This is a genomic window from Leisingera aquaemixtae (genome assembly GCF_019801145.1).
Taxonomy (GTDB): Bacteria; Pseudomonadota; Alphaproteobacteria; order Rhodobacterales; family Rhodobacteraceae; genus Leisingera; species Leisingera aquaemixtae_A.
The window spans coordinates 891,390-933,954 of the sequence record NZ_JAHVJQ010000001.1 but is presented as its reverse complement, the minus strand read 5'-3'; the positions used below and the strand labels follow the sequence as shown (position 1 = coordinate 933,954).

Annotated in this window: 39 protein-coding genes and 1 pseudogene (1 of these 40 running past the window's edge); 17 read left to right on the top strand and 23 right to left on the bottom strand. The window is 64.6% G+C overall.

All coding sequences use genetic code 11. The annotated features are described in order from the left end of the window. A pseudogene (glyA, locus tag KUW17_RS04560) lies at positions 1 to 145 on the bottom strand (serine hydroxymethyltransferase); the annotation flags it as partial. A 169-nt stretch (positions 146 to 314) separates the two neighbouring features. Here glyA and KUW17_RS04555 point away from each other — a divergent pair. Further along, positions 315 to 1,076, top strand: a complete 762-nt coding sequence (locus KUW17_RS04555; protein ID WP_222476247.1) for an NAD kinase — start codon at positions 315 to 317, stop codon at positions 1,074 to 1,076. 450 nt (positions 1,077 to 1,526) lie between these two features. On the opposite strand, the gene KUW17_RS04550 is transcribed toward KUW17_RS04555, so the two are convergent. The 4 genes from KUW17_RS04550 to KUW17_RS04535 all read right to left on the bottom strand — a co-directional run bounded on the left by KUW17_RS04550 (position 1,527) and on the right by KUW17_RS04535 (position 8,026). Next, positions 1,527 to 2,972, bottom strand: coding sequence for an amidase family protein (locus KUW17_RS04550; protein WP_222476246.1), 1,446 nt, complete (start codon positions 2,970 to 2,972; stop codon positions 1,527 to 1,529). Between the two features lie 190 nt (positions 2,973 to 3,162). Beyond that, a complete protein-coding gene (prpE, locus tag KUW17_RS04545) occupies positions 3,163 to 5,052 on the bottom strand; it encodes a propionate-CoA ligase PrpE (protein WP_222476245.1) in 1,890 nt (629 codons plus the stop codon). A gap of 263 nt (positions 5,053 to 5,315) precedes the next feature. Then, positions 5,316 to 5,708, bottom strand: a complete 393-nt coding sequence (locus KUW17_RS04540; RefSeq protein WP_222476244.1) for a GFA family protein — start codon at positions 5,706 to 5,708, stop codon at positions 5,316 to 5,318. 44 nt (positions 5,709 to 5,752) lie between these two features. Continuing rightward, positions 5,753 to 8,026, bottom strand: a complete 2,274-nt coding sequence (locus KUW17_RS04535; RefSeq protein WP_222476243.1) for an NADP-dependent malic enzyme — start codon at positions 8,024 to 8,026, stop codon at positions 5,753 to 5,755. A 163-nt stretch (positions 8,027 to 8,189) separates the two neighbouring features. Here KUW17_RS04535 and KUW17_RS04530 point away from each other — a divergent pair, with 163 nt between their 5' ends. The 6 genes from KUW17_RS04530 (at position 8,190) to KUW17_RS04505 (ending at position 14,500) form a co-directional block, all read left to right on the top strand. After that, on the top strand, positions 8,190 to 9,275 hold the full coding sequence (locus KUW17_RS04530) for a cupin domain-containing protein (RefSeq protein ID WP_222476242.1): 1,086 nt from the start codon (positions 8,190 to 8,192) through the stop codon (positions 9,273 to 9,275). Positions 9,276 to 9,295: 20 nt separating this feature from the next. After that, positions 9,296 to 9,772, top strand: coding sequence for a cytidine deaminase (locus KUW17_RS04525; protein WP_222476322.1), 477 nt, complete (start codon positions 9,296 to 9,298; stop codon positions 9,770 to 9,772). After that, positions 9,772 to 11,076 carry a thymidine phosphorylase gene (locus KUW17_RS04520; RefSeq protein WP_222476241.1) on the top strand — a complete coding sequence of 435 codons (1,305 nt, stop codon included), beginning with the start codon at positions 9,772 to 9,774 and terminating at the stop codon, positions 11,074 to 11,076. Before KUW17_RS04525 ends, KUW17_RS04520 begins: the two co-directional genes overlap by 1 nt. Then, positions 11,076 to 12,287 (top strand): phosphopentomutase, encoded by a 1,212-nt coding sequence (locus KUW17_RS04515; protein ID WP_222476239.1) that lies wholly within the window; start codon positions 11,076 to 11,078, stop codon positions 12,285 to 12,287. The genes KUW17_RS04520 and KUW17_RS04515 overlap by 1 nt, the downstream gene beginning before the upstream one ends. A 76-nt stretch (positions 12,288 to 12,363) precedes the next feature. Continuing rightward, positions 12,364 to 12,996 carry a uracil phosphoribosyltransferase gene (gene upp, locus KUW17_RS04510; protein ID WP_222476238.1) on the top strand — a complete coding sequence of 211 codons (633 nt, stop codon included), beginning with the start codon at positions 12,364 to 12,366 and terminating at the stop codon, positions 12,994 to 12,996. Between the two features lie 175 nt (positions 12,997 to 13,171). Then, positions 13,172 to 14,500, top strand: a complete 1,329-nt coding sequence (locus KUW17_RS04505) for an SPOR domain-containing protein (RefSeq protein WP_222476237.1) — start codon at positions 13,172 to 13,174, stop codon at positions 14,498 to 14,500. A 93-nt stretch (positions 14,501 to 14,593) separates the two neighbouring features. Here KUW17_RS04505 and KUW17_RS04500 read toward each other — a convergent pair whose 3' ends face one another. From KUW17_RS04500 to KUW17_RS04490, 3 genes are all read right to left on the bottom strand, one after another. Then, positions 14,594 to 15,406, bottom strand: a complete 813-nt coding sequence (locus KUW17_RS04500) for a class I SAM-dependent methyltransferase (RefSeq protein WP_222476236.1) — start codon at positions 15,404 to 15,406, stop codon at positions 14,594 to 14,596. A 101-nt stretch (positions 15,407 to 15,507) separates the two neighbouring features. Continuing rightward, positions 15,508 to 16,518 (bottom strand): hypothetical protein, encoded by a 1,011-nt coding sequence (locus tag KUW17_RS04495; RefSeq protein ID WP_222476235.1) that lies wholly within the window; start codon positions 16,516 to 16,518, stop codon positions 15,508 to 15,510. Between the two features lie 105 nt (positions 16,519 to 16,623). Further along, a complete protein-coding gene (locus KUW17_RS04490; RefSeq protein ID WP_222476234.1) occupies positions 16,624 to 18,252 on the bottom strand; it encodes an AMP-binding protein in 1,629 nt (542 codons plus the stop codon). Positions 18,253 to 18,328: 76 nt separating this feature from the next. Here KUW17_RS04490 and KUW17_RS04485 point away from each other — a divergent pair, with 76 nt between their 5' ends. The 3 genes from KUW17_RS04485 (at position 18,329) to KUW17_RS04475 (ending at position 20,940) form a co-directional block, all read left to right on the top strand. After that, positions 18,329 to 19,252, top strand: coding sequence for a DMT family transporter (locus tag KUW17_RS04485; protein ID WP_222476233.1), 924 nt, complete (start codon positions 18,329 to 18,331; stop codon positions 19,250 to 19,252). 166 nt (positions 19,253 to 19,418) lie between these two features. After that, entirely contained in the window at positions 19,419 to 20,084 is a 666-nt protein-coding gene (locus KUW17_RS04480; protein ID WP_222476232.1) for a sulfotransferase family 2 domain-containing protein, read from the top strand. Positions 20,085 to 20,265: 181 nt separating this feature from the next. Beyond that, the gene (locus KUW17_RS04475) at positions 20,266 to 20,940 is read left to right on the top strand and encodes a Hint domain-containing protein (protein ID WP_222476231.1); all 675 of its coding nucleotides are present in this window, start codon (positions 20,266 to 20,268) and stop codon (positions 20,938 to 20,940) included. Between the two features lie 83 nt (positions 20,941 to 21,023). Here the strand turns inward: KUW17_RS04475 and KUW17_RS04470 are convergent, their stop codons facing one another. The 9 genes from KUW17_RS04470 to KUW17_RS04430 form a co-directional block, all read right to left on the bottom strand. Next, positions 21,024 to 23,225, bottom strand: coding sequence for a 3-hydroxyacyl-CoA dehydrogenase NAD-binding domain-containing protein (locus KUW17_RS04470; protein WP_222476230.1), 2,202 nt, complete (start codon positions 23,223 to 23,225; stop codon positions 21,024 to 21,026). Continuing rightward, positions 23,222 to 23,707, bottom strand: a complete 486-nt coding sequence (locus KUW17_RS04465) for a cupin domain-containing protein (protein WP_222476229.1) — start codon at positions 23,705 to 23,707, stop codon at positions 23,222 to 23,224. Before KUW17_RS04465 ends, KUW17_RS04470 begins: the two co-directional genes overlap by 4 nt. Beyond that, the gene (locus KUW17_RS04460; protein WP_222476228.1) at positions 23,707 to 24,918 is read right to left on the bottom strand and encodes an acetyl-CoA C-acetyltransferase; all 1,212 of its coding nucleotides are present in this window, start codon (positions 24,916 to 24,918) and stop codon (positions 23,707 to 23,709) included. Before KUW17_RS04460 ends, KUW17_RS04465 begins: the two co-directional genes overlap by 1 nt. A gap of 10 nt (positions 24,919 to 24,928) precedes the next feature. Next, positions 24,929 to 25,561 (bottom strand): glutathione S-transferase family protein, encoded by a 633-nt coding sequence (locus KUW17_RS04455; RefSeq protein WP_222476227.1) that lies wholly within the window; start codon positions 25,559 to 25,561, stop codon positions 24,929 to 24,931. Between the two features lie 122 nt (positions 25,562 to 25,683). Then, a complete protein-coding gene (locus KUW17_RS04450) occupies positions 25,684 to 26,832 on the bottom strand; it encodes an acyl-CoA dehydrogenase family protein (protein ID WP_222476226.1) in 1,149 nt (382 codons plus the stop codon). A 28-nt stretch (positions 26,833 to 26,860) separates the two neighbouring features. After that, positions 26,861 to 27,073 (bottom strand): hypothetical protein, encoded by a 213-nt coding sequence (locus tag KUW17_RS04445; protein ID WP_065266373.1) that lies wholly within the window; start codon positions 27,071 to 27,073, stop codon positions 26,861 to 26,863. Positions 27,074 to 27,147: 74 nt separating this feature from the next. Further along, the gene (locus tag KUW17_RS04440; protein ID WP_222476224.1) at positions 27,148 to 28,929 is read right to left on the bottom strand and encodes an acyl-CoA dehydrogenase C-terminal domain-containing protein; all 1,782 of its coding nucleotides are present in this window, start codon (positions 28,927 to 28,929) and stop codon (positions 27,148 to 27,150) included. Between the two features lie 73 nt (positions 28,930 to 29,002). Further along, positions 29,003 to 29,404 (bottom strand): MerR family transcriptional regulator, encoded by a 402-nt coding sequence (locus tag KUW17_RS04435; RefSeq protein WP_029204772.1) that lies wholly within the window; start codon positions 29,402 to 29,404, stop codon positions 29,003 to 29,005. A 282-nt stretch (positions 29,405 to 29,686) separates the two neighbouring features. Next, positions 29,687 to 30,055 carry a MerR family transcriptional regulator gene (locus KUW17_RS04430; protein WP_222476223.1) on the bottom strand — a complete coding sequence of 123 codons (369 nt, stop codon included), beginning with the start codon at positions 30,053 to 30,055 and terminating at the stop codon, positions 29,687 to 29,689. Between the two features lie 124 nt (positions 30,056 to 30,179). Between KUW17_RS04430 and KUW17_RS04425 the strand changes: the two genes are divergently transcribed. From KUW17_RS04425 to KUW17_RS04415, 3 genes are read left to right on the top strand one after another with little or no spacing between them, the layout of a single operon-like run. Continuing rightward, positions 30,180 to 30,602, top strand: a complete 423-nt coding sequence (locus KUW17_RS04425) for a PaaI family thioesterase (RefSeq protein WP_222476222.1) — start codon at positions 30,180 to 30,182, stop codon at positions 30,600 to 30,602. Then, positions 30,599 to 31,117 carry a PaaI family thioesterase gene (locus tag KUW17_RS04420; protein WP_222476221.1) on the top strand — a complete coding sequence of 173 codons (519 nt, stop codon included), beginning with the start codon at positions 30,599 to 30,601 and terminating at the stop codon, positions 31,115 to 31,117. Before KUW17_RS04425 ends, KUW17_RS04420 begins: the two co-directional genes overlap by 4 nt. Before the next feature lie 6 nt (positions 31,118 to 31,123). Further along, on the top strand, positions 31,124 to 32,443 hold the full coding sequence (locus KUW17_RS04415) for an MATE family efflux transporter (RefSeq protein WP_222476220.1): 1,320 nt from the start codon (positions 31,124 to 31,126) through the stop codon (positions 32,441 to 32,443). Positions 32,444 to 32,479: 36 nt separating this feature from the next. On the opposite strand, the gene arsC is transcribed toward KUW17_RS04415, so the two are convergent. The 3 genes from arsC to KUW17_RS04400 are packed head-to-tail and all read right to left on the bottom strand — an operon-like array spanning position 32,480 to position 34,211. Continuing rightward, entirely contained in the window at positions 32,480 to 32,821 is a 342-nt protein-coding gene (gene arsC / locus KUW17_RS04410) for an arsenate reductase (glutaredoxin) (RefSeq protein ID WP_222476320.1), read from the bottom strand. Next, positions 32,818 to 33,876 (bottom strand): quinone-dependent dihydroorotate dehydrogenase, encoded by a 1,059-nt coding sequence (locus tag KUW17_RS04405; protein WP_222476218.1) that lies wholly within the window; start codon positions 33,874 to 33,876, stop codon positions 32,818 to 32,820. The genes arsC and KUW17_RS04405 overlap by 4 nt, the downstream gene beginning before the upstream one ends. Further along, positions 33,873 to 34,211: a DUF952 domain-containing protein gene (locus KUW17_RS04400; RefSeq protein ID WP_222476216.1), complete on the bottom strand. Its 339-nt coding sequence runs from the start codon at positions 34,209 to 34,211 to the stop codon at positions 33,873 to 33,875. Before KUW17_RS04400 ends, KUW17_RS04405 begins: the two co-directional genes overlap by 4 nt. Positions 34,212 to 34,373: 162 nt before the next feature. Here KUW17_RS04400 and KUW17_RS04395 point away from each other — a divergent pair, with 162 nt between their 5' ends. Both KUW17_RS04395 and KUW17_RS04390 read left to right on the top strand, forming a co-directional pair. Further along, positions 34,374 to 35,954: a bifunctional metallophosphatase/5'-nucleotidase gene (locus KUW17_RS04395; RefSeq protein WP_222476215.1), complete on the top strand. Its 1,581-nt coding sequence runs from the start codon at positions 34,374 to 34,376 to the stop codon at positions 35,952 to 35,954. Between the two features lie 164 nt (positions 35,955 to 36,118). Beyond that, positions 36,119 to 36,427, top strand: a complete 309-nt coding sequence (locus KUW17_RS04390) for a DUF1992 domain-containing protein (RefSeq protein WP_222476319.1) — start codon at positions 36,119 to 36,121, stop codon at positions 36,425 to 36,427. A 6-nt stretch (positions 36,428 to 36,433) separates the two neighbouring features. On the opposite strand, the gene KUW17_RS04385 is transcribed toward KUW17_RS04390, so the two are convergent. Next, positions 36,434 to 38,182 carry a tetratricopeptide repeat-containing sulfotransferase family protein gene (locus tag KUW17_RS04385; protein WP_222476214.1) on the bottom strand — a complete coding sequence of 583 codons (1,749 nt, stop codon included), beginning with the start codon at positions 38,180 to 38,182 and terminating at the stop codon, positions 36,434 to 36,436. Between the two features lie 90 nt (positions 38,183 to 38,272). On the opposite strand from KUW17_RS04385, the gene KUW17_RS04380 reads away from it, so the two are divergent. Next, a complete protein-coding gene (locus KUW17_RS04380) occupies positions 38,273 to 38,962 on the top strand; it encodes an SOS response-associated peptidase (protein WP_222476213.1) in 690 nt (229 codons plus the stop codon). A 3-nt stretch (positions 38,963 to 38,965) separates the two neighbouring features. On the opposite strand, the gene KUW17_RS04375 is transcribed toward KUW17_RS04380, so the two are convergent. Beyond that, entirely contained in the window at positions 38,966 to 39,457 is a 492-nt protein-coding gene (locus tag KUW17_RS04375) for a MarR family winged helix-turn-helix transcriptional regulator (protein WP_222476212.1), read from the bottom strand. 165 nt (positions 39,458 to 39,622) lie between these two features. Between KUW17_RS04375 and mnmH the strand changes: the two genes are divergently transcribed. Further along, positions 39,623 to 40,675: a tRNA 2-selenouridine(34) synthase MnmH gene (gene mnmH / locus KUW17_RS04370; RefSeq protein ID WP_222476210.1), complete on the top strand. Its 1,053-nt coding sequence runs from the start codon at positions 39,623 to 39,625 to the stop codon at positions 40,673 to 40,675. Positions 40,676 to 40,713: 38 nt separating this feature from the next. On the opposite strand, the gene selD is transcribed toward mnmH, so the two are convergent. After that, positions 40,714 to 42,565, bottom strand: the 3' portion of a protein-coding gene (selD, locus tag KUW17_RS04365; protein ID WP_222476208.1) for a selenide, water dikinase SelD. It continues 311 nt past the right edge of the window; the window shows 1,852 of its 2,163 coding nt (coding positions 312-2,163); its start codon lies beyond the right edge, outside the window; it ends in the stop codon at positions 40,714 to 40,716.

Below are 42,565 nucleotides of genomic sequence, written 5' to 3'. Positions count from 1 at the left end.
CGGCGGAGACGATGTTCTCCGAGGCGATCAGCTCGATCTCGTCGCGCTGGCGGCCCAGTTCCGCGGTGATCGAGGCATAAAGCTCAGGATCGCGCTCGGCGAGGGTTTGGGTGAAAAAGCCGGGGTCGCGGGTGGCTTCAGTCATGGCGGCTCCATTGGAGTAGGGGTCAGAATTGAGGGATTTCCTATAGGAAACATCCTTGCGCAGGAAGCCTGTAAAGCGACATTTCCCTGCGACAGAACGGCAACTATGGCCTTCGGCGGAAAGCTGTGATTGTTTCGGAACCAGATGCCTAATACCGGAAACAGATTTCATGAGTTTGAGAATCGCCTTTCTGGCCAGCGAGGCCGGCGTCGCTCAGGATGCGCTGAATGAATTGAGCGGCCGCTACGGCCATGTTCCGCCCGAACAGGCCGATGTGATCGTGGCGCTAGGCGGCGACGGCTTCATGCTGCGCACGCTGCACACGATGGTGGATCATACGGCACCGGTTTATGGCATGAACCGCGGCACGGTCGGCTTCCTGATGAACGAATACCGTGCGGAGGGGCTGATCGAGCGGCTTGAAGAAGCGGTGCAGGAGATCATCAATCCGCTGTCGATGACCGCGATGGACCGCCGCGGCGAGGTGCACAAGGCGCTGGCCATCAACGAGGTCTCGCTGCTGCGGGCAGGCCCGCAGGCGGCGCGGCTCCGGATTTCGGTGGACGGGCGCATTCGGATGGAGGAACTGGTCTGCGACGGCGCGCTGGTTTCCACCCCGGCAGGCTCCACCGCCTACAATTATTCCGCCCATGGCCCGATCCTGCCGATCGGGGCCGATGTTCTGGCGCTGACCGCCATTGCCGCTTTCCGCCCGCGGCGCTGGCGCGGCGCGCTTCTGCCCAGCAACGCGATGGTGCGGTTTGACGTGCTGGAGGCGGACAAACGCCCGGTGATGGCGGATGCGGATTCGATTTCTGTTGCCGACATTGATTGGGTCGAGATCCGCACCGATACGCAAATCCGCCACAAAATCCTGTTCGACCCCGGCCATGGGCTGGAGGAAAGGCTTATTTCCGAGCAGTTTACGTGAGTGTTTAACGTTGTGTTCACGGCTTTGTGAACTTCGCGGTAACAATTTAGTGCAAAGATTTACCCACAGGCAGATGTGATCGGCATTTGCCCGCGGGCTGCTAGGCCCGTGTGCCGTACCGGCGGTTTTTGTGCGTTCCAGTTTTGTTGTTTCCGCCGGAAGTGCCCGGTTCCCCTGCGCCTGTGCGTCGGGAATGTCCGGGTGCGGCCAGGCAAGCGCCGGAGGTAGTGAGTGGCTTGGGTACTATAGTTCCCCGGGGGCGGTCCAACCCGTTCCCGGGGCGCCTGGCTGGACGGCAATGTCCATCGGCGGAGGACCGGCGGCCCGGCCCTCTGGCTGCAGTGCCGCCAGTTGAATGACTGCAGCAGCTTTCCTCGCAACCACCTTTCGTCATAACCACCGGCGGGCGCCGGAAGCCGCATTTGCAGCGCGCTTACCCGCGCGGCTGTGTCACCGGGTGCCGCTTGCGGCCATCTTCTGCCACAGCGGCAGGCACATGCGGCCGGCCCGGGCCTCGATTGCGGCGCAAGCGTCCACTGCCAGATCCTCGCGCCAGCGGCGGGCGGCGATTTGCACATTGATGGGCTGCGCTCCCTTGGGCAGCGCGGCCAGACGGGCCGGTACCGAGGCGGCAGGCAGGCCGAGGAAATTCATCGCATAGGAATAGACCGCACAGCCCAGCACCTCATGCACGCCTGCTGCGCCTTCGGCGTCGCGGTCCGGCTTGAAAAAGGGCTGCGGCAGGAAAGGCGACAGCACCAGCGGGTATTCCTCCATGAACAGCGACCAGGCCCGCGCGTAATGGGTGCGCTTGGCCATCATCTGCAAAAGCTCTTCGCCGGCAAAGGGCGGGAATTCCTGGAAGTAGACGGCGAAGATGTCGCGCACGGTCTGCGAGCCAGCCGTGTCCACGTCGTTTTTCATCAGCGCATAGATCTCGCCCATCAGGGCGCGGTAGCCGGTGCGCCCGGCGTCGAACACATTGGGAGGCTCCGCCTCCTCGACCAGATAGCCCGCATCGCGCAGCGCGTCGCGGGCGAAATCCAGCGCTGCCTCCACTTCGGGGTGCAGATCGTAGCCGTGGGTGTTCTTGGTGAAGGCGACCTTGACAGGGCCGGCCAGCGCCGCGCCGCGCCAGGCCAAGGGAACATGGAACGGGTCGCGCGGATCCGGGGCAATCAGCGATGGCATCGACAGATGCAGGTCTTCCGCACTGCGGGCGATCAGCCCCTGCACCGACATCAGCTGCGCCAGCAGCCCGCGTTCCGCCGTCTGGCTGGGGTTCCAGGCGGGCACCCGGCCGAGGCCCGGCTTCACCGTGACCGCGCCGTTGGCGGCGGCGGGAAAGCGCAGGGAGCCGCCGATGTCATTGCCATGGGCCAGCGCGCCGATCCCGGCCATCACTGCCGCCCCCGCGCCGCCGGACGAACCGCCCGGAGAGATGTGCTGCCCCCAGGGGTTGTGGGTGCGGCCGTGCAGCGGGTTGTCGGTATCTGCCCGGAAAGAAAACTCCGGCGTGTTGGTGCGCCCGATCACCACCGCGCCGGCTTTGTGCAGGTTTTCCACCACTGGCGCGTCTGCCGGGGCAATCAGGTCCTTCAGCGCAGTGACGCCGTTGGAGGTGGCGTGGCCCGCCTGATCCACATTGATCTTGATGGTGACCGGCACGCCGTGCAGCGGGCCGGGTTTGGCGCCATCCGCGCGCGCCTTGTCCAGCGCGCGAGCGCGTTCCAGCGCCTCGGCGCTCAGGTCCTCGACCACTGCATTCAGAGCCGGGTTGACTGCGTTCATCCGGTCAATGGAGGCCTGGACTGCGGTTTCCGCGCTCAGCCCTCCGGTGCGGGTCAGCGACGTGAGCTCTGCGGCGCTCAGCTGCCAGATGTCCGGTTGTGTCATGCGCAAGCCTCCCTGGCTGCAGCCTAGGCAGGCAGGGCGGAGTTGCAAGCAAAACCGGACGGCAGGCAGCCGGAATCCCGCGGGGCGTCCGGCCCGCTTTCCGGGGTGGCAAAAAGGCTCCGCCTGATGGCGGAGCCTTGAAAGATGCTCGCAGGATTTTGGCCGTTTCCGGTGCAGGGAACCGCGTGTGTTACTTGGCGTAGCCGATGGTCTGCAGCGCCGCGGTGATCTCGTCCAGGATTGCCGGATCGTCGATGGTGGCGGGCATCTTCCACGGCGTGCCGTCGGCAATGTTCACCATGGTGCCGCGCAGGATCTTGCCGGAGCGGGTCTTGGGCAGCCGGTCGACGACAACCGCCAGCTTGAAGGCCGCGACCGGGCCGATCTTCTCGCGCACCAGTTTGACGACCTCGGCCACCACCTCGCCATGGTCGCGGTCGGCGCCTGAATTGAGGCAGAGGAAGCCCACCGGCATCTGGCCCTTGAGGCTGTCCGCCACCCCGATCACCGCGCATTCGGCGACATCCGGGTGGCCTGCCAGCACTTCTTCCATGCCGCCGGTCGACAGCCGGTGGCCCGCCACGTTGATCACGTCATCGGTGCGCGCCATGATGTAGAGATAGCCGTCCTCGTCCTTCATGCCGGCGTCGCCGGTCTCATAGTAGCCGGGGAAGGTGTTGAGATAGCTCTTCTTGAAGCGGGCCTCGGCATTCCACAGCGTCGGCAGGGTGCCCGGCGGCAGCGGCAGTTTCACCGCAATCGCGCCCAGTTCGCCGGCCGCAACCGGGTTGCCGCCTTCGTCCAGGATGTCCACGTCATACCCGGGCATCGGCACGGCAGGGGAGCCCAGTTTCGTCGGCAGCTCCTCGATCCCCAGCGGGTTCGCCGCAATCGACCAGCCGGTCTCTGTCTGCCACCAGTGGTCGACCACCGGCACCTTCAGCTGTTCCTGCGCCCAGGTGATGGTGTCCGGGTCCGCGCGCTCGCCCGCCAGGTAAACCTGCTGGAGGCAGCTGAGGTCGTATTTCTTGACGAACTCGCCCTTGGGGTCTTCCCGCTTTACCGCGCGGAAGGCGGTGGGGGCGGTGAAGAAGCTCTTGACCTTATGTTCGGAGATCACCCGCCAGAAGGTGCCCGCATCCGGGGTGCCGACCGGCTTGCCCTCGAACACGATGGTGGTGTTGCCGTGAATGAGCGGCCCGTAACAGATATAGCTGTGGCCCACGACCCAGCCCACATCGGACGCGGCCCAGAACACGTCGCCCGGCTCCACGTTGTAGATGTTCTTCATGGTCCAGTTCAGCGCCACCAGCTGGCCTGCGGTGTGGCGGATCACCCCCTTGGGCTGGCCGGTGGTGCCGGAAGTGTAGAGGATGTAGGAGGGGTGGTTGCCCTCGACCGGCACACATTCGGCAGGCTCCACGCCGTACTGGAAGCCGTGCCAGTTGACGTCGCGGCCCGGGACCAGATCCGCCACTTCCTGCTCGCGCTGGAAGATCACGCAGAAGTCGGGCTTGTGCGCGGCCAGGTCGATGGCGCCGTCCAGGAGCGGTTTGTAGTGCACGATCCGGCCCGGCTCAATGCCGCAGGAGGCGGCGATGATCGCCTTGGGCTTGGCATCGTCGATCCGCACCGCCAGCTCGTTGGAGGCAAAGCCGCCGAACACCACCGAATGCACTGCGCCGATGCGGGCGCAGGCCAGCATCGCCTCCAGCGCCTCGGGGATCATCGGCATATAGATGATGACACGGTCGCCTTTTTCCACACCCTTGGCGCGCAGCGCGCCGGCCAGGGTGGCGACCCGGTTGCGCAATTCGACATAGGAGATTTCGCGCTTGGTATGGGTGACCGGGCTGTCGTAGATGATCGCGGTCTGCTCGCCGCGGCCCTGTTCGACATGGCGGTCAACGGCGTTGTAGCAGGTGTTCACCTTGGCATCGGCAAACCATTCATAAAGGCCCTCGCCCTTGTCGGACAGGGCCTGTTTCGGCGCCTCGTCCCAGCTGATCGCGCCGGCAGCCTCCATCCAGAAGCCTTCCGGATCCTGTTTCCAGGCAGCGTAAATATCCTGATATCCCATGGTGTTCATCTCCTCCTGCCAATTGCGTAGGCGAGAAGCCGGCGGCCGGGCAAGTTTTGCGGCATCCGCAGGCAAGGTTCGTCAATGAATTTACAGCATCCGGCCGGATTTCTGCCAACTGTTTACAGGATTTACAGGCTGCCGCGGCTTTGCAGCCCGCATGCTTTGCAAACCGGTCTTTGCTGCAGAATAATCCTGAAAAGCGCCAAAAGATTGCAAACTTGCAAATTTAGGCGCTGCCCGCCGAAATCCGCGGCCGGGAATCACCCGCTTGAGGATTTGGCATAGCGGGGCAGGCTGTCTTTCAGCTCCAGCCAGCTCACATGGTCTGAATGGAACACATGGAACTTGGGAGGCATCTGGCTGGGGCTCTCCAGCGTGGCGGTGTAAAGGTGGATGTTCACCGGATCGCGGGCCGTGCGATAGGCCATCTGCGTGCCGCAGGCGCCGCAGAACAGCCGCTCCACGCCTTCTGATGAATTGTAGACCTTGGGTGAGGCGCCGGACCATTCCACCGCCTCATGCGGCAGCCCGAAAAACGCGGTGACAGGTGCCGCGCAGTTGCGGCGGCAGTCGGCGCAGTGGCAATAGCAGCTCCAGGCCGCCTCGGCCCGGCTCTCCCAATGCACTGCGCCGCAGTGGCAATGCCCTCTCATGTCCGGCCTCCCTGGTTGGGCGGCCGGCAAATGGGGCCGCGCAGTTAACCGTAGTGCGCGACCGGGGTGCCGGCAATGGCGGCCATGTTGAGCAGGCCCCGCGCGGTGATCGACGGCGACACGATATGGGCGCGGTTGCCCATGCCCATCAGGATCGGCCCCACTTCCAGCCCGCCGGCCCGCATCTTGAGGATGTTGCGCACGCCGGAGGCTGCATCGGCATGGGCAAAGATCAGCACATTGGCCGCGCCGTCCAGCCGCGAATTGGGGAAGATCCGCTCGCGCAGATCAGGGTCCAGGGCGGTGTCGATGTTCATCTCGCCCTCATAGACGAAGTCGCGGCGCTTATCGTCGAGGATTTCGATGGCGGCGCGCAGCCGGCTGCCGGTGTCGCAGGAGATATTTCCGAACTGCGACTGCGAGCACATGGCGATCTTCGGTGCGAGGCCGAAGCGGCGCACATGGCGGGCGGCGCCCATCACGGTTTCGGCGATCTGCTCCGGAGTCGGCTCCACATGCACATGGGTGTCGGCAATGAACAGCGGCCCGTCTTCCAGGATCATCATCGACAGCGCGCCGTGCGGAGAGTAGGTGCCGCCGCCCAGCACCTGCTGCACATAGTTCAGGTGCCAGCGGTATTCGCCGAAAGTGCCGCAAATCAAACTGTCGGCCTCGCCGCGGTGCACCATGATGGCGCCAATGGCGGTGGTGTTGGTGCGCATGATCGCCTTGGCCAGATCCGGCGTCACCCCCTGGCGCTGCATCAGCTTGTGATAGCTGTTCCAGTAGTCGTAATAGCGCGGGTCGTTCTCCGGGTTGACCAGCTGGAAATCGCGGCCCGGGCGCACATCTAGGCCCAGCTTCTCGCAACGGCGTTCGATCACCTCCGGGCGGCCGATCAGGATCGGGGTCTCGGTGGTTTCTTCCAGGATGGCCTGGGCGGCGCGCAGCACCCGCTCATCCTCGCCTTCGCTGAACACGATCCGGCGGGCGGCGGCGCGGGCGGCCTCGAACACCGGGCGCATCAGCAGGGCGGACTTGAACACCGTCTGGTTCAGCTTCTGCTTATAGGCGGTGATGTCCTCGATCGGGCGGGTTGCCACGCCGCTTTCCATCGCCGCCTTGGCCACGGCGGAGGATACAACCGCCACCAGCCGCGGATCAAACGGCTTCGGGATCAGGTAATCGGCGCCAAAGGTCAGCTGCTCGCCCTTGTAGGCCGCCGCCGCCTCAGCCGAGGTGGTGGCGCGGGCGAGTTCGGCAATGCCGTCGACGCAGGCAATCTGCATCTCGTCGTTGATCTCCGTCGCGCCCACGTCCAGCGCCCCGCGGAAGATGAAGGGGAAGCACAGCACGTTGTTGACTTGGTTGGGAAAATCGCTGCGCCCCGTGGCAATGATTGCATCCGGCGCCACCTTGCGCGCCTGGTCGGGCATGATCTCCGGCGTCGGGTTGGCCAGCGCAAAGATGATCGGCCGCTTGGTCATCTTTGCCACCATTTCCGGCTTCAGCACGTTGGGGCCGGAGAGGCCCAGGAACATGTCGGCGCCGTCCATCACCTCGTCCAACGTGCGCAGGTCCGAGGCTTGGGCGAATGCCGCCTTCTGCGGGTTCATGTCCTCTTCGCGGCCCTCGTAGACCAGCCCGTGAATGTCGCACAGCCAGATGTTTTCGCGCTTGACGCCCAGCTTGACCAGCATGTTGAGGCAAGCAATCCCCGCCGCGCCGCCGCCGGTGGAGACAATCTTGATGTCCTCAAACGACTTGCCCGCCACATGCAGTGCGTTCTTGGCAGCAGCACCCACCACGATTGCGGTGCCGTGCTGGTCGTCGTGGAACACCGGGATGTTCATCCGCTCGCGGCAGAGCTTCTCGACCACAAAGCAGTCCGGCGCCTTGATGTCTTCGAGGTTGATCGCGCCGAACGTCGGCTCCAGCGAGCAAACGATATCGGCCAGCTTCTCCGGATCGCTCTCGTTCACCTCGAGGTCGAAGCAGTCTATCCCTGCGAAATTCTTGAACAGGACCGCCTTGCCTTCCATCACCGGCTTGGAGGCCAGCGCGCCGATGTTGCCCAGCCCCAGAACCGCCGAGCCGTTTGACACAACCGCAACCAGATTCCCGCGCGAGGTATAGCGGGCGGCGTTGGCCTCATCCGCCTTGATTTCCACGCAGGCCTCCGCCACGCCGGGCGAATAGGCGCGGGCCAGATCGCGCCCGTTGGCCATCGGCTTGGTCGCGCGGATCTCCAGCTTACCGGGACGGGGAAACTCGTGATAGTTGAGTGCGGCTTGGCGCAGGCTCTGTGAATCGGACATCTGGCGCTCCTCGGAAAGGGTATTGTTTAGCGTTAAACCATTTTTTCTGCCGGAAACATAGCGCAAACTGACGCAAACGGACGCGGCGGCAGCCAGGGCGGCGGGTTCTTGCATAAACACTGCCGCAGGGTCACTGTCCTGCCAACAGATCAGGGAGTGAAAAATGAGCGAAACAATCGCCGAGATCCGCCTGCCGACGGATGAGCTGCGCAATGATATTCCGTTTTATACCAAGGTGTTGGGTATGAAGATGGATATGATCTATCCGGCGGATGATCCGCGCGTCGCGGTGTTCTCCGGCCACAGCCTGCGCCTCAGGATCGAAAAAGGCGCCGAGGAAAGCCCCGGCACAATCCGCATTTTGACTGAAGATCCTGATGGATTTGCCGAAGGCCGGCGCCGTCTGACCGCACCCAATGGCACGAAGATCGAAATTGAAGACCGCCACCCGCCGATGGTGATGCCGGAGACCGTGCACAGTTTCGTGGTCCGCCGTCTCAAGGACCAGGCGCCCTGGATCATCGGCCGCGCAGGCATGCACTACCGCGACCTGGTGCCGGACCGGCTAGGCGGCTCGATCATCGCCAGTCACATACGCATTCCCGACGGCGGTCCGGTGCCGGACATGGTGCATTTCCACCGGGTTGGCTTCCAGCTGATCTTCTGCATCCACGGCTGGGTCGATGTGGTCTATGAGGATCAGGGCGAAAAGATGCGGCTCACAGCGGGCGACTGCTTCATCCAGCCGCCGGAAATCCGCCACCGGGTGCTGGAAGCCAGCGACAACGTGCAGGTGATCGAAATCGGCGTTCCGGCTGAGCATGTGACGGAGATCGACCACGAGATGACACTGCCGACGCCGCACTACCGTCCCGAACGGGAATGGCAGGGCCAGCGGTTTGTCTACAACAAGGCGGAAGGCGCCGAGTGGTTGCCGTTCCGACTGCCGGGCTATATCTGCCGCGACACCACCATTGCCGAAAACACCAAGGGCGTCGCTGGCGTGCAGGTGGTGCGCCGGGGCGAGGGCGATCCGCAATGGGCTGCGCATGACACCGACATCCATTTTACCTTTGTGATGAACGGCGAGGTGACGCTGGAGGGTGAGGGCCGCGAGCCTTACCGCTTGGAGCAGGGCGATGCCTTTGTCATTCCGCCGGGCATGAAGACGCGCCTCAACGCGCCGTCTGACGATGTGGAGTTGCTGGAGGTGACGCTTCCGGGGGTGTTCAATACCGCGCTTGCCTGAGCGGGGATCTGGGCAAAGAACTGCATCCGGGGGCTTCCGCTTCGCGGAGTAATTCAGCTATCCTGCGGCATCTTGACCAAATGATCAAAAACCGGGGAATCGCCATGAGCCTCAAAGCCGCCGCCGCCGCCGTCCGCGAAAACGCCCACGCGCCGTATTCCAACTTTAAGGTCGGCGCCGCTGTCCGCTCCGCCTCCGGCCAGATCTATGTGGGCTGCAATGTCGAAAACGTCGCCTATCCTGAGGGCACCTGCGCCGAGGCCGGCGCCATCGCCTCGATGGTGGCTGCAGGGGAGAAAAACCTGGCGGAGGTCTATGTGATCGCCGACTGCCCGACCCCGATCACCCCCTGCGGCGGCTGCCGCCAGAAGATAAAGGAATTCGCCAGCGGAGACGTCAAGGTCATCATGGCCACCACCGACGGCGAGGAGCAGGAAACCACCATCGCCGCGCTGCTGCCCGGCGCCTTTGACGCGGATCATATGGAGCGCAGCTGATGGACGCCCGCGCCATCAACGCAACGCTCCGGCGCGGTGAAACGCCCGGCGAGGACGCGCTGCGCTGGTTTGCCGACGGCCTGGCCAGCGGCGCAGTCTCGGACGCGCAGGCCGGGGCCTTTGCCATGGCGGTCTGCCTGCAAGGCCTCAGCGTCGAAGGACGCCGCGCCCTGACGCTGGCGATGCGCGACACCGGCGATGTGCTGACGTGGGACCTGGACGGCCCGGTGCTGGACAAGCATTCCACCGGCGGTGTGGGCGATTGCGTCTCGCTGCTGCTGGCGCCTGCGCTGGCGGCCTGCGGGGCTTATGTGCCGATGATCTCCGGCCGCGGGCTCGGCCACACCGGCGGCACGCTGGACAAGCTGGAAGCGATCCCCGGAGTCTCCACCAGCGTCAGCGAAGACCACCTGCGCCGGATGATGCAGGACATGGGCTGTGCCATTGTCGGCGCCACGGCGCAGATCGCCCCCGCGGATAAACGCCTTTACGCAATCCGCGATGTGACCGCGACGGTGGAAAGCCTCGACCTGATCACCGCCTCGATCCTCTCCAAGAAACTCGCGGCCTCGCCGGATGCGCTGGTGCTGGACGTCAAGATCGGCTCCGGCGCTTTCATGAAGACCGCCGATGACGCCCGGGCGCTGGCGCAATCGCTTTGCGATACCGCCAATGCTGCGGGCTGTAAGACCTCTGCGCTGATCACCGACATGAACCAGCCGCTGGCACCGGCGCTTGGCAACGCGCTGGAGGTGGCGGAGGTGATGCGGGTGCTGACATGCGGCGCATCCGCGCCTCTGGCGGAGATCACTGCAATACTGGGCGGAGAGCTGCTGGCCCACGCGGGCCTCGCAGCGGATGCTGATGACGGCGCGGCCAGGATCGGCGCAGCCCTTACCGATGGCCGCGCGGCAGAACGCTTTGCCAAGATGATTGCTGCCATGGGCGGCCCCGCGGACTTTGCTTCAAAATGGCAGGATCACCTTCCGGGCGCAGAAGTGGTGCGCGAAGTCAAAGCCCCCGCAGCCGGGCATGTCTCCGCCATGAATGGCGAGGCACTTGGCCTGGCAGTGGTCGCTCTGGGCGGCGGCCGGATGGTGGAAAGCGACAAGATTCAACCGGGTGTTGGCATCTCGGACATTGCCCGCCTGGGCCGGAAGGTCGGGGCAGGAGACACCCTTGCCCGCATCCACGCCGCCAGCGAAGATGCAGCAGACATGGCAGAGGCTGCGGTCCAGGCGGCCATCGCCATCGGCGATGCGCCGGACACCCTGCCGCCGCTGGTTCACGAAAGGATCTCCTGATGCCCCGTGCCTTCCTTGTGGTGATGGATTCCGTTGGCATCGGCGGCGCGCCGGATGCCGGCACTTTCTTCAACGGCGACCTGCCGGACTTGGGCGCCAACACGCTGGCCCATATTACCCAGGCCTGCACTGCCGGGCAGGCGGAGGAGGGCCGCAGCGGCCCGTTGCATGTTCCGAACATGGAACGCCTCGGCCTCGGTGCAGCGATGAGGCTGGCGTCGTCGGTGCCGTTTCCCGGCCTGGATGCAGTGCCTCAGGGCCGCTGGGGCTCTGCCCGCGAGCTCAGCCGCGGCAAGGACACGCCGTCGGGCCATTGGGAGCTGGCAGGCCTGCCGGTGCCCTGGGACTGGCACTATTTCCCCGATCAGGCGCCGTCCTTTCCCGATGATCTGACCACCTTTGTGGCGGAGCAGGCGGGCACCGATGGCATCCTTGGCAACTGCCACGCCTCCGGCACGGTGATCCTTGATGATCTGGGTGCCGAACATATGCGCACCGGCCAACCAATTTGCTATACCTCCGCCGACAGCGTCTTTCAGATCGCCGCGCATGAGGAAACATTCGGCCTCGACCGCCTGCTGGCGCTTTGCGAGGCCATTGCCCCGCGGCTCCACGCCATGAAAGTGGGCCGGGTCATCGCGCGTCCCTTCCTGGGTTCGGCAGAAGAGGGCTTCACTCGCACCACCAACCGCCGTGATTACGCAATCAGCCCGCCGGCGCCAGTTCTTACCAACTGGGTGCAGGACGCTGGACGCAAGGTCCACGCCATCGGCAAGATCGGCGACATCTTCTCCATGACCGGTATCGACACCCTGAAAAAAGGGTCGGATGCCAAGCTGATGGAGCATCTTTTTGAAGCGGTGGAGACGGCGGAGGACGGCAGCCTGACCTTTGCCAATTTCGTCGAGTTCGACACCCTGCACGGCCACACCCGCGACATCTCCGGCTATGCAAGGGCGCTGGAGTGGTTTGACGCCGAACTTGACCGCCTGCTGCCCAGGCTGCGTAAGGGCGACATGCTGGTGCTGACCGCCGATCATGGCAATGACCCCAGCTGGCCCGGCTCCGACCACACCCGCGAACAGGTGCCGGTGCTGATCGCCGGGCTTGACGCGGGCACCATCGGGCAGATCAAATTCGCCGATGTGGCGGCCTCCATCGCTGCCCATCTGAACGTTCCGGCCCAAGGCCCCGGCAAGAGCTTTCTTTGACCTCATGGTCAAAACACGCTTGCCTGGCGCGGCCAAGCCCGTAAAAGCGCGCAAAACAAAACTTTAGGAGTGCCCCATGACCGACCACCTGACCGTTGTTGATCACCCGCTTGTGCAGCACAAGCTGACCCTGATGCGCGACAAGGGCACGTCCACTGCCGGTTTCCGCCGCCTGCTGCGCGAGATCACCCAGCTTTTAGCCTATGAGATCACCCGCGAAATGCCGCTGACCACAACGGCCATCGAAACCCCGATGGAGGAGATGGAAGCACCGATCCTAGCCGGCAAGAAGCTGGCGCTGGTGTCGATCCTGCGCGCGGGCAACGGCATGCTGGACGGTGTGCTGGAGCTGATCCCCTCCGCCCGCGTCGGCTTTGTCGGCCTCTACCGTGACGAGGAAACCCTGGAGCCGGTGCAGTATTACTTCAAGGCGCCTGAAGGGCTGAAGGACCGGCTGGTGATTGCCGTGGATCCGATGCTGGCCACCGGCAACAGTTCCGCCGCTGCAATTGACCTGCTGAAAGATGCCGGCGCCAACAACATCCGCTTCCTGTGCCTGCTGGCCTCGCCCGAGGGTGTAGCGCGGATGAAGGACGCGCATCCGGATGTGCCGATTGTCACGGCCTCGCTGGACCGGGAGCTGAACAAGAAAGGCTACATCCTGCCTGGCCTCGGCGATGCAGGCGACCGGATGTTCGGCACCAAGTAAAATGCCCGGCGCCAAGGCGGGGCAAACCCGCCTTGGCTATTCTTTTGGCGCGAGCAGCGTGCATTAGCTCCAATTCGCGCAAAATTTGCCGGACTGCGGTCTTATTGTTGCCGCAGAATCTTTACTCATCGGCCAGCTTCGGGCATCCTGCAGCCATATATTGTGGGGCTCAGGAATGAAAATAACTAGAATTATTGCACTGGCCATCATCGCGGGGGCGGCAGGCGCCGCAGGGATACAGGCACAAACCCTGCGTGATAGCAGCCCGCCCGCCGAATACCCGCCGCTCTCCTACAAGGGCAAACAGTATGTGGACAGCCGTGGCTGCATTTACATCCGCGCAGGCATTGACGGAAATGTCGCCTGGGTGCCGCGGGTCAACCGCTCGCGCAAGCAGCTCTGCGGCTACGCGCCGACCAGACTGGCAGGCACCACCAAGCAGCGGCCCGTTGCGGCGGCTCCGGAACTGATCACGCTCGAACCCAGCCAGCAGCCCGCGCAAACCGCGTCAGCCAAGCCTGCGGCCGCCGCGCCTGCACCGGAAACCGCAGCCAGCGCGCCGCCCAAGGTGGTGACAACCGCAAAGCCGGTTCGCGCGCCGCAGGCCGCCGCCGTTGCGGCGGTGTCCGCAGCCCCCAAGCCTGCGGCCAAGGAAGTGGTGCAGGTAACGCCGAAACCGGCCCCCGCCGCGGCACCGGCCGCAGCTGCACAGAAGCCGGCAGGCAGCACTGCCTGCGCAGATTTGTCGGATATCAGCCGCCAGTACACGAATTCCTCCGGCGTGCGCTGCGGCCCGCAGGAAGAGGCGCCTGTCAGCTATGACGGGCCGCAATCCTCTGTGAAGCTCACTCCGAACACCCGCGTGGTGCAGAAGCACATCTACCAGGACCGCCGTCTCGCCAACAGCTTCACCGTGCCCAAGGGCTACCGCCCGGTCTGGACCGATGGGCGGCTGAACCCGCAGCGGGCGGTGCGGACGGTGCGGCCCGCTGTCGTGACCGGCTTTTCGCAGGCCCCTGCAGGATATGAGGTGGTGGAACGCGAAGACGGGCGCATGAACCCGCTGCGCGGATCGCGCACTGCGGAAGGGGACGCGCAGATGGCGCGGATCTGGACCAATGGCGTGCCGCGCAGGCTGGTGCAGCTGCCGCTGGACCGCCGGGTGGTGAAACTGCCGCGCGAGGCGCGCCGCAGCCCGGCCGAGACACAGCCCTCAGGCCTCCGGCTGTCCACCCGTTCGGCGGCGGGCGCCGCAGCGCCGCAGAAATCCGCGGCCGCGCAGCGCTATGTGCGGGCGGCTACCTATGCGGATGCAGGCCAGGCAAAGGCCGCAGCCCGCAGGCTGGCCTCCGCCGGCCTGACAGTGCGGCTTGGCACGGTCAGCCGCAAGGGTCAGCCCTTCAAGGTGGTTCTGGCAGGCCCCTACCGCGACAGCATCCAGGCCGCTGCCGCGCTGGCCAAGGCGCAGGCTGCCGGGTTCAGCGGTGCCCGGCTCAGCAAGTAACTCTGCCGTCAGGGAAGGCGCGGAAAGGCCGGGGTGCAGCCCGGCCTTTTGCTTTTTCCGGACTGTGCAAGCTGCCTGCTCGCAGCCGGGCCGCTACTGCCGGCGGCAGGTGAATACAACGGCCTCAAGCGGCATCCGCAACGGCGGCGGCCCAAAGCGGCCGTGCAACGCATCCAGGATGGCGCTGGCGACCTCATCGGGATCCACGCCGCCCCGGGTGCGGATCTCGTCGATCATCGGGTTGCCGTAGACCAGCGCCTCTGCAAATTTTTCCGCATTGTGGATGGTCTTGTCCTGGGTGATGGTCTCATGACTGATATCAGACCAGTCCGCACCGTTCAGATCTGCCTTCACCGCCTCGGGATCGCCGTAATGGAACGGCACCTTGTAGAAGCCGGGCGGATCCTCCGGGAAAAACTCTGCCGCAGCGGAGTCGGCAATTTCCGCAAACGGGTTCCGGGCCATCGGCGCCCAGAGGTTGAAAACATAGTGCCCGCCCGGTTTCAGAACCCGCGCGGCCTCCCGGAAGGCGGCTGCCTTGTCCGGAAAGAACATCACCCCGAATTGGCAGGCAATCAGATCAAAGCTGTGGTCTGCAAAGGGCAGCTCCATCGCATCAGCAGCTTGAAATCGCGTATTGCCGGCGCCGGAGAGTTTCTTTTCAGCCAGTTTCAGCATCGGTTCGTTCAGGTCGGTGACTGTCAGATTGCACGCCGCCGGCAGTCTGTGCCGCAGACGCAGCGAGACAATCCCGGTACCTGCGGCCAGTTCAAGGACATGCTGCGGGTCAAGGCTTCTGCAGCGCCCGCTGAGGTCTTCCGCGTAGTCATAAAAGATGACCGGCCCCAGACCCGTGTCATAGTGGCTGGGAATATCCCCCGTGAAGCTGGCTGCATTCTCCGGCATGGTTCATTTCCCCTCCTGAACGTGCGTATTGCGCAGATTTCACGATCCTACCAGATCGGGCGCCTTCAGGCGACTGGCGGGGCTGTTTGGGGGAGGTCGGCTCAGCCGCAGATGTTCTGCAGCTGCACCCAGTCGCGGTCGTTCAGCACCGGTTCCAGCTCGCGGCCGGCCATCGGGTCGGCTTCGATCAGCCCCAGAACCGTTTCACCGGTGATGTCCAGCGCATAGGCGTAAGGCGCAGAGGGCAGGGCGGCGCGGGCGAACTCCGCCAGCAGGGCCTCATCCGGCACGTCGGGCCGGGGCCGGGCCAATGTCGCCTCGGCATAGGCGTCCAGCGCGGCGCGGTCGAGCTCGCCCGTGGTCAGCAGATGGAAGGTCGCCAAAAAGCCGCCGGCTTCCAGCAGCTCCAGCATCGGATCGCTGGCCCCGGCCCGGGCGCGTTCGGCCAGGATGGCACCCGCCGCCACCGCCGGATCCTCGTAATCCTCCACAAAGGCACGGTTAAGCAGCACGATGCCGCCGGGAAGATGGAGGCTGCCGGGGATGCCGGCCCGCAGGATTGCCAACTGCCGGACCCCGGTGCGCTGCGCCAGGTCCTTCAGGATCGGTGCCGCCTCTGGCGTGGCGCAGGCGGGGCCGGAGACCCGCTCTATCCGCCCCACCAGCGCCTGGCCGATGGCCTTGCGCTTGATGTCCGGCACCACGCTGACCGCATGCCGGGTCACGGCGCCCGGCAGCCACAGAACCAGCAGCGCCAGCACCAGCGCCAGCGTGCCCAGAATGCTGACCGCGCGCAGCCGCCCGGGCCGCGCCCGCGACCGGCCGATGGCGTTCTGCACCCGGGCGATGGCTTCCAGCATCGCGGTCTCGTCCTCCCCCAGCTCCAGCGTTTCGCCGGGATCGCCATCGGGATGGAACAGGGCAGGGAATTCACCGGGGTTGGCGCGCTCCACCGCCGCCAGCGACCAATGAGCCAGCGGCCGGTCGTTCATGCTGGCAATGGTCAAAGTCGCATCGCCCAGCGACACGATCACGTCCCGCCGCTGCGCCTGCGGATCAGCGCGCCACAGCCCGGCGGCTTCCAGCCGCTCGAATTCCTTCAATGCCGTCATGCAGCCCGCCCGGCCCCCATGCTTATCGTTGGTGCCAGAATAATCACATAAAACAGGGGCGGCAATTTGCTTTGCCGCCCCTCAACGCAGTTTTGCCAAGGAAAGTCACAGGTTCTTGGCGATTTTCCTCAGTTCGAACTTCTGGATCTTGCCGGTGGAGGTTTTGGGCAGCTCCTGGAACACAACTTTCTTGGGCGCCTTGAAGCCCGCCAGGGTTTCGCGGGTAAATGCAATCAGCGCCGCCGCGTCCTCCTTGGCGCCCGGTTTCAGCTCGACAAAGGCGCAGGGCACTTCGCCCCATTTCTCATCCGGCATGGCCGCAACCGCGGCCAGCAGCACATCGGGGTGCGCCATCAGCACGCCCTCCACCTCGACAGAGGAGATGTTCTCGCCGCCGGAGATGATGATGTCCTTGGCCCGGTCGGCGATCTGGATGTAGCCGTCGGGGTGCTGGACGGCGAGGTCGCCGGAGTTGAAATAGCCTCCCTTGAAGGCTTCGGCGGTGGCTTCGGGGTTCTTGAGATACCCTTTCATCACCACATTGCCGCGCAGTGCGATCTCGCCTTGGGCTTGGCCGTCTTTCGGCAGCACGTTGTGCTCGCTGTCGCGCACCACCACCGGCTCCAGCATCGGCATGGCAACACCTTGGCGCGATTTCTTGGCGGCAATCCCGGCCTTGTCCAGCCCGTCCCAGTCCTCTGCCTTCCAGTAGCATTCGGTGACATGGCCGAAGGTCTCGGTCAGCCCGTAGACATGGGTGATGTTAAAGCCGAGGTTCTCGATCTTCGACAGCGTTGCGGGGGCAGGCGGGGCGCCGGCGGTGAAGACCTCCACCGTGTGATCAAAGGTGCGGCGCTCCTCGTCCAGCGCGTTGACGATCATGTTCAGCACGATCGGCGCGCCGCCGAAATGGGTGACGCCCTCGTAATGGATGGCGTTGTAGATGTTCTGCGCGGTGATATCGCGGCAGCAGACCAGAGTGCCGCCGACCAGCGGCATCATCCAGGTGTGGTTCCAGCCGTTGCAGTGGAACAGCGGCACGATGGTCAGATAGACCGGATGCAGCACCATCCGCCAGGACACCACCGTGCCCATGGTCATCAGGTAGGCGCCGCGGTGGTGATAGACCACGCCCTTGGGCCGCCCGGTGGTGCCGGAGGTATAGTTCAGCGCCAGGCTTTCCCATTCGTCCTCAGGCATGATCCACTGGAACTCAGGATCGCCGCCGGCCAGCAGCGCCTCGTATTCCGTGTGGCGGCCGGTGGCGTGCCAGCTGGCCTGGTCGTCGGCCACTTCGATCAGGATGGGCGCGGGCCCTTCCATTTCCTCCACTGCAGCCTCCGCCAGCTCAATGAACTGAGGATCGACAAGCACCACCTTGGCCTCGCCATGCTCGAAGATATAGGCAACCGTGCCCACATCCAGCCGGGTGTTGATGGTGTTCAGCACCGCGCCGCAGGCGGGCACGCCGAAATGCGCCTCTGCCTGGGCGGGGATGTTCGGCATCAGGGTGGCCACCACATCGCCGGGCTTCACCCCCAGCTTGACCAGGCCGGAAGCCAGGCGGGTGCAGCGCTCATAGTACTCGGCATAACTCTTGCGGTGCTTGCCATAGCTGACCGCCAGACGGTCCGGAAACACCTGTGCCGCACGTTGCAGATGCGAAAGCGGCGTCAGCGGCACATAATTTGCGGCGGTCTTCTCCAGACCGGTTTCTTCCGCCATCCACCCCATCAGTTTCCTCCCCTGAATCACTTTGGTGTCGCTTAGAGGACAGATATTGCGGAAAGTTGCGGGCAATGGGAAGGGTATGAAACAAACAGCCGCACTCTCCGCCCCGGGCACCAGCCAGACCGCAGCCGCGCAGTCGATGCTGGCGGCGATGCTGATTATCGGCATCACCGACAACGCCGTGCCGCTGATGGCAGAGACCATCGGGCTGGGCCAGTTCTACTTGTTGCGCACATTTGTCGCACTGCCGTTCCTGTGGCTGATGGCGCGCGCCGGGCTGGGCGGGCTGAGATCCCGCAACTTCGGCGCGGTGCTCTTGCGGGCGGTGCTGGTGGCGGTGTCGATGGTGTTCTACTTCTCCGCCGTGGCGCTGATGCCGATTGCCCAGGCGCTGGCCGGGCTGTTCACCTCGCCGATCCTGATCGTGGTGATTTCCGTCCTGTTCCTTAGGATGCGGATCGGCTGGATCCGGATTGCGGCCGTTCTTTGCGGCTTTGCAGGCGTCCTGATGGTGCTGCAGCCGGATCCGGCCGCCTTCAACTGGCTGATCCTGGTGCCGGTGGCGGGCGGGCTGTTCTACGCGCTCGGCTCGCTCGCGACCGGGCTGTATTGCCAGGGTGAAAGCACGGTGGCGATGCTGTTCATCTACCTGCTGGTGCAAGGCGTGCTTGGCGCCATGCTGCTGGCAGGGCTGGAGATCTGGCCGCAGGCGGTGCCCGCGGGCGCAGACGGTTTTGTCACCCGCGGCTGGGTCTGGCCGCTGTGGGACATTGCCCACCTGATCCTGCTGCAGGGCTGCGCGGCGGTGGGCGGCGTGTTCCTGATCACCAAGGCCTACCAGCTGGGCGAGGCGTCTTATGTCGCCGTGTTCGAATACTCGGTGATGATCGTCGGCCCGGGGGTTGCTTGGGCCTATTGGGGGCAGGCGCTGAACATCTGGCAGGTGCTGGGCATTGGTCTGATCATTGCGGCCGGAGCCACCATTGCGCTGCGCTCCAGGTAGAAGGCGGAGGGGCGCTGCCCCTCTTGGCCCCGAGGGGCCAATTCACCCCGGAGTATTTGCGCAAAGGTGAAAGGGGCTGGGTGCCGTGCGTTCGCGCTGCTGCCCGCTCCGCCGCATCGCGCAAATCAGCATTTCCAACAGCGGGTCAATACCATAGGGTCGGGACATGATCCTGTCCCAAGGCCGCCGGTACGTTTTTGTCCATATCCCCAAAACCGGCGGCACCGCGCTGGCGCTGGCGCTGGAGGCACGCGCGATGGCGGATGACATGATGCTGGGCGACACGCCGAAAGCGCTGAAGCGCCGGCGCCGCCTGAAGGATACTGAGACGCGCGGGCGGCTGTGGAAGCACTCCACCCTGGCCGACATCGAAGGGCTGGTTCCGGATGAGGTAATGAGAGGCCTGTTCGCCTTCACCCTGGTGCGCAACCCCTGGGACCGGGCGGTCAGCTATTACCACTGGCTGCGCGAACAGAGCTTCGATCATCCGGCCATCGGCCTGGCACACAGACTCGAGTTCCGCGCCTTCGTGCAGCACCCGGAGATCATCGCAGCCTTCCGCGGCACCCCGGCATCCTCTTATATGCGCCATGCAGACGGGACGGAGCAGTGCCAGCTTTATATCCGGCTGGAGCATTTCCGCGACGACGCGCAGCCCTTGTTTGATCATCTCGGGTTTTCGCTTGAGCTGCCCGTGGTCAACGAAAGCGGCCGGCAGCGGGACTGGCGCGCCTATTACGACGATGCCGCCGCCGAAGCCGTCGCAGCAGCCTGCGCCCGGGACATTGCACAATTTGAATACTCTTTTAACGATTCTCTCCTATCCAGATAGCGCAGTGCAGCGTTGGCAGCGCCTGGCCGGAAGCTGATCCGGCCCATGCAGGCTGATTGGCGCGCCAAAGTGAACAATGCCCGGTTTTTGCCTTAATTCCGGCCCATAAGTGGCAAGGATCAAAGAAAAAGATCGGGATGGCCAGCAGCGTGGCTGCCGCGGCCGCAGGAAAGGATCGCAGATGCTGGATTGGCTTCTGAAACGCACGCATGTCCCGGCGGACCGGGTGATGAACAGCGGCTTCCCGCTGGTCCCGGTTGGCCAGGGCGGGTTTCTGGCCGGAACCCATGTGGCGTCCAATCTCGGCTGGCGCCCGGTAGAGGCGCTGACGCCGGGCGACAAGGTGCTGACCTTCGATCACGGCATGCAGACCGTGGTGGAACTGCAGCGCGAAGTCATGATCCCGGCAGAGGGCGATCTGGAACCGGCCCGCTGCCCGCTGTTCGTGCCGCGCGACGCGCTGATGAACCGGGTGCCGATGTGGCTGATGCCGGACCAAGGCGTGCTGTTGGAAAGCGAGCTGGTGGAGGACGCCCAGGGCGATCCCTTTGCCATCGTTCCGGCCTGCACGCTGGAAGGCTACCGCGGCATCCGCCGGATGCATCCGGGAGCCCAGCTTGAGCTGGTCATGCCGCGCTTTGCCGAGGATCAGGTGATCTATCTGGAGGCCGGGATGCTAGGCTATGCAGCGGCTCCGGCGAACCTAATGTGCGGGCGGGTGTATTCCGAGGCAGGCGCCTACCGGGTGCTGCCGCCAGAAGAGGCGCGCGGCCTGGTTCTGTCGATGATGGCGGAGGAGGACTTCTGGCCTGCTGGTGCCGCTGAAGGTGCGGCGCAGACCGCGGTCAGAATGTAGGATCAGCTTAGGCGTTCAACCTCTTGCCAGAATGGAAAAAGGCCGGCGCGCGGGCGCCGGCCTTTTCCATTTCGTGCTCTCACTCAGGCGGCGGCGGATTTCTCTGGCGCAAAGCGCGTGTAGAAGCTCTGGCCCTTCTCCGCCATCTCGCGTAGCAGCGCCGGGCAGGCGAAGCGCTCGCCGAACTGTTCGGTCAGGCTGTCGCAGCGCTCTGCCGCGTAAGGCGTGCCGAGGATGTCCAGCCAGCTGAGAGGACCGCCGGACCACGGCGCGAAGCCCCAGGCCAGGATGGCGCCGACGTCGCCCTCGCGGATATCCATCAGCACGCCTTCCTCCAGCGCCCGCACTGCTTCCAGCACCTGCGCGAACATCAGCCGCTCCTGCACCTCGATCAGATCGGGCTGTTCCGCCGCCAACGGGTACTTCTCCTGTAGGCCCTTCCAGTATTCAACACGCTTACCCTTGTCGTCATATTCGAAGAAGCCGGCATTGGCCTTGCGGCCCAGACGGCCCTGTTCCTCCATCCAGAAGATCAGGTCGTCCGCCGGGCTTTCCGGGTAGGCATCGCCCATCGCCGCCTTGGTGGCGCGGGCAATCTTGGCGCCCAGATCAATCGAGGTCTCATCGGTCAGCTGCACCGGCCCCACCGGGAAGCCCAGCTGCCGTGCGGCGTTGTCGATCAGCACCGGGCTGACGCCCTCGGTGATCATCCGCAGGCCCTCGTTGATATAGGGCAGGATGCAGCGGTTGGCGTAGAAGAAGCGCGCGTCATTCACCACGATCGGCGTCTTGCGGATCTGGCGCACGTAGTCCAGCGCCTTGGCTACCGCACGGTCGCCGGTTTCCTTGCCCTTGATGATCTCCACCAGGAACATCTTCTCGACGGGCGAGAAGAAGTGGATACCGATGAACTGCTCCGGCCGGCTGGAGGCCTTGGCCAGTTCGGTGATCGGCAGAGTGGAGGTGTTGGAGGCAAAGATGCAGTCCTCGGGAATGATCGCCTCGACCTTCTGGGTCATCTCGGCCTTGACGCCCGGGTCTTCGAACACCGCCTCGATGATCAGGTCGCAGCCCTTCAGCGCGTCGATATCCGGGGTGGCGGTGATCTGCGCCAGCAGCGCTTCTTTCTTCTCCTCGGTCGCCTTGCCGCGCTTGATGCCCTTGTCCATATAGGCGGCGGAATAGGCCTTGCCCTTGTCGGCGGCCTCCTGGTCACGGTCGATCAGCACCACTTCCATACCGGCCTGGGCCGAGACCAGCGCAATGCCAGCGCCCATCATGCCCGCACCCAGCACGCCGATTTTCTTGACCGACTGGTCCGGCACATCCTTGGGCCGCACGGCGCCTTTTTCCAGCGCCTGCTTGTTCAGGAACAAGCTGCGGATCATCGCGGAGGACGAGGGGTTCATCAGCACGTTGGTGAACCAGCGCGCCTCGATCTTCAGTGCGGTGTCGAAATCGACCAGCGCGCCCTCGTAGATGGAGGACAGCAGCGCCTTGGCCGCCGGGAAGGCGCCCTGGGTCTTGCCGTTTACCATGGCGGAAGCACCGACAAAGGTCATGAAACCAGCGGGATGATAGGGCGCGCCGCCCGGCATCTTGTAGCCCTTGGCATCCCAGGGCTTGACCAGATCACCGTCCTTGGCGTTCAGCACCCATTCCTTGGCTGCGGCCAGCGCATCATCGGACACGGCGTCGATCAGCTGCGCGCCCTTGGCTTTCTTCGGGTCCATCATCTTGCCTTCCAGCAGGACCGGGGCTGCTGCCATCGCGCCCACCATGCGGGAGTACCGCGTGGTGCCGCCGCCGCCGGGGAAGATGCCGATCATGATTTCCGGCAGGCCGATCTTGGCCTTGGGATTGGAGGTCATCACCCGGTGATGGCAGGCCAGTGCAATCTCGGTGCCGATGCCGGCGCAGGTGCCGTTGATCGCACAGGCCACCGGCTTGCCGCCCTTCTTGGTCTTGGGGTCCATGCCTGCCAGCTCCAGCTTGCGCAGGATGCGGTGGCCGCCCATGGTGAAGTCGAACAACCCCTGAGCCGGGTTCTCACCCGACTCTTCGCGGATGGTGGCCAGCACGTTCAGGTCCATGCCGCCGGCAAAGTCCTTCTTGCCGCTGGTGATCACGATGCCCTTCACGGCCTCGTCTTCCAGTGCCCGGTCCACGTATTCCCCCACCAGGCCAAAGGCCTCGCGGGTGAGGACGTTCATGCTCTTGCCCTCGGCGTCCCAGGTGATGATTGCGACGCCGTCTGCGTCCACGTCGTATTTGAAATCGCTCATGTGTCTTCTCCGGTCTGGTCAGCCGTCAGCGGGCTGCCGTCCTTGCGGGTGAATGTGAACTCGCCGCCTGCGAATTTCACCATCATGTCCAAATCGCTGTAATAGCCGGTCTCTGTTGGGGTGCGGGTGCCCACCACCAGGAACGCTGCGGGCTTGTCCGAACGGTTCACCAGATGGTGGCCGTTCTCCTCGCCCGCCGGAAAGGCGGCGCAGTCGCCCGGCATCATCTCATGCGCGCCCTGATCGTCGATCAGGGTGCAGATGCCCTCTGTCACCATCACGAACTCGTCCTGCTCCATGTGGTAGTGGCGCAGGGAAGAGGCCGCGCCGGGCTCCAGCCGCACGATGTTGACGCCGAACTGGCTGAGCCCGCCAGGGTCGCCCAGCGGCTGCACGCTGCGGCCCGCACAGGCCTCGGCCAGCTTGCTGGGGTAGCCCGATCCGGTCCGCCAGGGCAGTTGGGATAGGTCCAGCTTTGGCATCAGACGCGCTCGATGATGGTTGCGGCGCCCATGCCCGATGCGATGCACAGGGTGGCGAGGCCTGTTTCCTTGTCCTGCCGCTCCAGCTCATCCAGCAGGGTGCCGATGATGATCGCACCGGTGGCGCCCAGCGGGTGGCCCATGGCGATGGAGCCGCCGTTGACGTTCACCAGCCCCGGGTCCACGTCGAACGCCTGCTGGAACCGCAGCACGACGGATGCAAAGGCCTCGTTCACCTCGAACAGGTCCAGATCGCCGATGGTCATGCCGTTGTCGGCCAGGATCTTCTCGGTCACCGGCACCGGACCGGTCAGCATGATGGTCGGATCGGTACCGATCTTGGCGGTGGCCTTGATGCGGGCGCGCGGCTTCAGGCCGTGACGCTCACCAAACTCCTTGTTGCCGATCAGCAGCGCCGCAGCGCCATCCACGATGCCAGAGGAGTTGCCCGCGTGGTGGATGTGGTTGATCCGTTCCAGATGCGGGTATTTCAGCATCGCCACCTTGTCGAAGCCCGGCATCTGCTCGCCCATCATCTGGAACGCGGGGTTCAGCGACCCCAGAGCTTGCATGTCGGTGCCGGGGCGCATGTATTCATCGTGGCTCAGGATCGGAAGGCCGTTCTGGTCGGTGACGGTGATCACCGATTTGTCGAACCGCTTCTCTTCCCAGGCCTTGGCAGCACGGCGCTGGCTCTCCATCGCCAGAGCGTCCGCCTGATCACGGGTAAAGCCGTATTCGGTGGCGATGATGTCGGCCGAGATGCCCTGCGGCACGAAATAGGTTTCCATCGCCAGTGAGGGATCAACCGCAATTGCCGCGCCGTCACTTCCCATGGCCACCCGGCCCATCATCTCGACGCCGCCCGCGATATAGGCATCGCCCGCGCCGCCCTTCACCTGGTTTGCCGCCAGGTTCACCGCTTCCATGCCGGAGGCGCAGAAGCGGTTGATCGCAAGACCCGGAATGCGTTCGTCCAGATCCGAGGCTAGAACTGCCGAGCGTGCCAGGCAGCCGCCCTGTTCCATTACCTGGGTCACGTTGCCCCAGATAACGTCCTCGACCGCGTGGCCTTCCAGGTTGTTGCGTTCCTTGATCGCGTTCAGCGTCAGGGCAGACAGGCGGACCGCGGTCACCTCATGCAAGGATCCGTCCTTGCGTCCCTTGCCGCGCGGGGTGCGCAGCGCGTCATAGATATATGCGTCTGTCATTGTGCTCTCCTCAGGCCCGGTCCGACGGGTTGCCGGGCATCAAGTCATAGGGGTGTTTCCAGCCGGGCAGGGCGCTGATGCGGTCCAGCCAGGCGTCGATATGGGGCCAGTCGGCCCGGTCAAAGCCAAAGGGCTCCGGATAAAACAGGTAGCCGCAGCAGGTCAGATCGGCGTTGGTGAGGCCGTCGCCCACGATCCACTCGCGGCCCTGCAAATGGGTGTTCAAGGTGGTGAAGGCAGCCTTCAGGCGGCCCTGCATGAAGGCGATCACTTCCTGCGGGCGCTTGTCCTCGGGCAGGAAATTCATCAGGAACCGGGTCATGCCTGCCTGGCTGGACAGTTTGTGGTTGTCCCACAGGATCCAGCGCAGAACTTCGTATTTGTCTTCCGGGGTGCCTGCGAACTTGCCGGTCTTGTCGCTGATATACTGCTGGATCACGCCGGACTGCGACAGGCGCAGATCGCCGTCCACCAGCACCGGCGCCTCTGCCATTACGTTGAGGCCGCGGTAATCATCGCTGCGGTGCGCGCCGCTGAAGAAGTCGACAAAGACCGGCTCCCACGCCAGGCCGGACAGTTCCAGCGCCAGCGCCGCCTTGTAGGAATGGCCGCTTTCGCCGAAGCAATGCAGTTTGATTGTCATCTGTTGCTCCCTGTGTCTGCTGGCGGAGCGGGGGGTCACATCCCCGCACCCCCGTGGAGTATTTTTCGGAAAGATGATGGGGCGTTAACCCGCCTCCCGCGATCCCGCCGCGGCCCCTGCGGCTACAGCGACCGCGCAATCAGCTCCTTCATGATCTCATTGGTGCCGCCGTAGATCCGCTGGACCCGCGCATCTGCCCACATCTCGCCCACCGCGTATTCCTGCATGTAGCCGTAGCCGCCATGCAGCTGCAGGCATTCGTCCAGCACCTCTCCCTGGGTGTCGGTGATCCAGTATTTCGCCATCGCCGCCTTTTCGACGGTAAGCTTGCCCTGCAAATGTTCGGCGATGCATTCGTCCAGAAAGGCACGGGCGACCTTGGTCTTGGTCAGGCATTCGGCCAGCTTGAAACGGGTGTTCTGAAACTGCGTCAGCGGGCCGCCAAAGGCCTCGCGCTCTTTGCAGTAGGCCACCGTGCGCGCGACCGCGCCCTCCATCGCGCCGACCGCGCCGCAGGCGATGATCAGCCGCTCCTGCGGCAGCTGCTGCATCATCTGATAGAACCCCTGGCCCTCAACGCCTCCCAGGATGTTCTCCGGCGGGATTTCCACATCGCTGAAGAACAGCTCAGACGTGTCTGCTGCGTGGCAGCCGATCTTGTCGAGGTTGCGGCCGCGGCTGAAACCTTCGGCGCCGTCAGTTTCCACCGCCACCAGCGACACGCCCTTGGCGCCCAAAGCCGGGTCGGTCTTGGCCGCCACCAGGATCAGGTTGGCGTGCTGGCCGTTGGTGATGAAGGTCTTCTGCCCCGACAGCCGGTAGGCATTGCCGTCCTTCACCGCCTTGGTCTTGATCGCCTGCACGTCGGAGCCGGTGGAGGGCTCGGTCATCGCCAGCGCGCCGACCAGCTCGCCGGTCACCATCATCGGCAGCCAGCGCTGTTTCTGCTCCTCGGTGCCATAGGCCAGGATGTAATGCGCAACAATGCCGGAATGGATGCCATTGCCCCAGCTGGCCAGGTTGGCGCGGCTGCCTTCCATCAGGATCACCGCCTCATGGCCGAAATCTCCGCCGGCGCCGCCATAGCTTTCAGGGATCGACGGGCACAGCAGGCCCAGCGCGCCGGCCTGGTTCCAAGTCTCCCGCTCCATCAGCCCCTGCTTGCGCCAGGTCTCGAACTTCGGCGCCCATTCGTTGGTGATGAACTGGGCCGTCATCTCCCCAAGCATCTGGTGCTCTTCCGTCATCCATGCGGAGTGCGTGCTGGTCATCTTTCTCCCTTCGGCCCGGTTGCGGGCCTTATCTCTTGCGGGCCTCCAGCTCGGCGTTGAACAGCCGCAGCCGGTGGCTCAGGTTCTCGTAGTCCGTCACGCTGTCGAAGTTCTCGAACAGGAATGACAGCGCTTCCCCCTCATCCAGCCCCGCCTCCTGGGCGAACCTCTTTAGCCTGCGGTAGCCGTCCTCCGTCATCGCAATCGGCAGGCGGCGGGTCAGGCGGAAACGTTTCGGCATCTTGCGGTCCTTTGTGTGTCAAAGCACCAGCCGGGGCTTGGATAGGGCGCCCCGCGACAGGGCGCCCGAAGGCATCAGAAGGCGTCTGCGTCCAGCGCCATCACCGTGTCCGCGCCGCTTTCGATGCGGGCCAGGTGCAGCTTGGTCGCGGGCAGCCGCCGTGCCATGTAATACCGGCCGGTTGCGAGTTTCGTCTCATAGAACGCCGCGTCATCGGCCCCGGCGTCAAGCGCTTCCTGCGCTGCCTTGCCCATCTTCGCCCACATCAGGCCGAGGCAGACCTGGCCGAACAGATGCATGAAGTCATAAGACCCCGCCAGCGCCTGGTTCGGATCCTTCATGCCGTTTTGCATGAAGAACATGCCGGCCGCCTGCAGATCCTTCGACGCCGCCTTCAGCGGGTCAATGAAGTCCTTGCTGAAGGCTTCTGAAATATCTTTGTTTTCCTGGCAGAAGGTCTTCACCATATCGAAGAAAGCAAGGACGTATTTGCCGCCGTGCTGGCCCAGCTTGCGGCCCACCAGATCCAGTGCCTGCACGCCGTTGGCGCCCTCGTAGATCATCGCGATGCGGGCGTCGCGGGTGTATTGCGACATGCCCCATTCCTCGATGTAGCCGTGGCCGCCATAGACCTGCTGTGCCAGCACGGTCATGTCATAGCCCTGATCGGTCAGGAAGCCCTTTATCACCGGCGTCATCAGCGAGATCAGACCGTCCGCATCCTTGTCACCGGCGCGGTGCGCCTGGTCGATCAGGGTGGCGCCCCACAGCAGGAACGCGCGCGCGCCCTCGGCAAAGCTTTTCTGATCCATCAGCGAGCGGCGGATGTCCGGGTGCACGATCAGCGGGTCCGCCGGGCCGTCCGGGTTCTTGGCGCCGGTCACGTCGCGGCCCTGCAGCCGGTCCTTGGCGTATTCCACCGCGTTCTGATAGGCGGCCTCGGCCTGCGCCAGTCCCTGCATGCCGACGCCCAGGCGGGCCTCGTTCATCATGGTGAACATGGCGCGCATGCCCTTGTGTTCCTCGCCCAGCAGCCAGCCGGTTGCGCCGTCATAGTTCATCACGCAGGTGGAGTTGCCGTGAATGCCCATCTTCTCCTCGATCTTGCCGACCGAGACGCCGTTGCGCTCACCCAAGCTGCCGTCCGCGTTCACCAGGAATTTGGGCACGATGAACAGGCTGACGCCCTTGATGCCCTCGGGGCCGCCGGGGATCTTGGCCAGCACCAGGTGCACGATGTTCTCGGCCATGTCGTGATCGCCGGAGGAGATGAAGATCTTCTGCCCCGAAATCTTGAAACTGCCGTCCCCCTGCGGTTCCGCCTTGGTGCGCATCAGGCCCAGGTCGGTGCCGCAGTGCGGCTCGGTCAGGTTCATGGTGCCGGTCCACTGGCAGCTGATCATGTTGGGCAGATAGGTGGCCTTCTGCTCATCCGTGCCATGCGCCAGGATCGCCGACGCCGCGCCATGGGTCAGGCCCTGGTACATGGTGAACGCCTGGTTCGCGGCCGAGAAGAACTCCCCCACTGCGGTGCCCATCACATAGGGCATGTTCTGGCCGCCGAACTCTTCGGGCATGTCGAGCCCGGTCCAGCCGCCTTCCTTCATCTGCTCGAAGGCGTCCTTGAACCCCTTGGGGGTGTAGACCACGCCGTTTTCCAGGCGGCAGCCCTCCTGATCGCCCACCACATTCAGCGGGTGCAGCACTGCGCTGGCGATCTTGCCTGCCTCTTCCAGCACGGCTCCGGTGAACTCCGGGTCCAGCTCGCTGTATCCCGGGATGTCTCGGCCAGTGACTTTCAGCACATCGTGCAGGACAAACTGGGCGTCTTTGGCAGGGGCTCGATAGGAAGGCATTGCGGTCCTCTTCAGGGTCTTGGTGATCGTGGTCAATGCCGGGCAGGCCGGCGGGAAAGGGCGGGGCAGCGGCCTATTCGGCCGCCTCCTGCTTGGCCTTCATCGAAGCGATCATCTTCTCGCCCCAGGCCAGCTGGTCCTTCAGGTCCTCGATTGCCTCGGTCAGCTCCTCGCGCTGGCGCTCCATATCGGCGAGCCGGTCACGCGCGACCTCATAGGTTTTGGTGAGCTGGGTCACCTGCTGGTCGCCGACGTGGTACAGTTCCAGCAGCTGGCGGATCTCCTCCAGGCTGAACCCGAACCGCTTGCCGCGCAGGATCAGCTTCAGCCGGGCGCGGTCGCGTTTGGTGAACAGCCGCTTCTGGCCGTCGCGGATCGGGAACAGCAGTTCCTTGGCTTCGTAGAACCGGAGCGTGCGGGGCGTCACGTCAAAGGCCTCGCACATCTCGCGGATGGTCATGGTTTCTTCGGTCATCGTCGTCACTCTTACGGCTTGGTGCAGGACCAAGCTGTGCGCAGTTCGGATTTCGATCAAGACTGACTTTACGTTTACGTAAGTTCTACGTCGCGTCACTTTCGGGATGGGCGGAAGTTCGCAAAACGAACATATTGTGACGCGACGTTACCGGTCCGCCGACGGCCCGCAGGCCGTTTCGGCAACGGATCAGTCCGGGAAACAGGCGAATCCTGTGGCGGCCGAAAAAAGGAAAACCCCGCCACAAGGGCGGGGCTTTGGTTCCGGCAAGAGTTGTGCGGGTTACTTCAGCAGCGCCCGGGTGCTTTCACGCAGTTCGCTGAGTTCCTCAATGGCCTCATTGATCTGCTCGCGCTGCTTTTCCAGCTCGACCAGCTGGCGGTCGGCCATTTCCATGAACGCATGGTTCTGGGCGTCATTGCCCTCTTTTTCATAGATCAGCAGCCACTGGCGGATCTCTTCCAGCTGAAAGCCGAACTTGCGCCCGCGCAGGATCAGCTTCATCCGGGCGCGCTCGCGCGCGCCATAGAACCGTGACCGGCCTTCGCGGTCCGGCTGCAGCAATTCGATGTATTCATAGTAGCGCAGCGTCCGAGGCGTGACCTCGAACTCGGCGCACATTTCCTTGAATGACAATCTGTTGTCGGTCATCCGTCGTCTCCCTTGCCGGGAACCTATGCACTTGCAGCGAACAGTGCAACCTCCGCGGCGGCACACTTGCGCTTTTGCCGGGGCAGGGCCAAAGATGAGGGAGACATTTCAAAGGGACCGCCCCATGGCCGACAAGACCGAGCTCGCGCGCCAGTTCATCGAAGCAATTCCCCATGCCAAGCAGCTGGGGATGAAGCTGACTGAGATCGGCGACGGCACCGCCGAGATCCGCATGGCCTATGATGACAAGCTGATCGGCGATCCGGCCACCGGCGTCATTCACGGCGGTGCGGTCTCAGCCCTGATGGACACCTGCTGCGGCGCAGCGGTGATGAGCCACCCGTCCGCCCCCGGCGGCACCGCCACCATCGACCTGCGCATCGATTACATGCGCCCCGCCACTCCGGGGCAGGCGATCACCACCCGTGCCACCTGCCACCACATCACCCGCACCGTTGCCTTTGTCCGCGCCGTGGCGATGGACGAGGATGAGGACCGCCCCGTCGCCACCGCCTCCGGCGCCTTTACCGTGGAGAAGAAGTTTTGAGCCGCCCCCGTCCCGAACCGATCCAGGTGGTCAAGCAGCGCCGCGATGCAGCCCTGTCGGCGCTGGTGGATTCGGTGCCTTACATCCGCTTCCTGAACGTCACTTTTGAGCGCCGCGGCGATGAGCTGACGGCGCAGCTGAATTTCGATGACAAGCTGATCGGCAACCCGTTCCTGCCCGCGATTCACGGCGGGGTCACCGCGGCCTTCCTGGAAATCACCGCGATGATCACGCTGAACTGGTCGCACCTGTGGCAGCGTATCGAATCCGGCGATCTGGACCCGGCGGAAATGGCCAAGGGCAACCTGCCGCGCCAGCCCAAGACCATCGACTTCACCGTCGACTACCTGCGCTCCGGCCTGCCGCGCGATGCCTATGCGCGGGCGCGGGTGAACCGCTCCGGCCGCCGCTATGCCTCGGTGCATGTGGAGGCCTGGCAGGATCACAAGGACAAGCTGTTTGCCCAGGCCACCGGCCATTTCCTGATGCCGCAGGACAAGAACGGCGAAGGCTGAACGGCCATGATCAGCGCTGATGCGGACATCACCCACAAACGGGTGCTGACGATCGCTTTGCCGATTGTTCTGTCGAACGCCACGGTACCCATACTGGGCGCCGTGGATACCGGCGTCGTCGGCCAGATGGGCGAGGCTGCACCGATCGGTGCCGTGGGCATCGGTGCGGTGATTCTGGCGACGATCTACTGGATCTTCGGTTTCCTGCGGATGGGCACTACCGGTTTGGCTGCGCAGGCGCGCGGGGCAGGGGACTGGGCCGAAACCGGTGCCCTTCTGATGCGCGGGCTGCTCTTGGCCTTTGCCGCCGGAGCCGTCTTCATCATTGCCCAGGCAGCGGTGTTCTGGGGCGCCTTTGCGCTGGCGCCCGCCAGTGCCGAGGTTGAAAGCCTGGCCCGCGACTACCTGCAGATCCGCATCTGGGGGGCGCCTGCCACCATTGCGCTTTATGCGGTCACCGGCTGGCTGATCGCGGTGGAGCGCACCCGCGGCGTGTTCCTGCTGCAGGTCTGGATGAACGGGCTGAACATCGTGCTGGATCTTTGGTTCGTGCTGGGGCTCGGCTGGGGTGTGGAGGGCGTTGCTATCGCCACGCTGATCGCTGAATGGAGCGGGCTGGCGCTGGGGCTGTACCTGTGCCGCAGTGCTTTTGCCGGCGATCAGTGGCGCGACTGGGCGCGGGTGTTCGATCCGGCGCGGCTCAGACGGATGATGCAGGTGAACGGCGACATCATGGTGCGCTCGGTGCTGCTCACCGGTTCCTTCACCACTTTCCTGTTCATCGGCTCCGGCATTGGCGACGTGAATCTCGCCGCCAACCAGATCCTGCTGCAATTTGTCGAGATCACGGCCTTTGCGCTCGATGGCTTTGCCTTCTCGGCCGAGGCATTGGTGGGTGGAGCGGTTGGCGCCAAGGCGCGGGACCGCGTGCGCCGGGCGTCGGTGGTCACGTCGCAATGGGGCGTGGGCGGCGCAGTGCTTCTGGGCGTCACCTTTGCGGCTGGCGGCCCTTGGCTGATCGATCTCATGTCCACTTCGCCGGAAGTCCGCGAGGCGGGACGGGTGTTCCTGATCTGGGCCGTGGCAATGCCGGTGCTAAGCGTCGCAAGCTGGATGTTCGATGGCATCTACATCGGCGCCACCTGGACCGGCGCCATGCGGCGGGCAATGCTGCAATCGGTGGCAATCTATGCGGCGGCGCTGCTGATCCTGGTGCCAACTTTTGGCAATCACGGCCTCTGGGCATCGCTGATGGTTCTGAACCTGGCCCGCGGTGTGACGCTGGGCCTGCGCTACCCGCGGCTGGAGGCGCAGGTTGGTGCATAAGTGTGAAGAGCGGGCCAACAGGCCCGCCCCAGCCGACTACAGCAGTGTCTCAATAGCTTCGGTCGGGCGGCCGATCACTGCCTTGCCGTCCTTGATGGCAATCGGGCGTTCGATCAGGATCGGATGCGCGGCCATCGCCGCCAGCAGCTCTTCCTCTGCGCTGTCCTTGGACAGGCCCAGCTCCTTAAAGACCTTCTCGCCGGTCCGCATCATTTCCGCCGCGGAGACGCCAAGAGCGGTTTGCACCGCCTTCAGTTCCTCAACCGAGGGCGCATCTTCCAGATAGGCACGCGTCTGCACCTCTGCGCCACGCGCCTCGATCAGCGCAAGGCCCGCGCGGGATTTCGAGCACTTCGGGTAATGCCAATAGGTGATCACAGCCAATCCTTCCGTTTGGTTCCAACCGCTTGCGCGACGTTCTCAAACCCGTCCCGTGCCAGCAGCACGTCCAGCCCGCGGGCAATATCACCGGCCAGCGACAGCCCGCCATAGACCATTGCGGTGTAGAACTGCACGGCTGAGGCCCCGGCGCAGATCTTGGCATAAGCCTGCTCTGCCGTGCTGATGCCGCCGACGCCGACCAGCGGCACCTTGCCGTCCAGAAGCTCCGACAGCTGCGCCAGAACCCGGGTGGATTTGTCAAACAGCGGCGCGCCGGAGAGGCCCCCGGATTCGCCTTTGTGGGCACTGCGCAAGCCGTCGCGCGACAGCGTGGTATTGGTGGCAATCACCGCGTCGATGCCGGTCTCCAGCGCGACGGCGGCAATGTCCTCGATCCCTGCGCGGTCCAGATCCGGGGCAATTTTCAGGAACACCGGCACCCGGCGGGAAAGGCCCTCGCGGGTCTCGATCACGCCTGCCAGCAGCGCCGAAAGTGCTGCCTTGCCCTGCAGGTCGCGCAGCTTCTCGGTGTTGGGGGAGGACACGTTGACGGTGGCAAAATCCAGATGCGCGCCGCAGTGGGCCAGCACCTTGGCGAAATCCGCGGCGCGGTCCTCGCTGTCCTTGTTGGCGCCGAGGTTCAAGCCGATTACCGCATCGCGCGGGCGCTGCGCCAGCCGGGCGCCGATCGCCTCCATGCCCTCGTTGTTGAAGCCGAAGCGGTTGATCGCCGCTTGGTCCTCGGTCAGGCGGAACAGGCGCGGCTTGGGGTTTCCGGGCTGCGGGCGCGGGGTGGCGGCGCCGACCTCGATAAAGCCAAAACCGGATTTCGCCAGCGGCGCCAGCGCTTCGGCATTCTTGTCATAGCCGGCGGCTAGGCCAACCGGGTTCGGCAGGTCTATCCCGGCCAGCGTGGTTTTGAGCCGGGCTGAGGTCACGGGGCCGGGGGCCGGGGCCAGCCCCATGGTCAGCGCCTTGACCGAAAGACCATGCGCCGCCTCCGGGTCGATCCGGTGCATCGCGGCCAGGGCCAGTTTCTCTGTCAGCTTCATGCCATTTCCTCCGGGAACTGATGGGTGCCCTCCACCAGCGGCAGCGGCTTGGCCCAGACCACATCCGCCATGCGGATCATGCGGTAAAGATGCGGGAACTCGGCACCGCCGCGGGACACTTCCCACTTCAGGTCCGCACCCATCGCGTCTGCATCGCAGGCCAGCAGCGTCAGCCCTTCGGCGTCTGCAAAATGCTTGGCCGCGGTCTCAGCCGCCTGGGATGCGGTGGAGAAATGGACATAGCCGTCCGCAACATCAATCGGCGCGCCCCGGGTCTCGCCCGCGGCCTGCAGCGCGGCCCATTCGTCCGCCCGGAAAATCTTGTAAATCAGCATATCGGCCTGATGCCCTGCGTTTGCAAAGGAATCAAGGGGGATCGGCCGTATGCGGCCGTGCAATGCTGACGTCAGGGGAGGCAGTATGGACCCTTTTCCCCTTTGACCGGCGCGGCCTTTGGGCGCAGGCTCCCCTTAAAACAGAACACGGGAGCGCTCTTCATGATTGCACGCATTCTCACATCGGTTGCAGCCCTGGCGCTGACAGTCGGCAGCGCGGCGGCGGAGTACAAGCTGACCATCCTGCACACCAACGATTTCCATTCGCGGTTCGAGCCGATCAACAAATACGACAGCACCTGTGACGCCGAAGATCAGGCCGAGGGCAAATGTTTCGGCGGCACTGCGCGGCTGGTGACGGCGATTGCAGACGCGCGTGCGCGGGCGGAGAACGCGATCCTGGTTGATGGCGGCGACCAGTTCCAGGGATCGCTGTTCTACACCTATTACAAGGGCAAGGCTGCTGCGGAGTTCATGACCAAGCTGGGCTATGACGGGATGACCGTCGGCAACCATGAATTCGACGACGGACCGGAAGTGCTGCGTGGTTTCATGGATGCGGTGGGCTTTCCGGTCCTGATGTCGAATGCGGATGTGTCACAGGAGCCGGCGCTGGCGGATGTGCTGAAGAAATCCACGGTGATTGAGCGCGGCGGCGGGATGATCGGCCTCATTGGCCTGACGCCGGAGGATACGCATGAGCTGGCAAGCCCTGGAAAGAACGTGCATTTCTCCGATCCCGTGGCGGCGGTGCAGGCTGAGGTCGACAGGCTGACCGCCGAGGGCGTCAACAAGATCGTGGTGCTCAGCCACTCCGGCTATGGGGTGGACCAGCGGGTTGCGGCGGAGACCACTGGGGTGGACGTGATTGTAGGCGGGCACAGCAACACCTACCTGTCCAACAGCTCGGACAAGGCGGTCGGGCCGTATCCGACCGTGGTGAACGGGGTGCAGATCGTGCAGGCCTATGCCTATGGCAAGTTCCTTGGAGAGCTGAATGTGAGTTTTGACGACGCGGGCCATGTGGTCAGCGCCACTGGCGAGCCGCTGATCATGGATGCGGCCGTCAGTGAGGATGCGGCCACGCTGGACCGGATCGCGGAGCTGGCCCAGCCGCTGGATGAGATCCGCAACAAGGTGGTGGCAGAGGCGGCGGAGCCCATCGAAGGCAGCCGCGATGTGTGCCGGGTGCAGGAGTGCCAGATGGGCAACCTCGTGGCCGATGCAATGCTGGACCGGGTCAAGGACCAGGGCGTGACCATCGCCATTGCCAACTCTGGCGGCATCCGTGCCAGCCTGGATGCAGGGGAGGTCACCATGGGCGAGGTGCTGACCATCCTGCCGTTTCAGAACACGCTCTCGACCTTTGAAATTGACGGCAAAACCCTGGTGGCGGCGCTGGAGAACGGCGTCAGCCAAGTGGAGGACGTCAAGGGCCGGTTCCCGCAGGTCTCAGGGCTGAAATTCAGCTGGGACAGCTCTGCCGCGCCGAACGCGGGCCGGGTGCAGGAGGTGCTGGTGGCGGAGGGTGAAGGGTTTGTGCCGGTTGATCCGGCCAGGACCTATGTTGTCGTCACCAACGATTACGTCCGCAATGGCGGCGACGGCTATGCGATGTTCGAGGGCGACGACAAGAATGCCTATGATTTCGGCCCGGACCTGGCGGATGTGCTGGCGGAATACCTGGCTGCCCAAGGCCCTTATACGCCCTATACCGACGGGCGGATTTCGCAGGTGAAATAGGCGGGCCGAAATAGGTCAGCGTTGCTGCTAGAATGTTTCGCGCGCGAAACATTCAGGCAAGAATACTGCCGCATTATTTTCAGGGATTGTTAAGCTTTGCGGCCTGTTCCTTAACGGCCGCCAGGGGCTTTCGCCGCCCGCGCGCGCATGGCAGAATGCAGGTCATGGACCACCCGCTGATCGACCTCGTCAATGCCCGTATCGAAGCCGCCGAAAAGGACGGCGCCTTTGACAATCTGGCGGGCGCAGGCAAACCGCTGCCGAAATGTGAGGACCCGGAGAATGAGCTGGTCAACCGGCTGGTGCGCGAGAGCGGCGGGGTGCCGGAGTTCGTGAGCCTGTCGCGCGAACTGCAGCGCCTGCGGGCGGAGCTGCGCGAGGTCGGCGACCGCAGCCGTCGGCAGGAGATCCTAAAAGAGATGTCGATGATGGACGCGCGGATCGAGATCGCGCGCAAGGCTTACACGAAGTAAATCCTGCTAACCTTTGATTTCCGGCCAAATTTCCGGGTCCAGCCCGTCGATGAGAGGCGCCAATACATCGGCGTATTTCTCCCACTTGCCGATTGAGCGTGTGTGCGCTGTCTGCCGCACCTGGGTGTTCGACAGCGTCAGCACCTGGCCCTCGTGGCGTTCCGGGTGGGCCATGTCCTCAACCCAGTCCAGCCCGCAGAACTCTGCCAGCTTGCGGCTTTCGCCCTCAATATCGGCAACGAAGCTCTCATAGCGCAGATCATAGATCCGGCCCGGCATCACCTGCCGCCAGTGCTGCATCAGCCGGCCATAGAGGTTGAAGCGGTGCGCCATCGCCTTGAGGTCGTAGGCATAGGTGAGCGAGCTGCCGGAGAAATAGCCGCGCCAGATCGACAGCGCCACATCGCGCGGATCGCGGCAAAGATGAACAAAGCGTGCATCCGGGTAGGCGGTCAGCAGGTGGCCCAGCAGGCGGTAATTGTCGGGCATCTTGTCGACATAGGCTGCCGTGCCCTCTGGCATTTCGGGCAGGCGGCTGATGTCCCCTGCCACGAAGTTGCGTGCGGCCTCGGGGGTGAAGTCCTGATCCTTGTCCAGATAGGGATGCAGCAGGAAGGCCGGCACGCCGCGTTCGCCCAGCGGGAAAACGTCGGGGTGCAGGCCGATCACGGTCTCGGTCAGCGTGGTGCCGGAGCGGGGCATCCCCACCACATAAATCGGACGCGGTCCTTCTGGACTGGTCTCTGCCGGGGTGATCTCCGCCGGGAAGGCCGCCATAATGAAGCTGAACTGGCGTTCACTTGCCTCGTAGTCATAGGGGGTCTGTGCCGCCATACAGGCGTTTGCTTCGTCATTATGGGCGGCAAAAGCCTCCTTGTCGCCTGCCTGATCCGCGATCCGGGCCAGGGCAAAGCTCACGTTGGCACGGTCGAGCGAGCGGGGCGCGGCGGCCTTCAGCGCCTTTTGCGCGATGGGCAGCAGCTCTGCGTTCTGCTCGCGGCTGCTGATGCGGGCCAGCATCTCCAGCACCTGAGTGTCCTTGGGGTCCAGCTCCAGCAGCGCCAGGCATTGCTCGCGGGCAGCGTCGCTTTCACCGTTGGAGATCAGCTGGCTGGCCAAGCGGCGGCGTGCCTCGGCGTTTTGCGGCGCCACGGCAACGGCCTTCTGCGCGGCCGCAGTGGCCTCCTCCTGCCGCATCAGCCGGGCCAGCAGCAGGCTGGCGTTCTGCAGCGCGTCGGCGTCGTTGGGGTTCACCTTCAGCGCGGCCTGGTAGTCCGCCAGCGTCGCTTTTTCGTCGCCCAGCGTGTTCCAAGCGGTGGCGCGCAGCCGCAGCATCCGCGGCTGGCGCGGATCGCGGGCCAGCGCGGCAGTTGCGGTCTCGACCGCGGCCTCGGCGTCGTTCATCACCAGATGCGCCTGCGCCTGCAGATACAGAGCTGCCTGATCGCCGGGCTGGTCCTTCAGCACCCGTTCCAGCAGTTTCATCGCCTGTTCGCCCTGCTGCAGGAACAAGAGCGTCTGCGCCAGGTTCTTGCGTGCGTCGTGAAAGCCGGGGGCGAGCGCCAGCGCCTTCTTGAAATACGGGACGGCATCGCGGTGCTTGCCGAGGCCCGACAGGGAGATGCCGGCGATATTGGGGAAATCCGGGTGGCTCTTGTGCCGCTTCATGCCGCCCTTGGACTGCTTCAGCGCCTGTTTGAACTTGCCTTGGTTGAGAAAACCCAAGGCGGACTGGAGATCGTTCTGAAGAGTCATGAGGCCTATCTATCATCCTGTCAGGGCGGCTGAAATACGGTGGCCAAGGCAGGTTTTGCATCTGCGCCCCGGGCCGGGTTAGAAATCAGCATGTGCGGACGATTTGCCATAACCCTGCCCACCGATGCAATGGCGCAGCTGTTTGCGGCGCAGCCTGCGAATGATCTGCCCAAGGTGCCGAACTTCAACGTCTGCCCCACCAACCCGGTGCATGTCGTGCAGGCGGGCGATACGGGACGGCAGCTGGTTTCGATGCGCTGGGGGTTCCTGCCGCATTGGTACAAAAGCGAAAGCGCCGGGCCGCTGTTGATCAACGCGCGGGCGGAGACGATAGCGGAAAAGCCCGCCTTTGCGAAGGCTGCCCGGGAACGGCGCTGCCTGATCCCGGCCACCGGGTTTTATGAATGGACCAAGTCGGAGGACGGCGCCCGGCTGCCCTGGTACATCCACCGCAGCGACGGCGCGCCGATTGCCTTTGCCGCCGTCTGGCAAAACTGGGGAACCGACGATCCGGTCAAGACCTGCGCCATCGTCACCACCGCCGCCAATCAGGGGCTGTCTGCCATCCACCACCGGATGCCGCTGATCCTGGAGGCGGAGGACTGGGGCAAATGGCTGGGGGAGGAGGGCCATGGCGCCGCCAGGCTGATGCAGCCGGGGCCGGAGGGCGTGCTGGACTACCACCGGGTCGATCCGGCGGTGAACTCCAACCGCGCCGAGGGGCCGGAGCTGATCGAGCCGTTCGGGGAAGATGATATCCCGCGCGGGCAGCTGATCTGAGCGTTATTCGGCAGCGTGGCGGGCCGGCAGGTCGCGCTGCGGTGCGCGGCTGAGGTCGTTGCCTGCAAGCGTCGCCTTTTGCAGCAGCGCCACGAAGGTTTCCTGCTCAGCTTCCGTGAGGCCGGTCAGAATGCCGGGCTGGGAGGCCCGCACGATGGGCAGGACGCGGTCCAGCAGCGCTTCGCCGCCGCGGGTCAGGCTGACCTCGCGGGCACGGCGGTCGGCCTTGGAGACGCGGCGCTCCACAAACCCCTTGTCCACCAGCCGGTCCACCACCTTGCCCAGTGTCGCGCGGTCATAGGCGATGAGGCCCGCAACCGACGCCTGGTCGATGCCGGGATGGCGGCGGATTGCGGCCATGGCGGAAAACTGCACCGGGGTGAGGTCCACGCCCTCTGCCGCCATCTGGTCCATGAACTGGGCCACGGAAATCTGGTGCAGCCGCCGGATAAGGTGGCCGGGCAGGGTGTGGATGTCCAACGGGTCGGTCGTCATGGCCTTCTGGTCCTTGCCGGTTTGGTCGTCCCGGGTGCGTCTGCCCCGGCGGTTCTGCTTGCAAGGCTTGCCTTAGCGCCCCGTGCTCAGTGCGCGCAAGTTATATTGCCGCAAGCCGGGGATTTGCGGCTTTTCCTTGCCCAATGCGCGCGGTAGAGCTGGGGCATGGCGCTGAAATTCACCTCCCTGCAAGAGTTCTATGCCCACGGGTTCGACACCGTGATCGACGTGCGCAGCCCGGCGGAACATGCCGAGGACCACGTGCCCGGCGCAATCAGCCTGCCGGTGCTGAACAACGAAGAGCGCGCCAAGGTCGGCACCATCTATGTGCAGGACAGCCCCTTCAAGGCACGCAAGCTTGGGGCGGCGCTGGTGTTCCGCAATGCCGCCAACCACATCGAACAGAGCCTGAGCCATCACGACGGCGGCTGGAAGCCGCTGGTCTACTGCTGGCGCGGCGGCCAGCGGTCCGGGTCGTTCACCTGGATGCTGCAGCAGATCGGCTGGCGCGCCGAGGTGGTGGAAGGCGGCTATCAGACCTACCGCCGCCTGGTGCACAAGGCGATGTATGAAACCGCGCTGCCGCATAGGCTGGTGGCGCTGGACGGCTATACCGGATCGGCCAAGACCGAGGTGCTGAAGCGCGCCGGGGAACTGGGCGCGCAGGTGCTGGACCTGGAGGGGCTGGCCAATCACCGCGGCTCTTTGCTTGGCGATATGCCCACACCGCAGCCTTCGCAGAAAGCGTTCGAATCGGCGGTGGCCGGTGCGCTGATGCGGCTGGACCCGGCCCGCCCGGTGCTGGTGGAGGCAGAATCGAATAAGATCGGCCAGCGGATCATTCCGCCCGCGGTCTGGGAAGCGATGAAGCAGGCGCCGAGGATCGAGCTGCATGTGCCGGTTGCGGCCCGGTGCCGGTATCTGGTGCAGGCTTACGACGACATCCTGTCAGACTCGGAGCGGCTGCGCGAGAAGCTGGGGCCGCTGCGCGCCCATCGCTCCGGCGCGGTGGTGGACGGCTGGTTTGATTGCATCGATGCAGGGGACAAGGCTGGATTGACCGAGGCGCTGATGGTTGAGCATTACGACCCGGCCTACCGCAAATCCCGCGCCGCGATTGGCGCGGTGGTGGCCGCCACGGTCGAGGCCGGAACGCTGGATGAGGCAGGGCTGGATGCCGCCGCGGCGCAGGTTGCGGAGATCATGACCGGCATTTGAGGCCGGCGGGAAGGGGATCTTCCGCCAACGGGAGCGGGTCAGGCGCTGAGCGTGATCGCACCTACACGTTCTGTGACCTTGCCGATGAGGGCCGCCGGGTAGCCGGCTGCGCGCAGCTGTTCCAGCACCTCATCAGCCCGATCTGCGGCAACCGCTGCCAGCAAGCCGCCCGCGGTTTGCGGATCGAACAGCAGGTCTTGCCAGCCGGTGGTCTTGAGCTCCGGCACGGCGGCCTGGTTGGCGGGAAACAGCGAGGAACGGATGCCGTTGTCCGCCAGTTCTGCGGCGCCCTGCATCAGGGGGATCCGGGTGGTGAACAGCTCTGCGCCTGTGCCGGATGCCTCACAGATACCAAGCAAATGCCCGAGCAGGCCAAAGCCAGTGACATCGGTCATTGAGTGGGCGTCCTGCAGGATGCGGGCAGCGGCGCCTTGCGGCTGGCTCATCTGTTCCAGCGCAGCGGCCACCCAGTCTCCCTTGGCCGCACCCGCCATTTCCGCAGCCATCAGCACGCCGGAGCCGAGGGGCTTGGTCAGGACCAGCGCATCGCCGGGTTCGGCGCCGGCGAGGGTGATCACGGGGCGGGGGCAAAGACCAGTGACGGTGAAGCCAATGGTCAGCTCATCGCCCAGCGAGGTATGGCCGCCGATGATGGCGGCGCCGGCTTCTTGCATGACCTCAGATGCGGCCCCCATGATCTCCTGCAGGGTGCGGGCCTGCAGGGCGGGCGACATGCGCGGCAGGATCAGGTTGGCGGTGGCGGCCTGCGGCACTGCCCCCATTGCCCAGATGTCGCCAAGCGCGTGCACGGCCGCGATGCGGGTCATTAAAACCGGGTCGTTTGTGAAACTGCGCAGGTGGTCGGTGCTGATCACTTGTTTGACGCCGCCGGTGGTCAGCAGCGCCGCGTCATCGCCGGGCAGGGGCGTTATGTCGTCGCGGCTCGTATTGCTGAGACCGGCAAGCGTGCCGAGCAGGGCATCTCGCCCGACCTTGGCACCGCAACCGCCGCACATGGGCTTGTCTCCCAGCGCCTCCTCCATGTCCAGCGTGTGTTCGGCCGGCAGCGGTGGGCCCTCCATCGCAGGCAGGTCGCGGAATTTCTCCATGAAGGCCTGGTCGATGCGGTCCTTCCAGCTCCACATCAGCGGGCCGGCAAGGGTGGTGCCGAAGCGTTCGCCAAGCGCCTCGCGCGCGCCCATGGAGATCAGTTTCAGGTAATCCTTCTGTGGCCGGTATTTGCGCAGGGGATCGCCGGTCAACTGGGCGCGCAGGTTGTGGTAGAGCACCGGCGACTGGCGCACGGCATAGACGCCTGCCTTGGGGCGCGGGGCAAAATCCATATGGGCACAGTCGCCGGCGGCAAAGACATTGGCGGTGGAGCTTTGCAGGGTCTCGCCGACCCGGATGAACCCGTCCTGCAGGGCCAGCCCGCTGTCCGCGAGCCAGCGGTAGGGGCGGGCGCCGGCGGCGCCGGTGGTGAAATCGGACAGGATCTCGCTGCCGTCCTGCAGTGTTATGTAGCCGTCTTCGATGCGCTCGATGCGGGCGTTCTCCTCCAGCTGCACGCCATGTTCGACCAAGGCGCGGCGCAGCTTCTGGCCGGCCTTTTCGCCAATGGCGCGAAGGGCCTCGTCGCTGTCGATCAGCGTCGCCTGGGCGAGGCGGCCGCGTGATTTGAGGGCATAGGCCATGGCCAGGATCAGCTCCGCCCCGGCAACGCCGCCGCCGATCACCGCGACATGGGCGGGGCCGTCCGCCTCGCGGAATGCGGCCCATTGGGCGGCGAAGCGGCCCAGCGGCTTGGCCGGGATGCCGTGCTCGGCAAAGCCCGGCAGATCCGGCATGGCGGAGGTGATGCCGATGTCGATGGAAGCAACGTCATAGGCA

Bases quoted from the DNA above. Each gene is read 5' to 3' on its own strand.
- KUW17_RS04555 (WP_222476247.1), top strand. From the start codon at position 315: ATGAGTTTGAGAATCGCCTTTCTGGCCAGCGAGGCCGGCGTCGCTCAG.
- KUW17_RS04550 (WP_222476246.1), bottom strand. From the start codon at position 2,972: ATGACACAACCGGACATCTGGCAGCTGAGCGCCGCAGAGCTCACGTCG.
- prpE (WP_222476245.1), bottom strand. From the start codon at position 5,052: ATGGGATATCAGGATATTTACGCTGCCTGGAAACAGGATCCGGAAGGC.
- KUW17_RS04540 (WP_222476244.1), bottom strand. From the start codon at position 5,708: ATGAGAGGGCATTGCCACTGCGGCGCAGTGCATTGGGAGAGCCGGGCC.
- KUW17_RS04535 (WP_222476243.1), bottom strand. From the start codon at position 8,026: ATGTCCGATTCACAGAGCCTGCGCCAAGCCGCACTCAACTATCACGAG.
- KUW17_RS04530 (WP_222476242.1), top strand. From the start codon at position 8,190: ATGAGCGAAACAATCGCCGAGATCCGCCTGCCGACGGATGAGCTGCGC.
- KUW17_RS04520 (WP_222476241.1), top strand. From the start codon at position 9,772: ATGGACGCCCGCGCCATCAACGCAACGCTCCGGCGCGGTGAAACGCCC.
- KUW17_RS04515 (WP_222476239.1), top strand. From the start codon at position 11,076: ATGCCCCGTGCCTTCCTTGTGGTGATGGATTCCGTTGGCATCGGCGGC.
- upp (WP_222476238.1), top strand. From the start codon at position 12,364: ATGACCGACCACCTGACCGTTGTTGATCACCCGCTTGTGCAGCACAAG.
- KUW17_RS04505 (WP_222476237.1), top strand. From the start codon at position 13,172: ATGAAAATAACTAGAATTATTGCACTGGCCATCATCGCGGGGGCGGCA.
- KUW17_RS04500 (WP_222476236.1), bottom strand. From the start codon at position 15,406: ATGCCGGAGAATGCAGCCAGCTTCACGGGGGATATTCCCAGCCACTAT.
- KUW17_RS04495 (WP_222476235.1), bottom strand. From the start codon at position 16,518: ATGACGGCATTGAAGGAATTCGAGCGGCTGGAAGCCGCCGGGCTGTGG.
- KUW17_RS04490 (WP_222476234.1), bottom strand. From the start codon at position 18,252: ATGGGGTGGATGGCGGAAGAAACCGGTCTGGAGAAGACCGCCGCAAAT.
- KUW17_RS04485 (WP_222476233.1), top strand. From the start codon at position 18,329: ATGAAACAAACAGCCGCACTCTCCGCCCCGGGCACCAGCCAGACCGCA.
- KUW17_RS04480 (WP_222476232.1), top strand. From the start codon at position 19,419: ATGATCCTGTCCCAAGGCCGCCGGTACGTTTTTGTCCATATCCCCAAA.
- KUW17_RS04475 (WP_222476231.1), top strand. From the start codon at position 20,266: ATGCTGGATTGGCTTCTGAAACGCACGCATGTCCCGGCGGACCGGGTG.
- KUW17_RS04470 (WP_222476230.1), bottom strand. From the start codon at position 23,225: ATGAGCGATTTCAAATACGACGTGGACGCAGACGGCGTCGCAATCATC.
- KUW17_RS04465 (WP_222476229.1), bottom strand. From the start codon at position 23,707: ATGCCAAAGCTGGACCTATCCCAACTGCCCTGGCGGACCGGATCGGGC.
- KUW17_RS04460 (WP_222476228.1), bottom strand. From the start codon at position 24,918: ATGACAGACGCATATATCTATGACGCGCTGCGCACCCCGCGCGGCAAG.
- KUW17_RS04455 (WP_222476227.1), bottom strand. From the start codon at position 25,561: ATGACAATCAAACTGCATTGCTTCGGCGAAAGCGGCCATTCCTACAAG.
- KUW17_RS04450 (WP_222476226.1), bottom strand. From the start codon at position 26,832: ATGACCAGCACGCACTCCGCATGGATGACGGAAGAGCACCAGATGCTT.
- KUW17_RS04445 (WP_065266373.1), bottom strand. From the start codon at position 27,073: ATGCCGAAACGTTTCCGCCTGACCCGCCGCCTGCCGATTGCGATGACG.
- KUW17_RS04440 (WP_222476224.1), bottom strand. From the start codon at position 28,929: ATGCCTTCCTATCGAGCCCCTGCCAAAGACGCCCAGTTTGTCCTGCAC.
- KUW17_RS04435 (WP_029204772.1), bottom strand. From the start codon at position 29,404: ATGACCGAAGAAACCATGACCATCCGCGAGATGTGCGAGGCCTTTGAC.
- KUW17_RS04430 (WP_222476223.1), bottom strand. From the start codon at position 30,055: ATGACCGACAACAGATTGTCATTCAAGGAAATGTGCGCCGAGTTCGAG.
- KUW17_RS04425 (WP_222476222.1), top strand. From the start codon at position 30,180: ATGGCCGACAAGACCGAGCTCGCGCGCCAGTTCATCGAAGCAATTCCC.
- KUW17_RS04415 (WP_222476220.1), top strand. From the start codon at position 31,124: ATGATCAGCGCTGATGCGGACATCACCCACAAACGGGTGCTGACGATC.
- KUW17_RS04405 (WP_222476218.1), bottom strand. From the start codon at position 33,876: ATGAAGCTGACAGAGAAACTGGCCCTGGCCGCGATGCACCGGATCGAC.
- KUW17_RS04400 (WP_222476216.1), bottom strand. From the start codon at position 34,211: ATGCTGATTTACAAGATTTTCCGGGCGGACGAATGGGCCGCGCTGCAG.
- KUW17_RS04395 (WP_222476215.1), top strand. From the start codon at position 34,374: ATGATTGCACGCATTCTCACATCGGTTGCAGCCCTGGCGCTGACAGTC.
- KUW17_RS04390 (WP_222476319.1), top strand. From the start codon at position 36,119: ATGGACCACCCGCTGATCGACCTCGTCAATGCCCGTATCGAAGCCGCC.
- KUW17_RS04385 (WP_222476214.1), bottom strand. From the start codon at position 38,182: ATGACTCTTCAGAACGATCTCCAGTCCGCCTTGGGTTTTCTCAACCAA.
- KUW17_RS04380 (WP_222476213.1), top strand. From the start codon at position 38,273: ATGTGCGGACGATTTGCCATAACCCTGCCCACCGATGCAATGGCGCAG.
- KUW17_RS04375 (WP_222476212.1), bottom strand. From the start codon at position 39,457: ATGACGACCGACCCGTTGGACATCCACACCCTGCCCGGCCACCTTATC.
- mnmH (WP_222476210.1), top strand. From the start codon at position 39,623: ATGGCGCTGAAATTCACCTCCCTGCAAGAGTTCTATGCCCACGGGTTC.